52 protein-coding genes (1 of these 52 running past the window's edge) are annotated in these 57,671 nt (G+C 68.4%); 27 read left to right on the forward strand and 25 right to left on the reverse strand.

The features are described from left to right. Positions 1 to 897: PepSY-associated TM helix domain-containing protein (locus NS334_RS08690; RefSeq protein ID WP_193753040.1), on the forward strand; the 897-nt coding region annotated here is incomplete at its 5' end. Here NS334_RS08690 and NS334_RS08695 read toward each other — a convergent pair. Together NS334_RS08695 and NS334_RS08700 are read right to left on the reverse strand one after the other, a co-directional pair. Further along, entirely contained in the window at positions 837 to 2,045 is a 1,209-nt protein-coding gene (locus NS334_RS08695) for a multidrug effflux MFS transporter (RefSeq protein ID WP_058755582.1), read from the reverse strand. The two genes, NS334_RS08690 and NS334_RS08695, sit on opposite strands and share 61 nt — an antisense overlap. Positions 2,046 to 2,088: 43 nt before the next feature. Continuing rightward, positions 2,089 to 3,270: a M24 family metallopeptidase gene (locus NS334_RS08700; protein WP_058755583.1), complete on the reverse strand. Its 1,182-nt coding sequence runs from the start codon at positions 3,268 to 3,270 to the stop codon at positions 2,089 to 2,091. Positions 3,271 to 3,393: 123 nt separating this feature from the next. Here NS334_RS08700 and NS334_RS08705 point away from each other — a divergent pair, with 123 nt between their 5' ends. After that, a complete protein-coding gene (locus NS334_RS08705; protein WP_058755584.1) occupies positions 3,394 to 3,711 on the forward strand; it encodes a PilZ domain-containing protein in 318 nt (105 codons plus the stop codon). On the opposite strand, the gene NS334_RS08710 is transcribed toward NS334_RS08705, so the two are convergent. The 14 genes from NS334_RS08710 to NS334_RS08775 form a co-directional block, all read right to left on the reverse strand. Beyond that, positions 3,693 to 5,459, reverse strand: a complete 1,767-nt coding sequence (locus tag NS334_RS08710; RefSeq protein WP_058755585.1) for a glycogen debranching protein — start codon at positions 5,457 to 5,459, stop codon at positions 3,693 to 3,695. The two genes, NS334_RS08705 and NS334_RS08710, sit on opposite strands and share 19 nt — an antisense overlap. Continuing rightward, positions 5,456 to 7,075, reverse strand: a complete 1,620-nt coding sequence (locus tag NS334_RS08715; protein WP_058755586.1) for an alpha-D-glucose phosphate-specific phosphoglucomutase — start codon at positions 7,073 to 7,075, stop codon at positions 5,456 to 5,458. The genes NS334_RS08710 and NS334_RS08715 overlap by 4 nt, the downstream gene beginning before the upstream one ends. Beyond that, on the reverse strand, positions 7,072 to 8,520 hold the full coding sequence (gene glgA / locus NS334_RS08720) for a glycogen synthase GlgA (RefSeq protein WP_058755587.1): 1,449 nt from the start codon (positions 8,518 to 8,520) through the stop codon (positions 7,072 to 7,074). Before glgA ends, NS334_RS08715 begins: the two co-directional genes overlap by 4 nt. A 1-nt stretch (position 8,521) precedes the next feature. Further along, the gene (glgC, locus tag NS334_RS08725; protein ID WP_083500351.1) at positions 8,522 to 9,784 is read right to left on the reverse strand and encodes a glucose-1-phosphate adenylyltransferase; all 1,263 of its coding nucleotides are present in this window, start codon (positions 9,782 to 9,784) and stop codon (positions 8,522 to 8,524) included. A 250-nt stretch (positions 9,785 to 10,034) separates the two neighbouring features. Then, positions 10,035 to 12,221, reverse strand: coding sequence for a 1,4-alpha-glucan branching protein GlgB (gene glgB / locus NS334_RS08730; protein ID WP_058755588.1), 2,187 nt, complete (start codon positions 12,219 to 12,221; stop codon positions 10,035 to 10,037). Beyond that, positions 12,218 to 14,632, reverse strand: a complete 2,415-nt coding sequence (locus NS334_RS08735) for a glycogen/starch/alpha-glucan phosphorylase (RefSeq protein ID WP_428835047.1) — start codon at positions 14,630 to 14,632, stop codon at positions 12,218 to 12,220. The genes glgB and NS334_RS08735 overlap by 4 nt, the downstream gene beginning before the upstream one ends. A gap of 37 nt (positions 14,633 to 14,669) precedes the next feature. Next, a complete protein-coding gene (locus NS334_RS08740; protein WP_058755590.1) occupies positions 14,670 to 15,572 on the reverse strand; it encodes a YihY/virulence factor BrkB family protein in 903 nt (300 codons plus the stop codon). A 74-nt stretch (positions 15,573 to 15,646) separates the two neighbouring features. Further along, the gene (locus tag NS334_RS08745) at positions 15,647 to 16,000 is read right to left on the reverse strand and encodes a HesB/IscA family protein (RefSeq protein WP_058755591.1); all 354 of its coding nucleotides are present in this window, start codon (positions 15,998 to 16,000) and stop codon (positions 15,647 to 15,649) included. Continuing rightward, on the reverse strand, positions 16,000 to 16,461 hold the full coding sequence (locus NS334_RS08750; protein ID WP_058755592.1) for an SUF system Fe-S cluster assembly protein: 462 nt from the start codon (positions 16,459 to 16,461) through the stop codon (positions 16,000 to 16,002). The genes NS334_RS08745 and NS334_RS08750 overlap by 1 nt, the downstream gene beginning before the upstream one ends. After that, on the reverse strand, positions 16,458 to 17,669 hold the full coding sequence (locus tag NS334_RS08755) for an aminotransferase class V-fold PLP-dependent enzyme (protein WP_058755593.1): 1,212 nt from the start codon (positions 17,667 to 17,669) through the stop codon (positions 16,458 to 16,460). The genes NS334_RS08750 and NS334_RS08755 overlap by 4 nt, the downstream gene beginning before the upstream one ends. A gap of 43 nt (positions 17,670 to 17,712) precedes the next feature. Further along, complete coding sequence (locus NS334_RS08760) at positions 17,713 to 18,777, reverse strand: SufD family Fe-S cluster assembly protein (RefSeq protein WP_058755594.1); 1,065 nt, start codon at positions 18,775 to 18,777, stop codon at positions 17,713 to 17,715. Between the two features lie 228 nt (positions 18,778 to 19,005). Next, positions 19,006 to 19,761: a Fe-S cluster assembly ATPase SufC gene (gene sufC, locus NS334_RS08765; protein ID WP_058755659.1), complete on the reverse strand. Its 756-nt coding sequence runs from the start codon at positions 19,759 to 19,761 to the stop codon at positions 19,006 to 19,008. A 78-nt stretch (positions 19,762 to 19,839) separates the two neighbouring features. After that, on the reverse strand, positions 19,840 to 21,303 hold the full coding sequence (sufB, locus tag NS334_RS08770) for a Fe-S cluster assembly protein SufB (RefSeq protein WP_058755595.1): 1,464 nt from the start codon (positions 21,301 to 21,303) through the stop codon (positions 19,840 to 19,842). Between the two features lie 2 nt (positions 21,304 to 21,305). Then, complete coding sequence (locus NS334_RS08775) at positions 21,306 to 21,749, reverse strand: SUF system Fe-S cluster assembly regulator (protein WP_058755596.1); 444 nt, start codon at positions 21,747 to 21,749, stop codon at positions 21,306 to 21,308. A gap of 280 nt (positions 21,750 to 22,029) precedes the next feature. Between NS334_RS08775 and NS334_RS08780 the strand changes: the two genes are divergently transcribed. The 3 genes from NS334_RS08780 to NS334_RS08790 all read left to right on the forward strand — a co-directional run bounded on the left by NS334_RS08780 (position 22,030) and on the right by NS334_RS08790 (position 26,781). Further along, a complete protein-coding gene (locus NS334_RS08780) occupies positions 22,030 to 23,058 on the forward strand; it encodes a quinone-dependent dihydroorotate dehydrogenase (protein WP_058755597.1) in 1,029 nt (342 codons plus the stop codon). 215 nt (positions 23,059 to 23,273) lie between these two features. After that, entirely contained in the window at positions 23,274 to 24,950 is a 1,677-nt protein-coding gene (gene ggt / locus NS334_RS08785) for a gamma-glutamyltransferase (protein ID WP_153002657.1), read from the forward strand. A 43-nt stretch (positions 24,951 to 24,993) separates the two neighbouring features. Further along, positions 24,994 to 26,781, forward strand: coding sequence for an AMP-dependent synthetase/ligase (locus NS334_RS08790; protein WP_058755598.1), 1,788 nt, complete (start codon positions 24,994 to 24,996; stop codon positions 26,779 to 26,781). A 135-nt stretch (positions 26,782 to 26,916) separates the two neighbouring features. Here NS334_RS08790 and NS334_RS08795 read toward each other — a convergent pair whose 3' ends face one another. Beyond that, on the reverse strand, positions 26,917 to 27,201 hold the full coding sequence (locus NS334_RS08795; RefSeq protein WP_241491870.1) for a GIY-YIG nuclease family protein: 285 nt from the start codon (positions 27,199 to 27,201) through the stop codon (positions 26,917 to 26,919). Between the two features lie 55 nt (positions 27,202 to 27,256). After that, a complete protein-coding gene (locus NS334_RS08800) occupies positions 27,257 to 30,172 on the reverse strand; it encodes a M16 family metallopeptidase (RefSeq protein ID WP_058755661.1) in 2,916 nt (971 codons plus the stop codon). Between the two features lie 164 nt (positions 30,173 to 30,336). Between NS334_RS08800 and NS334_RS08805 the strand changes: the two genes are divergently transcribed. From NS334_RS08805 to NS334_RS08880, 16 genes are all read left to right on the forward strand, one after another. Continuing rightward, positions 30,337 to 30,909 carry a NifU family protein gene (locus NS334_RS08805; RefSeq protein ID WP_058755662.1) on the forward strand — a complete coding sequence of 191 codons (573 nt, stop codon included), beginning with the start codon at positions 30,337 to 30,339 and terminating at the stop codon, positions 30,907 to 30,909. 38 nt (positions 30,910 to 30,947) lie between these two features. Continuing rightward, entirely contained in the window at positions 30,948 to 31,541 is a 594-nt protein-coding gene (locus NS334_RS08810; protein ID WP_058755600.1) for a malonic semialdehyde reductase, read from the forward strand. A gap of 13 nt (positions 31,542 to 31,554) precedes the next feature. Continuing rightward, positions 31,555 to 32,184 (forward strand): tRNA (adenosine(37)-N6)-threonylcarbamoyltransferase complex dimerization subunit type 1 TsaB, encoded by a 630-nt coding sequence (tsaB, locus tag NS334_RS08815; protein WP_058755601.1) that lies wholly within the window; start codon positions 31,555 to 31,557, stop codon positions 32,182 to 32,184. Then, the gene (gene rimI / locus NS334_RS08820) at positions 32,181 to 32,660 is read left to right on the forward strand and encodes a ribosomal protein S18-alanine N-acetyltransferase (protein WP_058755602.1); all 480 of its coding nucleotides are present in this window, start codon (positions 32,181 to 32,183) and stop codon (positions 32,658 to 32,660) included. Before tsaB ends, rimI begins: the two co-directional genes overlap by 4 nt. Before the next feature lie 67 nt (positions 32,661 to 32,727). Continuing rightward, positions 32,728 to 33,147: a Fur family transcriptional regulator gene (locus NS334_RS08825; protein WP_058755603.1), complete on the forward strand. Its 420-nt coding sequence runs from the start codon at positions 32,728 to 32,730 to the stop codon at positions 33,145 to 33,147. Positions 33,148 to 33,150: 3 nt separating this feature from the next. Further along, positions 33,151 to 33,855 carry a lysophospholipid acyltransferase family protein gene (locus NS334_RS08830; protein ID WP_058755604.1) on the forward strand — a complete coding sequence of 235 codons (705 nt, stop codon included), beginning with the start codon at positions 33,151 to 33,153 and terminating at the stop codon, positions 33,853 to 33,855. Beyond that, positions 33,855 to 34,280, forward strand: a complete 426-nt coding sequence (locus NS334_RS08835; protein WP_058755605.1) for a c-type cytochrome — start codon at positions 33,855 to 33,857, stop codon at positions 34,278 to 34,280. Before NS334_RS08830 ends, NS334_RS08835 begins: the two co-directional genes overlap by 1 nt. Then, positions 34,277 to 34,732: a GNAT family N-acetyltransferase gene (locus NS334_RS08840; RefSeq protein ID WP_153002658.1), complete on the forward strand. Its 456-nt coding sequence runs from the start codon at positions 34,277 to 34,279 to the stop codon at positions 34,730 to 34,732. The genes NS334_RS08835 and NS334_RS08840 overlap by 4 nt, the downstream gene beginning before the upstream one ends. 24 nt (positions 34,733 to 34,756) lie before the next feature. Beyond that, positions 34,757 to 36,091: a tRNA (N6-isopentenyl adenosine(37)-C2)-methylthiotransferase MiaB gene (miaB, locus tag NS334_RS08845; protein ID WP_083500353.1), complete on the forward strand. Its 1,335-nt coding sequence runs from the start codon at positions 34,757 to 34,759 to the stop codon at positions 36,089 to 36,091. Positions 36,092 to 36,358: 267 nt separating this feature from the next. Further along, a complete protein-coding gene (locus NS334_RS08850) occupies positions 36,359 to 37,354 on the forward strand; it encodes a PhoH family protein (RefSeq protein WP_058755607.1) in 996 nt (331 codons plus the stop codon). Beyond that, positions 37,351 to 37,638 carry a hypothetical protein gene (locus tag NS334_RS08855; protein ID WP_058755608.1) on the forward strand — a complete coding sequence of 96 codons (288 nt, stop codon included), beginning with the start codon at positions 37,351 to 37,353 and terminating at the stop codon, positions 37,636 to 37,638. Before NS334_RS08850 ends, NS334_RS08855 begins: the two co-directional genes overlap by 4 nt. 16 nt (positions 37,639 to 37,654) lie before the next feature. Beyond that, a complete protein-coding gene (locus NS334_RS08860; RefSeq protein ID WP_275044680.1) occupies positions 37,655 to 38,053 on the forward strand; it encodes a type II toxin-antitoxin system VapC family toxin in 399 nt (132 codons plus the stop codon). Then, positions 38,050 to 38,559, forward strand: a complete 510-nt coding sequence (ybeY, locus tag NS334_RS08865; RefSeq protein WP_058755610.1) for an rRNA maturation RNase YbeY — start codon at positions 38,050 to 38,052, stop codon at positions 38,557 to 38,559. The genes NS334_RS08860 and ybeY overlap by 4 nt, the downstream gene beginning before the upstream one ends. Positions 38,560 to 38,570: 11 nt before the next feature. Beyond that, positions 38,571 to 39,485 (forward strand): hemolysin family protein, encoded by a 915-nt coding sequence (locus NS334_RS08870; RefSeq protein ID WP_058755611.1) that lies wholly within the window; start codon positions 38,571 to 38,573, stop codon positions 39,483 to 39,485. A 160-nt stretch (positions 39,486 to 39,645) separates the two neighbouring features. Then, entirely contained in the window at positions 39,646 to 41,868 is a 2,223-nt protein-coding gene (katG, locus tag NS334_RS08875) for a catalase/peroxidase HPI (RefSeq protein WP_058755612.1), read from the forward strand. A 232-nt stretch (positions 41,869 to 42,100) separates the two neighbouring features. Then, positions 42,101 to 43,429, forward strand: coding sequence for a PQQ-dependent sugar dehydrogenase (locus tag NS334_RS08880; protein WP_058755613.1), 1,329 nt, complete (start codon positions 42,101 to 42,103; stop codon positions 43,427 to 43,429). Between the two features lie 159 nt (positions 43,430 to 43,588). On the opposite strand, the gene NS334_RS08885 is transcribed toward NS334_RS08880, so the two are convergent. Further along, positions 43,589 to 43,891 carry a polyhydroxyalkanoic acid system family protein gene (locus NS334_RS08885; protein ID WP_058755614.1) on the reverse strand — a complete coding sequence of 101 codons (303 nt, stop codon included), beginning with the start codon at positions 43,889 to 43,891 and terminating at the stop codon, positions 43,589 to 43,591. A 194-nt stretch (positions 43,892 to 44,085) separates the two neighbouring features. Between NS334_RS08885 and lnt the strand changes: the two genes are divergently transcribed. After that, positions 44,086 to 45,597, forward strand: coding sequence for an apolipoprotein N-acyltransferase (gene lnt / locus NS334_RS08890; protein WP_241491872.1), 1,512 nt, complete (start codon positions 44,086 to 44,088; stop codon positions 45,595 to 45,597). 43 nt (positions 45,598 to 45,640) lie between these two features. Then, positions 45,641 to 46,858, forward strand: coding sequence for a methionine adenosyltransferase (gene metK, locus NS334_RS08895; RefSeq protein ID WP_058755615.1), 1,218 nt, complete (start codon positions 45,641 to 45,643; stop codon positions 46,856 to 46,858). A gap of 167 nt (positions 46,859 to 47,025) precedes the next feature. Here metK and NS334_RS08900 read toward each other — a convergent pair whose 3' ends face one another. Together NS334_RS08900 and NS334_RS08905 are read right to left on the reverse strand one after the other, a co-directional pair. After that, the gene (locus NS334_RS08900) at positions 47,026 to 47,655 is read right to left on the reverse strand and encodes a phosphatase PAP2 family protein (RefSeq protein ID WP_058755616.1); all 630 of its coding nucleotides are present in this window, start codon (positions 47,653 to 47,655) and stop codon (positions 47,026 to 47,028) included. Positions 47,656 to 47,715: 60 nt separating this feature from the next. After that, complete coding sequence (locus NS334_RS08905; protein WP_153002659.1) at positions 47,716 to 48,483, reverse strand: hypothetical protein; 768 nt, start codon at positions 48,481 to 48,483, stop codon at positions 47,716 to 47,718. Positions 48,484 to 48,530: 47 nt separating this feature from the next. Here NS334_RS08905 and trmB point away from each other — a divergent pair, with 47 nt between their 5' ends. Further along, positions 48,531 to 49,211 (forward strand): tRNA (guanine(46)-N(7))-methyltransferase TrmB, encoded by a 681-nt coding sequence (gene trmB, locus NS334_RS08910; RefSeq protein WP_058755618.1) that lies wholly within the window; start codon positions 48,531 to 48,533, stop codon positions 49,209 to 49,211. A gap of 52 nt (positions 49,212 to 49,263) precedes the next feature. Beyond that, a complete protein-coding gene (locus NS334_RS08915; RefSeq protein WP_058755619.1) occupies positions 49,264 to 50,070 on the forward strand; it encodes a formate/nitrite transporter family protein in 807 nt (268 codons plus the stop codon). Between the two features lie 7 nt (positions 50,071 to 50,077). Here NS334_RS08915 and NS334_RS08920 read toward each other — a convergent pair whose 3' ends face one another. The 3 genes from NS334_RS08920 to NS334_RS08930 form a co-directional block, all read right to left on the reverse strand. After that, positions 50,078 to 50,536 carry a DUF3833 family protein gene (locus NS334_RS08920; RefSeq protein ID WP_058755620.1) on the reverse strand — a complete coding sequence of 153 codons (459 nt, stop codon included), beginning with the start codon at positions 50,534 to 50,536 and terminating at the stop codon, positions 50,078 to 50,080. 39 nt (positions 50,537 to 50,575) lie between these two features. After that, complete coding sequence (locus NS334_RS08925) at positions 50,576 to 51,421, reverse strand: SGNH/GDSL hydrolase family protein (protein ID WP_193753041.1); 846 nt, start codon at positions 51,419 to 51,421, stop codon at positions 50,576 to 50,578. Positions 51,422 to 51,574: 153 nt separating this feature from the next. Further along, positions 51,575 to 53,659: a catalase gene (locus NS334_RS08930; RefSeq protein ID WP_058755622.1), complete on the reverse strand. Its 2,085-nt coding sequence runs from the start codon at positions 53,657 to 53,659 to the stop codon at positions 51,575 to 51,577. Between the two features lie 156 nt (positions 53,660 to 53,815). Between NS334_RS08930 and NS334_RS08935 the strand changes: the two genes are divergently transcribed. Further along, entirely contained in the window at positions 53,816 to 55,150 is a 1,335-nt protein-coding gene (locus tag NS334_RS08935) for a methyl-accepting chemotaxis protein (protein ID WP_058755623.1), read from the forward strand. Positions 55,151 to 55,157: 7 nt separating this feature from the next. Here the strand turns inward: NS334_RS08935 and NS334_RS08940 are convergent, their stop codons facing one another. After that, positions 55,158 to 57,263, reverse strand: coding sequence for an ATP-binding protein (locus tag NS334_RS08940; protein ID WP_058755624.1), 2,106 nt, complete (start codon positions 57,261 to 57,263; stop codon positions 55,158 to 55,160). A 248-nt stretch (positions 57,264 to 57,511) separates the two neighbouring features. Between NS334_RS08940 and NS334_RS08945 the strand changes: the two genes are divergently transcribed. After that, positions 57,512 to 57,671: the beginning of a DEAD/DEAH box helicase gene (locus NS334_RS08945; protein ID WP_058755625.1), read on the forward strand. 1,214 nt of this gene lie beyond the right edge of the window; only the first 160 of its 1,374 coding nucleotides appear in the window; its start codon is at positions 57,512 to 57,514; its stop codon lies beyond the right edge, outside the window.

A 57,671-nucleotide genomic window follows, 5' to 3' on the forward strand; every position in this document is an offset into this window, starting at 1 on the left:
CATCTCCACAGCCTCGTGCTGGCGGGCTGGGTCGGCAACTGGCTGATCGAGATCGCGGCGGGCTGGTCGATCGTGCTGGTGGTCAGCGGCCTGTACCTCTGGTGGGGGCGCGGGGGGACCGTCGGCGTGCGCGGGCGGGCGCGGGGACGGCTGTTCTGGCGCGACCTGCACGCGACGACCGGCCTGTTCGCGGGCGCGCTGATCCTGTTCCTGGCGATCAGCGGCATGCCGTGGAGCGCGGTGTGGGGGCGTAACGTGCAGGCCGGCGTGGCGGGTGCCGGCTGGGGCCGCCCGGCCGCGCCGGTCGGCGACACGCACGCGGGGCACGATTTGCCATGGTCGCTCCAGCAGCATGCGATGCCGAGCGGGCAGGCGCCGCGCATCACCGCCGATCGGGCGCTGACGGCGGCGGAGGCGCGCGGGATGGCGCGCGACTGGACAATGACCTGGCCGAGCGCCCCCGGCGCACCCTATCTGGTCAGCGCGACGCTGGGCCCGTCCGGCGCGGCGCATGTCGTCTATGTCGATGCGGGCAACGGCCGCGTGTTGCAGGACGCGCGCTTCGGCGACTTCGGTCGCCCCGCGCAGGCGATCGAATGGAGCGCCGCCGTCCATCAAGGGAAGGAATATGGGGAGGCAAACCGGCTGGTGATGCTGGCCGCATGCCTCGCGCTCGCGCTGCTGACGATCACCGCGCCGGTGATGTGGTGGAAGCGTGGGCCGCGCGGTCGCACCGCGCTGCCCGACGCGCGCACCGGGCGCGGATTGCTGGCGATCATGGCGGCGGCGGGCATCGCGTTCCCGCTGACCGGGCTGACGATGCTCGCCGCGCTCGGCTATGGCTGGGTGACGCGCGCCAGCCGGGCGCGGAACAACTGCCCTTCCTCCACCACATAGACGATCGCGAATACCGCAATGCCGATTCCCAGATAGCCCAGGGTCATCGGCAAGGTGGTGCCGGCATAGGCCTGACCGATCGCCGATCCGACCAGCACCGCGCCGACGCTGGTGATGAAGCCCTGCACCGATGAGGCGGTCCCGGCGATCGCCCCGACCGGCTCCATCGCCATCGCGCCGAAGTTCGACCCGCACAACCCGATGCAGGTCATGCTGAGCGACTGGAAGACCATGTAGCTGGTCAGCGTCTCCCATCCCATCCACACCACCGACAGGTGCGCCAGCGACAGGACGATCAGCGCCAGCACCGCCGTCTGCGAGATCATCCGCGTCCCCAGCCGTTCGACCAACCGGCTGTTGAGGAAGGACGCCACCCCCATCGCGCCCGCGCAGATCGCGAACAGCAGGGTGAAGCGGTCGCCCGCGCCGAATTCGTCGACGAACACCTGCTGCGCCGACGACACGAAGGCGATGATCCCGCCGAAGGTCAGCGACGCGGCCAGCGCGTAGCCGAGCGAGTAACGGTTGGTCAGCGTTTCGCGGTAGCTGCTCGACAGATTGGCGATCGAGATCGCGCGCCGCCGCTCGACCGGCAGGGTTTCGGGCAGGCGGAACAGCGTCCAGAGCAACACCAGCCCCGCGAACCCGCCCAGCGCGTGAAACACGAACCGCCACGGCCCGATCGCCAGCAGTCCCTGTCCCAGGGTGGGCGCGAGAATCGGGACGAGGAAGAAGATCATCTGCGCGACCGACATCGTGCGCGCCATCTGCCGCCCCGACGCATTGTCGCGCACCACCGCCACCGCGATCACGCGCGTCGAGGCCGACATCAGCCCCTGCAGCACGCGCGCGCCCAGCAGCGCGCCGAACGTGGCGGACGCGGCGGCGAACACGCTTGCCCCGACGAAGCCGAGCAAGGTCGCCACCAGCACCGGCTTGCGCCCATAGCGATCGGCGAGCGGGCCATAGAGCAATTGCCCGACGCCGAAACCCAGCACATAGGCGGTCACAACCCATTGCCGGTGGTTGGCCTCCGCGATCCCCAGATCGTGCCCGATATTGGCGAGCGCGGGGAGCATCAGGTCGACCCCCAGCGCGTTGACCGCCATCACCGCCGCAACGAAGACGACGAACTCGGTCGGGCGCATCCCTGGCGGGGCGGCGTGGGCTTTCATGGCATCATGTCCGTGATCAGTCGAAAGGTCGGTCGATGGATGGTTGCGGCGGGGTGAACCATGCCGCTCCAGCGTCCGTGACGTGGAAATGATCCTCCAGCCGGATACCGAAACGCCCCGGCACGACGATCATCGGCTCGTTGGAGAAGCACATGCCGGGTGCGAGCGGCGTGGTGTCGCCGCGCACCAGATAGGCGGGCTCGTGGATCGACAGGCCGATGCCGTGCCCGGTGCGATGCGGCAGCCCGGGCAGGCGATAGTCCGGCCCCAGCCCCTCGCGCACCAGCACGTCGCGCGCGGCGGCATCGATCGCCTCGCACGGAACGCCCGGCGCGACCGCGGCGAAGGCGGCGGCCTGCGCGGCATGTTCGATGTCCCAGATCGCGCGCACCTCGTCGGCGACCGGCCCGAAGGCGTAGGTCCGGGTGATGTCGCTGTGATAGCCGTGGACGCGGCACCCGGTATCGACCAGCACCATATCGCCTTCCGCCAGCGCGCGGTCGCCCGGAAGACCGTGCGGATAGGCGGTCGCCTGCCCGAACTGGACGATACAGAAGGTGGAGGGGCCGCCGCCGAGCGCGCGATGCGCGTCGTCGATGAAGCGGACCACCTCGCTCTCGCGGATGCCGGGCGTCAGGATGCGCGACGCGGCGGCCTGTACCGCAAGCGTCATCTGCTTCGCCTCCGACAGGAGCGCCAGTTCGGCGGGCGATTTGATCATCCGGCACCCGTCGATCGCCCCCGCACCGTCGACCGTGGTCAGCCCGGCCGCCGCGATCCGCCGCGCCCAGCCGAAGAACAGCAGCGGATCAAGCGCCAGCGTCGCACCTGCCGGGAGCGCGTCGGCGACCAGCGCGACGGGATCCTCATCCTCTTCCCAGAGCAGCAGATCGGCGGCGATCGTCAGCTCGGCCTCCAGCGTGCCGCGCTCGAACGCCGGGCACACCAGCTTCGGCGTGCCCGTGACCGGCAGCAGCAACGCGACCAGCCGCTCGCTCGGCGACCAGGGTACGCCGGTGAAATACTGCAGCGACGCCCCCGCCTGCACCAGTAGCGCGTCGGCGCCCTGTTCCGCCGTCAGCGCACGCGCCCGTTCCAGCCGCGCGGCGCGCTCTTCGCGCGTGATCGCGGGCGCGCGCGCGCTCCACGGGCGCAGGGCCGCCAGTTCCGCCGCCGCGCTGGATCCCCCGATCGTCATGCCATACCTCGCCAAAATGGGTCAGCCCCGCCCCGGACGCGGCAGGACAATAACATAGGTAGTTACCGCTTCTTTACTTCTGCCGCCGTACCCCGGTCGGGCAAGAAGAAGAAAGAAGGGGCCATGGCATCCAAACCGCTGATCGACAACCGTCGTGAACCACGCCTGCCTGCGGAATGCCGGGGCTTGGCGCGGCTGGCAGTCTCGATCGAGATCCTCGACGCGTCCGCGGCCGGATTGCGCGCGCGCACCACGCTGCCGCTGGTCATGGGCACGCTGCTGAAGCTGTCGCTGCCCGGCAATGCGGAGCGCCACGCCCGCGTCGCCTGGGTGGACGGCAACGTGTTCGGTTGCGAGTTCATGAAACCGCTGAGCGCCAAGGAACTGCGCGATCTGGTGGACGCGACCGCCAACGCCGCGCCCTACGCGATCTGTGAGTGACCTGACTCCGGCGCGATATCGACGCGCCGCGCCACGCGATCGACGGTGATCGTGGCGTCGCCGCGTCGCAGGACGAACCCGTCCGCCCGGTCCCAGTCCGCGTCGCGCATCGGCTGTCCGTCGAGCCGCCACCAAGTCGCGTCATGCGCGATGGCGGTATCGGCCAGCGACGCGCAGGCCGCGCGGCGCCGCGCCAGATCGGCGACATGGTCCTCCAGCGCGCGGTCGCGCCCCTCCCAGTCGAGCCATAGCAACTGGTCCTGCGCATAGGCGTTGTTGTTGCCGGCTTGCGTACGCCCGAATTCGTCGCCGGCGGTCAGCATGATCGTGCCCTGCGTGGCATAGAGCGTGCCCAGCAAGGCCCGCCGATCGGCCGCGCGGCGCGCCTGGACGGCGGCGTCGCCGCTCTCCCCCTCCGCGCCGTTGTTCCACGCGATCTCACCGGCGTGACCGTCGCGATTGTCCTCGCCGTTGCCATGATTGTGGCGATCGGCGAACGCTACCGCATCGGCGAGCGTGAAGCCGTCATGCGCCGCGACGAAGCTGACGCCGCGTGCCCGCTCCGGCCCGAATATATCGCTCGATCCCATCAGCCGGGTGGCGAGCGCCCCTGCCCCGCCATCGCCGCGCCAGAAGCGGCGCACGTCGTCGCGGTAGCGGTCGTTCCATTCCAGCCAGTCGTTCGGGAACGCACCCAGTTGATAGCCGCCCGGCCCTATGTCCCACGGCTCGGCGATCAGGATGCGCGAGGCCAGCAGCGAATCGGCCGCGATCTCGGCGAAGATCGGCGCGGCGCGGTCGAAGCCGGGGCCGCGCGCCATGACGGTCGCCAGGTCGAAGCGGAAGCCGTCCACCCCCGTTTGGGTCACGAAATGACGCATCGTATCGAGCGCCAGCGCACGGACCGCCGGGTCGGCGAAGTCGAGCGTGTTGCCGGTCCCGGCATCGTTGATGAGCGTGCCGTCCGGCGCATGGGCGTAGGCATGGTTATCCAGCCCCCTGAACGCCAGCGTCGCGCCGGACCGGTCGCTCTCGCCGGTGTGATTCAGCACGATGTCGAGGATCGTCCCGATCCCGGCAGCGCGGAGCGCCGCGACCGTATCGCGCACCTCTTCGATACCGCCCGGTGCGAGGCGCGGATCGAGCGCCATCGGCACGACCGGGTTATAGCCCCAGCCGTTGGTGAGCCCCAGCGGCGGCAGGTGGCGTTCGTCGATCCACGCGACGATCGGCATCAATTCGACCGCACCGACCCCGATCCGCGTCAGATGCGCGATCACCGACGGGTGTGCGAGTGCGGCGATCGTCCCGCGCTGCGCCGCCGGCACATCGGGGTGCCGCATCGAGAAGGCGCGGACATTGACCTCGTAGATCAACCCGCCGGGCCGGAACACCGGCGGCAGATCGAGCGGCGGCAGCGGCGCGGTGACGATCGCCCGTGGCACCAGCGCGGCGGTGTCGACGCCGCGTTCGGCCAGCCGGGGATCGTAGACGAACCGCCGGTCGAGCGTCACCGCCTCGGGATCGACAAGCAGCTTGGCGGAGTCGAATGGTGCCGGGCCATCGGCGCGGAAGGCGTAGCGTGCCCCCGCCTCCACCCCTGCGACCTCGGCACGCCACCATTCGCCGTCACGCACCATCGCGACGCGGTGTTCCACGTCGCCCTCGAACAGGCACAGCCACACCGCCCCGGCGCGCGGACCGCGCACGGCGAAGACGGTACCGGTCGCGCCGGGTCGCGCGCTCACGTGATGACGTCGGGCTGCTCGCGGCCGCTGTGCTGGCGGATGCCCGCGATCGCATCGGCGGCCGCGACGATCTCGGCGAGCATCGTCGCCGTCTCCGCATCCAGATCGCCGCCGACCGGCTCGTAGCGCTCCAGATACACGCGCAAAGTCGCGCCACTGGTCCCGGTGCCCGACAGGCGGAAGACGACACGGCTGCCGCCCTCGAACAGCACGCGCACACCCTGCTGGCGGCTGACCGAGCCGTCGGTCGGATCCTCATAGGCGAAGTCGTCCGCCGCCGCGACGGTCAGCGCGCCAAAGGACGTGCCGGGCAGCGTCGCCAGCTTCCCGCGCAGCTCGCCCATCAGCGTGTCGGCCGCCGCGCTGTCGACGCCCTCGTAATCGTGGCGGGCGTAATAGTTGCGGCCATAGGTCGCCCAGTGATCGCGCGCGATCCGGTCGACGCTCTTGCCCGTGGCCGCCAGGATGTTGAGCCAGAGCAGCACCGCCCATAGCCCGTCCTTCTCGCGGACGTGATCGCTGCCGGTGCCCGCGCTCTCCTCGCCGCAGATCGTCGCCATGCCGGCGTCGAGCAGATTGCCGAAGAACTTCCAGCCGGTCGGCGTCTCGAAGGCGGGGATGTCCAGCTTCTCCGCCACCCGGTCCGCCGCCGCGCTGGTCGGCATCGAGCGGGCGATTCCCTTCAGCCCGCCCGCATAGCCGGGCGCCAGATGCGCATTGGCGGCGAGCATCGCGAGGCTGTCGGACGGGGTGACGAACCGCCCGCGCCCGATGATGAGGTTGCGGTCGCCGTCCCCGTCAGAGGCGGCACCGAAATCGGGCGCGCCCTCACCCATCATCGTATCGTAGAGCGCGCGGGCGTGGACCAGATTCGGATCGGGGTGATGCCCGCCGAAATCCTCCAGCGGGGTGCCGTTGCGGACCGTGCCGGGCGCGAAGCCCAGGCGACGCTCCAGAATCTCGGTCGCGTACGGCCCCGTCACCGCGCTCATCGCGTCGAACGCGACCGTCAGGCCGGCGGCACGAATCGCGTCGAAATCGAACAGCGTTTCCATCAGCGCCGCATAATCGGCGACGGAATCGATCACCTCGACGGTCATCCCCTCGACCGTTACCTCGCCCAGCGTGTCGAGATCGACATCGGCGCTGTCGGCGGCGTGCCACTCCGCGATCGACAGCGTGCGCGCGTGGATCGCCTCGGTGACCTTTTCGGGTGCGGGGCCGCCGTTGGCGACGTTATACTTGATCCCGAAATCCTCATCCGGACCGCCGGGATTGTGGCTGGCGGACAGCACCAGTCCGCCGATCGCGTTGCGCTGCCGGATGACGTTCGAGGCGGCCGGGGTCGAGAGGATGCCACCTTGGCCGACCACCACGCGCCCGAACCCGGCGGCGGCGGCCATGCGGATCGCGGTCTGGATGACGGTGCGGTTCAGGTAGCGCCCGTCGCCGCCGATCACCAGCGTCGCACCGGCCTTGCCGCTCACCACATCGAACACCGACTGGATGAAGTTCTCGGCATAGTTCGGCTGCTGGAACACCTTCACCTTCTTGCGCAGCCCGGAGGTGCCGGGCTTCTGGTCGGTGAACGGCGTGGTCGAAACGGTGCGGATCATGCGGACAGCAGCTCCCGGTAGAGTTGTGCGTAGCGGCGCCCGCTGGTGTCCCAGGAGAAATCCGCCGCCATCCCGGCCCGCTGCAGCGACGCCCAGCGATCCGGTTCGGCAAACAATTGTATCGCAAGCGCAATGGCATACGCCAGTGACTCGTGCGTGACGGCGTCGAACTGGATACCGGTTGCCACGCGCGCGTCGAGCGCGGCGGCATTGGCGTGAATCACGGTATCCGCCAGCCCCCCGGTGCGTGCGACGACCGGCACGCAGCCGTAGGCCAAGCCGTAGAGCTGAGTCAGGCCGCACGGTTCGAACCGAGACGGGATCAAAATCGCGTCCGCGCCGCCCTGCATCAGGTGCGAGAGCGCCTCATCATAGCCGATGCGCACGCCGACGCGGCCGGGATGCCGCTCGGCCGCCTGGCGGAAGGCGTGTTCGAGCCAGGCGTCGCCCGAACCCAGCAGCGCCAGCCGCCCGCCGCCGGCAACCAGCGCGTCGACCGTGTCGGCCAGCACGTCCATGCCCTTCTGCCACGTCAGCCGGCTGACGACGCAGAACAGCGGCCCGTCATCCGGTTCCAGCGCGAAGGCCGCTTCCAGCGCGCGCTTGTTGGCGGCGCGCCCCGGGAGACTGGTGCGGTCATACGTCTCCGCAAGCGCGGGGTCGGTCGCGGGGTTCCACACCGCCGGATCGATGCCGTTGACGATGCCGTGGACGCGTCCGGCGCGGGCGCGGATCAGCCCTTCCAGTCCCATGCCGAAGTCCGGACGCAGGATCTCTCCGGCATAGGTCGGGCTGACGGTGGTGATGGCGTCGGCCGCCTCCAGCCCCGCCTTCAGGAAGCCGATCCCGCCGTAATATTCGACTCCATCGACCGCGAAGGCGCGATCGGGCAGTGCCAGCGACGCGAAAATACCGGGGTCGTAGCGGCCCTGGAACGCGATATTGTGGATGGTCATCACCGATCGCACCCTTCGCGCGGCGGCGGGGGCGAAGCGCAGATAGGCCGGCGCCATCCCGCTCTGCCAGTCATGCGCGTGGAGCAGGTCGAACCGGAAACCCCTGACCGCGCCGGACGCGATATCGGCGGCCGCGCGCCCGAATGCGGCGAAGCGCCGCCAATTGTCGTCCCAGTCCCGGCCCGCGCCATCGCCATAGGGCCCGCCCTCGCGCGCGAAATAGCCCGGGGCGTCGAGGACCAGCAGCTTGTGTCCGCCGAGCGTTCCCGACAGCAGCCGCGCCGGCGCGCCGATCAGGTCGGGCCAGTCGTGGAGCGCCGCCGCCCCCTCCACCGCCGCCATCACCTTGGGATAGCCGGGCAATAGCGTCGTCACGTTCACGTCGTGCGCGGCGAGCGCGGCCGGCAGCGCGCCGACCACGTCGCCGAGCCCGCCGGTCTTGACCAGCGGATACGCCTCCGACGCGACCGACAGGACCGAGATCGTCACCCTATAGCTCCAGCCGGTCGATCATCGGCTGGGTGATCAGGCATACGCCCTTGTCGGTGCGGCGGAAGCGATGCCCATCGAGCACCGGATCCTCGCCGACGATCAGTCCCTCCGGGATGATGACGCCGCGATCGAGCACGACCTTCCTGAGCCGCGCATGACGCCCGATCTTGCAATAGGGCAGCACCACCGCCTCATCGAGCGACGAATAGCTGTGCGCGCGCACGCCGGTCGACACCAGGCTGCGGTGGACGTTCGCGCCGGAAATGATCGTGTCGCCGGCCACCAGACTGGACACCGCCTGCCCGCGCCGCCCATCTTCGTCATGGACGAACTTGGCGGGCGGAGTCAGCTCCGAATAGGTCCAGAGCGGCCATTCGCGATCGTAGAGGTCGAGCTGGGGAATGACGTCGGTCAGGTCGATATTGGCTTCCCAATAGGCATCGACCGTGCCGACATCGCGCCAGTACGCGGCCGGTTCCTCGGGCGAGCGGACGCAGCTAGCGGAGAAGCGATGCGCGTGCGCGTGACCGTGCCTGACCAGATAGGGGATGATGTCCTTGCCGAAATCGCGGCTCGATCCCTCCGTGGAGGCGTCGCGGCGCAATTCCTCGATCAGCAGCTTCGTATTGAAGACATAGATACCGAGGCTGGCCAGCGCGACATCGGGCTGACCGGGGATCGACGGCGGATCGGCGGGCTTCTCGACGAAGTCGACGATGCGGTCGTTCGCATCGACGTGCATGACACCGAAGGCGACCGCCTCCATCCGCGGCACCTCCATGCACGCCACCGTCACGTCGGCACCGCTTTCGCAATGCTGGCGCAACATGATCTCGTAATCCATCTTGTAGATGTGGTCGCCCGCCAGGATGACCATATATTCCGGCGCGCTCTCCGCGATGATGTCGATATTCTGGTACACCGCATCGGCGGTGCCCTCATACCATTGAAACTCGCTGATGCGCTGCGACGCCGGCAGGATGTCGAAGCTTTCGTTGCGTTCCGGGCGCAGGAAGTTCCAGCCGCGTTGCAGGTGCCGGATCAGCGAATGCGCCTTGTACTGCGTCGCGACGCCGATCCGCCGGATGCCGGAGTTGATCGCGTTGGACAGCGCGAAATCGATGATGCGGCTCTTGCCACCGAAATACACCGCCGGCTTGGCGCGCGTATCGGTAAGCTCCTTCAACCGGCTGCCCCGCCCCCCGGCCAGGACGTAGGCCATCGCGTCGCGCGCCAGCGGCTGACCTCTGCGTTCCTCCACGTCAGGCTCTCCTTCCCTGCATCTTTACTATGCGTTCATTGCTCGTTAACCATAACGTCATCCGGCGGTAACAGCCCAACCGGACGATCCGAGTTCGTGCGTTTCAAAAAGAAAACCGTGACCTAGAGAGGATTGCCGATGCACCAGGCTCATATGCAGCGCACGTCCGATGGTCTGATTCGCGGCGTCGCCACCGCGCTCGTTCCATCCGTCCTGGCGTGGAGCGCGATCATCGTCGCGGTGAAGCACATCATCTGACATCCGGCGCGGCGGCCGGCTCCAGTTCGAGCATGATCGTGGCCAGCGGCGGCAGCGTGACGTCCGCATGGCCATCGGTCGCCACCACGCCACCCAGATTGCCGAGCCCCGATCCCCAATAATCGTGGGCGTCGGAATTCAGGATCTCGCGCCAGCGGCCGTCGTGCGGCACCGGCACGCGATAGGGCATCCGCGCCACCGGGGTCATGTTGACGATCACCATGACCGGCGACGCGCCCGGCGCGGTACGCAGCCAGACGAACACCGAATTGTCGGCATCGTCGCGCACCAGCCACTGGAATCCGTCCGGCTCGCAATCGCGGGCGTGAAGCGCGCGCTTCTCGCGATAGAGGCGGTTCAGGTCGCGCACCAGCTTGCGCACCCCGTCGTGCGCGGATGAGTGGAGCAGATCCCAGTCGAGCGGGCGCTTCTCGCTCCATTCCTCGCGCTGCGCGAATTCCTGCCCCATGAACAGCAGCTTCTTGCCCGGATAGCCCCACATCATCGCATAATAGGCGCGCAGATTGGCGAACTTCTGCCAATCGTCCCCGGGCATCTTGGTCAGCAGCGAGCCCTTGCCGTGTACCACCTCGTCATGGCTGAGCGGCAGCACGAAATTCTCGTCGAAGGCATAGACGAGGCCGAAGGTGATGGCGTCGTGGTGATGCTTCCGGTGGACCGGCTCACGCGCCATGTACTTCAGCGTGTCGTGCATCCAGCCCATGTTCCACTTGAAGCCGAAGCCGAGCGCGGTGCGCGGTGCCTCGTCATACGCGGGGGCGGACACACCGGGCCAGCTCGTCGATTCCTCGGCGACGGTGAACACGCCGGGCTGACGCTGGTAGAGCGCGCGGTTGGTGGCGCGCATGAAATCGACCGCTTCCCAATTCTCGCGCCCGCCCTCGGCATTGGCGATCCACTCGCCATCCTTGCGCGAGTAATCGCGGTACAGCATCGACGCGACCGCATCGACGCGCAGCCCGTCGACATGATAGCATTCGGCCCAGAACAGCGCGTTGTTGACGAGGAACGCCGACACCTCGCGCCGCCCGAAATTGTAGATCGCGGTGTTCCAGTCGGGGTGGAAGCCGAGCCGGGGATCGTCATGCTCGTACAGCGCGGTGCCGTCGAAGCGCGAGAGGCCGTGCGCGTCGGTCGGGAAATGCGCCGGCACCCAGTCGAGCAGCACACCCAGCCCGGCGCGGTGCGCGCCGTCGACGAAGCGCGCGAACCCCTCGTGATCGCCGAACCGCGCGCTGGGGGCGTACAGGCCGGTCGTCTGATAGCCCCAGCTCGGATCATAGGGATGCTCCGAGATCGGCATGAACTCGATATGGGTGAACCCCATCGAGACCGCATAGGGGATCAGCCGCGCGGCCAGTTCGTCCCACGACAGGAACCAGCCGTTTTCGTCGCGCTGCCAGCTGCCGGCGTGCACCTCGTAGATGCTGATCGGGGCGCGGCGCGGATCGACCGATGCCCAGGCCTCGCGATGCGCGGCGTCGCCCCATTCGTGGTGCATCGGCGCCGTGGTCAGCGAGGCGGTCTTGGGCCGTAGTTCCGACGCAAAGGCATAAGGATCGGCCTTGAGCGGCTGGAGCGCCCCGTCCGGGCCGGTGATCGCATATTTGTACGCGCGGCCGGCACCGATATCGGGAAGGAAGATCTCCCATACGCCGGTGTCGTTGCGGCGACGCATCCCATGGCGCCGCACGTCCCAGTCGTTGAAGTCGCCGACGACCGCGACGCGGCGCGCGTTGGGCGCCCAGACCGCGAAATGTACGCCTTCGGCGCCCTCATGTTCGATCAGATGCGCGCCCAGCTTGTCGTGCAGCCGGAAATGCGTCCCCTCGTTCATCAGGAAGTCGTCGGTGGGGCCCAGCACCGGGCCGAAGCTATACGGGTCCGTCACCCACCATTCGACACCGCCGCCCTGCGCGACATAGCGCAGCGGCTGCGGGTCGCCGGCGATCACGCCCTCGAACAGGCCACGATCGTCGACGCGGGGCAGCGTGCCGAGCAGCGCACCGTCCAGCGCGCGCGCCGTCACCGCCTCCGCACCCGGAATCCAGACGCGCGCGAAGGTGCCCTCGGGCCCGCGATGCGCGCCGAGCAGGGCGAAGGGATCCTCGTTGGTGCCGTCCAGCAGCGCGTCGATCGCGGCGGCGGGCGGCCTCACTTCACGCCCCAGATCTCACGCGCATAGTCGCCGATCGTGCGGTCGGACGAGAACCATCCCATGTTGGCGACGTTGAGGATCGCCGAACGCTGCCATCCGTCGCGATCATTCCAGCGCGCGTCCACCGCGCGCTGCGCCGCCGAATAGGCGTCGAAATCGGCGGCGACCATGAACCAGTCGTGGTCGTACAGGCCGTTCATGAGATCGCGGTAGCGGTTCGGGTCATCAGGGGAGAACACCCCAGAGGCGATAGCGTTCACCGCCTGCGCGAGTTCCGCCGAATTTTCTATGACCGCGCGCGGATCGTATCCGCCGGCACGCTGCGCGGCGACCTCGTCGGCGGTCAGGCCGAAGATCACGATATTGTCGGCACCGACATGATCGCGGATCTCGACATTCGCCCCGTCGAGCGTCCCGATCGTCAGCGCGCCGTTCAGCGCGAACTTCATGTTGCCGGTGCCCGACGCCTCCATGCCGGCGGTCGAGATCTGTTCGGACAGGTCGGCGGCGGGCACCATCCGCTCCGCCAGGCTGACGTTGTAATTGGGGACGAACGCGACCTTCAGCAGTCCGCCGATCGACGGGTCGGCATTGACGCGCCGCGCGACGTCGCCGGCCAGCTTGATGATGAGCTTGGCCTGGTGATAGCTGGACGCCGCCTTGCCCGCGAACAGCTTGACGCGCGGCGTCCAGTCACGCTCCGGATGGCTGCGGATCTGGTCGTACAGCGCCACCGTCTCGATGATGTTGAGCAGCTGGCGCTTGTATTCGTGGATGCGCTTGATCTGCACGTCGAACAGCGCGGCCGGATCGAGCCGCAGTCCCATCTCGCCGCGCAGGTAATTGGACAGCGCGACCTTGTTGGCGTGTTTGACGGCCGCGAAGCGTTCCCGGAACGCCGCATCGCCGGCGAACGGTGCGAGCGCAGTCAATGCCTCCGCATCGTCCATGAAGCGGTCGCCGATCGCTTCGGTGATGAGCGCGGTCAGGCCGGGGTTGCATTCCTGCAGCCAGCGGCGCGGGGTGATGCCGTTGGTCTTGTTGTTGATCCGCTCCGGATACAGGCGGTGCAGGTCGGCGAAGACGGTGGTCTTCATCAATCCGGTGTGGAGCGCGGCGACGCCGTTGACGCTGTGCGCGCCCGCGAAGGCCAGGTTCGCCATCCGCACGCGCCGCTCCCCGCCCTCGTCGATCAGGCTGATCGCGGCGATCGAGCGGTCATCGATCCCCTCGACCTTGCGCGCGGCGCGCAGCAGCTTGGCGTTGATCGCATAGACCAATTGCATGTGGCGCGGCAGCAGCCGCTCGAACAGCGGCAGCGGCCAGCTTTCCAGCGCCTCGGGCAGCAGGGTGTGGTTGGTATAGCCGAACGTCTTCTGCGTCAGTTCCCATGCCTCGTCGAAGTCGAGGCCGTATTGATCGATCAGCAGCCGCATCAACTCCGCCACGGACACCGCCGGATGGGTATCGTTGAGCTGGATCGCGGCACGATCCGGAAGCGTGCGGATGTCGCCGAAATACTGGACGTGGCGCCGCACGATGTCCTGGATCGACGCCGAGGAGAAGAAATATTCCTGCCGCAGCCGCAGTTCCTGCCCGGCCGCGGTCGAATCGTTGGGATACAGGACGCGCACCAGCGTCTCGGCGCGCAGCTGATCCGCCATCGCGCCCTGGAAATCGCCGCGGTTGAACGCGTCGAGGCGGAACGGATCGAGGCTGCGCGCGGTCCAGAGCCGCAGCGTGTTGACGCGCCGCGCGCGCCAGCCGACCACCGGCGTGTCGACCGCCATCGCCTCGACGATCTCGGCCGGCTTCCACGTCACCGCGCCGTTTTCGTCGCCGTGCACCTCTCCGCCGAAGCCGATCACATAGGCGCTCTCGCGGCGGCGGAATTCCCACGGGTTGCCGTATTGCAGCCACGTCTCCGGCAGTTCGACCTGCCAGCCGTCGTCGATCCGTTGCCGGAACATGCCGTTCACGTAGCGGATGCCATAGCCATAGGCGGGCAGGTCGAGCGTCGCGAGGCTCTCCATGAAGCAGGCCGCCAGCCGCCCGAGCCCGCCGTTGCCGAGCGCGGCGTCGGGCTCGATCTCCTCCAGCGCGGTCAGGTCGACGTCCAGTTCCGCCAGCGCCGCCTTCACCTCGGCGCTGGCCTGCAGGTTGGCGAGCGTGTCGCGCAGCAGGCGGCCGATCAGGAATTCGAGGCTGAGGTAATAGACCCGCTTCGCCCCCGCCGCATGGGCGGCCTTGCTGGACACCATCCAGCGTTCGATGATCTCGTTGCGGACGGTCAGGATCGTCGCGGCCAACCAGTCGTGCGGCAGCGCGGCCTGCTCGTCCTTGCCGATGCGATGGACCAGGGTATCGAGGATGTTCAGCGCCAGCGCACCGCGCTGACGGCCGGAATCGATATCGCTCACCTTCACCCCCCAGTCTGTCGCCCGAAGCCTAGGCGGGCGGCGCGGCGCCAGCAACGGTTTCGTGCGGTGTTCGCGCACGATAGGCCTGCACGTCGAGCGCGGCGCCCAGCAGGAACGCATAGACGCTGAGCCACAGCCACGTCAGCGCGACGATGATCGCGCTGAGCGAGCCATAGGTCGCGCCGTAATTGCCGAAATTGGCGACATAGATGCTGAACCCGGTCGTCGCGATCAGCCACACCGCCGTCGCCGTCACCGTCCCCGGCGTCGCCCAGCGCAACCGCGCGTTCGGGCGGTACGGGCCGAAACGGAACAGCAGCGACGCGCCGGTAATGACGATCGTCGCCAGCAGCAGATAGGTCGCGAGGCGGATCGCGGCGAGCACGATGCCGGGAAACCACGGGATCAGCGCCCCGACGAACGCCACCACCGCGCTGGCAGCGATGCCCAGGAACACCAGCACGATCCCGCCGACGACGATCGCGAACGAGGTGAGCGTCCAGACGAGGAAATTGCGCCGGTCCTTCACCTCATAGGCGACGTTCAGCGCGGTCATCATCGAGGTCGCCGCCTTGCTGCCGCCGTAGAGCGCGATCAGCAGCGCGACGATCAGGCCCAGTCCCTTCTTGCCCTGCGACCCGGACGTGACCGTATCGAGCTGTTGCCCGATCAGCGTCGCGACATCGCCCGGCAGCATCCGGAACAGCGCGCGGATATCCTCCTGGACGGTCAGCGGATCGGCGAACAGGCCGTAGGTCAGCACCGTCACCGCGAGGATCGGCGCGATCGAGGAGATGATGTAGAAGGCGCCGCCCGCCGCGATCAGCCCGAGATTGTCGTCGTTCGAGGCGACATAGGCGCGCTTCATCTGCCCCCACCAATCGCGTCGGAACGCACGCCACAGGTCGGCGGAGGACAGATCGATCTTCATTACGGGGCCGAACGCAGCGGCGCGGCGGAGGCTCCCGGCGGATGGATAAGTTTGGGTTAGGCCGGCCCGTTCCGTCAGACGGTGAAGCTCTCGCCGCAGCCGCACGCGCCCTTGGCATTGGGGTTGTTGAAGACGAAGCCAGCGGTGAAATCGTCCTCGACCCAGTTCATCGTCGAGCCGATCAGGTACAGGATCGACCCGCCGTCGACGAACAACGTGCCCCCGGGCGTGTCGATGCGCTCGTCCATCGGCTTCGCCTCGGTCACGTAATCGACCGAATAGGCAAGGCCCGAACAGCCGCGCCGGGGCGTCGACAGCTTGACGCCGATCGCGCCCTCCGGCGCCTTGGCCATCAGCTCGGCGATCCGCGCCTCGGCGGTCGGGGTGAGCAGCAGCGGTGCGGGGCGCGGGCGGAGCGTGGTCGCCATCACAGCATCCCCAGTTCGAGCCGCGCGTCGTCGGACATCTTCTGCGGATCCCATGGCGGATCCCAGACGAGGTTGACGTCGGCGAAGGCGATCCCCGGCACCGCGGCGACGCGCATCTCGACCTCGCCCGGCATCGATTCGGCAACCGGGCAATGCGGCGTGGTCAGCGTCATGGTGACGGCGGCATGGCCGTCCTCGGTCACGTCGACGCCGTAGATCAGCCCCAGGTCGTAGATGTTGACCGGAATCTCGGGGTCGAAGATGTCCTTCAGCGCGTCGATCACCGCCTCGTACAGCGCGCCGCCGGGTTCGTGCGCGGCCTCGCCGGTCGGCTTTTGCGCGAGGAAGCCCGACAGGTAATCGCGCTGGCGCTCCGCACCCGTGTCCACCGCGTCGGAAACCTGCGCGCGCGGCGGCTTGTCGACCGCCTCGACGGTTTCGCTCCTGACCCCATCGCTCATCCGAAAATCCTCTTCACTCGCTCGATCCCGGCCGCCAGCGCCGCCACGTCCTCGGGGCCGTTATAGACCGCGAAGCTGGCGCGCGCGGTCGCCTCCACGCCCAGCGCCGCCATCAGCGGCTGCGCGCAATGATGCCCGGCGCGGATCGCGACCCGGCTTTCGTCCAAGATGGTGCCGATGTCGTGCGGATGCACCCCCTCCATCACGAAGGAGACGATCCCGGCGCTGTCGTCCGGCCCCAGCACGCGGATCGAATTGACGTGCGCCAGCGCCGCGCGCGCCTCGCGCACCAGCGCGGTTTCGTGCGCGTGGATGCGGTCGAGCCCGATCGCACGGACGTAATCGACCGCCGCCGACAGGCCGAGCGCCCCGACGATATGCGGCGTCCCCGCCTCGAACCGCGTCGGCGCGGGGGCATAGGTGGTGCGCTCGAACGACACGCGGTCGATCATCGACCCGCCGCCCTGATAGGGCGGCATGGCGTCGAGCAATTCGGCGCGCGCCCACAGCACACCGATCCCGGTCGGGCCGTAGAGCTTGTGCCCGGAGAAGACGTAGAAGTCGCAGCCGAGCGCCGCGACATCGACCGTCACGCGCGGAACCGCCTGACAGCCGTCGATCAGGATCTTCGCACCCACCGAATGCGCGATCGCGCTGGCCTTCGCCACGTCGAGGACCGAGCCGAGCACGTTCGAGACATGCGCGAGCGCGACCAGTTTGTGCTCGGGGCGGATCATCGCCGCCATCGCGTCGAGATCGATGCGGTGATCCTCGGTCAGCGGGATCACGTCAATCGCGGCCCCGACGCGCTCGGCGACCATCTGCCACGGCACGATATTGCTGTGATGCTCCAGCATCGACAGCAGGATGCGGTCGCCGGCCTTCAGGTTCTGCGCCGCCCAGGATTGCGCGACGAGGTTGATCGCCTCGGTCGCGCCGCGCACGAACACGATCTCGTCCGACGTCGCGCCGATCACGGCGGCGATGTTGGCGCGTGCGGCTTCATAGGCCAGCGTCATGTCGGCGGAGCGTTGATACACGCCGCGATGGACGGTGGCGTAGGTCGTGTCGTAGCCGCGCGTGATCGCGTCGATCACCGCGCGCGGCTTCTGCGCGGTCGCGGCGGTGTCGAGATAGGCCCAACCCTCCGGGATCGCGGGAAAATCCGCGACCAGATCAAGCGGGCGATCGGAGACGGCCACGGTCATGACCGCGCCCGAATGTTGCGAATGTTGAGACGATGGCGGGGTATCACAACGCGCTCTCCAGCCACGCATCGGCGTCGGCGGCGAACGCCTCGCGCACCGTCTCGTCGGCGATGCGGTCGAGCGCGTCGGCGACGAATGCCTCCGTCAGCAGTGCCTTGGCACGGGGCGCGGGGATGCCGCGGCTTTCCATGTAGAAGAGCGCGCGCGCGTCGAGTTCGCCGACCGTCGCGCCGTGCGCGCACTTCACGTCGTCGGCGAAGATTTCGAGTTCCGGCTTGAGGTTGACGGTCGCGGTGCGGTGGAGGAGCAGGCCGCGCAAGCTCTGTTCGCCGTCGGTCTTCTGCGCGTGGCGCGCCACCTCGACGGCGGCGGCGAGGCTGGCCTGCGACTGGTCGGCGGCGACCGCGCGCCAGAGCTGGTGCGACTGGCCATTCGGCTCGGCATGGCGGACGCGAACCGCGCATTCCTGTTTCAGACGATCGCGAGTCAGCAGCGCGCCGCCGTACTCGGCATAGCCGCCCTCGCCCGCCAGCGTGATCGCGGCGTCGATGCGGACGCCCTGATCGCCGGCCGCCAGCGTCGTGGCGACAAGGCTCGCCCCCTCGCCCAGTTCGGCCTCGTCGCGGATCGAGACGAAACCGCCCCCTTGCGTCATGCGGACGGCGCGCATCAGGCGCGCGGCCTTGCCGAGCGTGATGCGGGTGTTGCGGTTCGACCAGCCGGCGCCGACGAACGTCTCGACGACCTGTGCGGAGGTGTCGGCGGCGAGGACGATCTCGGCGGCGACATGGTTGTCCCCGCCGGTGGCGATGTGGACGACCTGCACCGGGTGCGCGACCGCCTGTTCGTCGAGGTGGAGCGACCAGCCTTTGGTGGCGCGCTTGCCGAGCGCGTGGGTGCCGGGGGTGAGATCGCCGACGCGAACGCGGTGGAGGTCGCTGGCGGCGTCATCGAGGACGCCGTCGACGAACAGCAATTTCGCGCCGGGCAGGTCGAGGAAGCTCGCGTCCGGGCGCGCGATCGGGGCCAGCACGGCGGCGGCGGCGATCCCGCCGATATCCGCCCAGCGCCACGCTTCCTCGCGGTTGGAGGGGAGGTCGAGGGTCATGCTTTTAGGCCTTGGGGTTCACGCGAAGACGCGACGACGCGAAGAAGATGATCTCGCGCAGAGACGCAGAGACGCAGAGACGCAGAGAGATATCGCGCGCGGAAGCGCGCGTTTTCCATCTAGACGGCAGAACGGGAGAGCCGCTGGCGAGGCAGGGCACAACGCCTTTGCGCCTCTGCGTCTCTGCGCGAACAACAATCTTCGCGTCGTCGCGGCTTCGCGTGACCATCACGCCGCCACCTCGGCCCCGACGCCGACATAGCCCTCGCGCTCGAGCTGCAAGGCCAATTCCGGCCCACCCGAGCGGGTGATGCGGCCGTCGGCGAGGACGTGGACGCGATCGGGCTGCACGTAGTCGAGCAGGCGCTGATAGTGGGTGATGAGCAGCACCGCCTTGTCCGGGCGGCGCATGATGCGGTTGATGCCGTCGCCGACGATCCGCAGCGCGTCGATGTCGAGGCCCGAATCGGTTTCGTCGAGGATCGCGAACGCCGGGTCGATGATGCCCATCTGCACCATCTCGTTGCGCTTCTTCTCGCCGCCCGAGAAGCCGACGTTGACCGGGCGCTTCAGCATGTCGTGCTGGAGCCCGAGGGCGTCGGCCTGCGCGCGCGCGAGCTTCAGGAACTCGGCGCCCGACAGCGGCTTTTCGCCACGCTGCGCGCGCTGGGCGTTGAGCGACTCGCGCAGGAACTGGACGTTCGAGACGCCGGGGATTTCGACCGGGTACTGGAAACCGAGGAACACGCCGGCGGCGGCGCGCTCGTGCGGTTCCTTCTCCAGCAAATCCTCGCCGTTGAAGGTGATCGATCCTGCCGTCACTTCGTAACCGGGGCGCCCGCCGAGGACGTAGCCGAGCGTCGACTTGCCCGCGCCGTTCGGCCCCATGATCGCGTGGATCTCGCCCGCGTTCACCTCGAGCGAGAGGCCCTTGAGGATTTCCTTGCCGTCGATTTCGGCGTGGAGGTTTTCAATCTGTAACATCGTCATCCCGGCGTAGGCCGGGATCCAGTCCCGACCGGTGTAACTGGACCCCGGCCTTCGCCGGGGTGACGGAAGGATTTAACCCACCGAACCTTCAAGGCTGATTCCCAGCAGCTTCTGCGCCTCGACCGCAAACTCCATCGGGAGTTGCTGCAAGACCTCGCGCGCGAAGCCGTTGACGATCAGTGCGACCGCCGCTTCGGCATCCAGCCCGCGCGACATCGCGTAGAACAATTGGTCGTCGCTGATCTTGCTGGTGGTCGCCTCATGCTCGATCTGCGCGCTGGGGTTCTTGACCTCGATATACGGCACGGTGTGCGCGCCGCACTGGTCGCTCAGCAGCAGCGAATCGCATTGCGTGAAGTTGCGGACGTTCTCGGCGGTCGGTGCGACGCGCACCAGCCCGCGATAGGTGTTGTCGGAGCGGCCGGCGCTGATCCCCTTCGACACGATCGTCGATTTGGTATTCTTGCCGAGGTGGATCATCTTCGTGCCGGTATCGGCCTGCTGACGGTTGTTCGTCACCGCCACCGAGTAGAATTCACCGACCGAGCCATCGCCCGCCAGCACGCACGACGGATATTTCCAGGTGATCGCGCTGCCGGTTTCGACCTGCGTCCACGACACCTTGCTGTTCCTGCCCTGACACAAAGCGCGCTTGGTGACGAAATTGTAGATGCCGCCGACGCCGTTCTCGTCGCCGGGATACCAGTTCTGGACGGTCGAATATTTGATCTCGGCATCGTCCATCGCGACCAGCTCGACCACCGCGGCGTGGAGCTGGTTCTCGTCGCGCATCGGCGCGGTGCAGCCTTCGAGGTAGGAGACATACGCGCCCTCGTCGGCGACGATCAGCGTGCGCTCGAACTGGCCGGTGTTCTCGGCGTTGATGCGGAAATACGTGCTCAATTCCATCGGGCAGCGCACGCCCTTCGGCACGTAGACGAACGTGCCGTCGGAGAAGACCGCGCTGTTGAGCGTCGCAAAGTAATTGTCGCGCTGCGGCACGACCTTGCCCAGCCACTTGCGGACCAGATCGGGATATTCGCGGATCGCCTCGCTGATCGACAGGAAGATGACCCCCGCCGCCTTCAGCTCGGCGCGAAAGGTGGTGGCGACCGACACGCTGTCGAACACCGCGTCGACCGCGACCTTGCGCGCGCCCTCGACCCCCGCCAGCACTTCCTGCTCGGCGATCGGGATGCCGAGCTTCTCATAGGTGCGGCGGATTTCGGGATCGAGTTCGTCGAGCGAAGCGATCGTCTTCTTCTGCTTCGGCTCGGCGTAGTAATAGGCGTCCTGATAGTCGATCGGGGGCACGTTGAGCTTCGCCCAGTCGGGCGCCTCCAGCGTCTGCCACAGCCGGAACGCCTTCAGCCGCCAGTCGAGCATCCATTCCGGCTCGTTCTTCTTCGCCGAGATATAGCGGACGGTGTCCTCGCTCAGCCCCTTGGGCGCGAAATCCTGTTCGATTTCGGTCGCGAAGCCCCATTCGTACTTCTTGGCGACGGCGGCATGCGCCTCGGCGTTCTTGGTGGCCATGATTATGCCTCAACCTTCATCTGCTGCTGCGCCAGCGGCGCGTCGGCGGCGAGTTGCGCCAATGTGATCCCCGCCAGCGCGCCGCGCACCGCGCGGTTGACCGCGCCCCAGTGCGGCTTCACGCGGCAATTGCCCTCGATCGCGCAATCGTGGTTCGCCGCATCGACGCACGAGGTCATCGCGATCGGCCCCTCGACCGCCTCGACGATGTCCGCCAGCGTGATCGAGGCGGGCGGGCGCGACAGGCGGATGCCGCCGCCGGTGCCGCGCGCGCTGTCGATCAGTCCGGCGGCCGACAGCTTGCTGACCAGCTTCTGCGCGGTCGGCAGCGGCACGCCGGTTTCCTCCGCCAGCACCGTCGCATTCTGTCGCGCCAGCCCGCCACAATGCCGCGCGGCGGCGCTGAGCAGCACCACGGCATAATCGGTCAGGCTGGAAAGACGCATCTGTTGCGAACCACTCTCAAATCGGATCGAATCGTTCCGATTGCGCAGATGGTCGCTTGCGCGCGCGAAATCAACCGCGCGGCGGCGTGGAACAAAAAAAGGCCCGGCATCGCTGCCGGGCCTAAAGGAAAGAGACTTCCGTGAGGAAGCCCTTCGGGTCGCAGACCTTCTATGACACTGATTCGGATCAAAGGATTGGATGGATCCGACAGAAGATGCAGCAAAACTTACAATTTCCGGGCGCTTGATCTTCGCCCGGCGGGACGCGAAAGCCGGGCGCATGGCCGCCCTGCTTCCCCGCCTCGCCCGATCGCTCGACCCCGAAACCGCACATGTGCTCGCGATCCGGATGCTCGCCGGCTGGGGAGCGGCGGGCGCGCCGCTGGCGGGGGCGATGCCACGGCTGGAGACGCGCGTGGCGGGGGTGACCTTCCCCAACCCGGTCGGGCTGGCGGCGGGGCTCGACAAGGACGCGCGGGCGGTGAGCGGGTTGATGGCGTGCGGCTTCGGCTCGGTCGAGGTGGGCACGCTGACCCCGCGTCCGCAGCCGGGCAACCCGAAGCCGCGCCTGTTCCGGCTGGCGGAGGATCGCGCCGTCATCAACCGGATGGGGTTCAACAACGGCGGACTCGCGGCGGGAATCGCGCGCGCCGCGGCGGCGACGCGGCGTGGGGGCGTGCTGGGCATCAACGTCGGCGCGAACAAGGATGCCGCCGACCGCGTCGCGGATTATGTCGCGGGGGTCCGCGCCGCCGCGCCGGTCGCCGATTACGTGACGATCAACATCAGCTCGCCGAACACGCCGGGGTTGCGCGACCTGCAATCGGGCGACGCGCTGCGCGACCTGCTGGCGGCATGTGTCGCGGTGCGGGGGACGACGCCGCTGTTCCTGAAGATCGCCCCCGATCTGGATGCCGCCGGGATCGACGGGGTGGCGAAGGCGGTGATCGATCACAAGGTCGACGCGCTGGTGATCGGGAATACCACGATCTCGCGGCCGCCGCTGTCGAGCGCGCACGCCGGTGAGACGGGCGGGCTGTCGGGCGCGCCGCTCCGGTCGCTGGCGGCGGCGAAACTGCGCGACGTGCGCGCGGCGACCGGGGGGCGGGTGCCGCTGGTCGCGGCGGGCGGGATCGACAGCGGGGCGGAGGCCTATGCGCGGATCCGCGGCGGCGCGAGCCTGGTGCAGCTGTATTCCGCGCTGGTGTACGAGGGATTCGGTCTGCCGCGTCGCGTGGTGGCGGAGCTGGCGGCGCTGCTGGCGCGCGATGGGTTCGCGAGCGTGGGGGAGGCGGTCGGGGTGGATTGACGCCCTGCCTGTCGCCCGCCTCTCTCTTCGGCACCCCGGCGAAGGCCGGGGACCAGTTGCGGGACCTTGCTGACGACGCGCCGCGCTCCGTTACAACGGCCTTTCCAACTGGACCCCGGCCTTCGCCGGGGTGACGGGAAAGAGGTGGGTGACGGTGGCGGCGGCAAACGACGTGACGGTTGCCTCCCGCGCCCGAGCCGATAGGGTCGCGGGCGATGACCAAGCTGTTCGCCCGCTTCTTCGCCGTCCTGATGCTGTTCGCGCCGGTCGGCGTCGTCGCGCAGGGTGTCGTGTCCGCCGCCGATCCGCGTGCCAGCGCCGCCGGGCAGGAGATCCTGCAAGGCGGCGGTAGCGCCACCGATGCCGCGATCGCGATGGTGCTCGCGCTGGGGGTGGTCGAGCCGCAATCGAGCGGGGTCGGCGGCGGGGGATTGCTGCTGCATCACGGCGGCAGGACGGGCGTGCTCGACACGCTTGACGGGCGCGAAACCGCCCCGGCGGCGGCGCGGCCCGATCGCTTCATCGGCCCCGACGGAAAGCCGCTGCCGTTCGTACAGGCATGGCCGGGCGGCTATTCGGTCGGGGTGCCCGGCACGCTGCGGCTGGCCGCGCTGGCGCATCGCAAATGGGGCAAGCTGCCGTGGCCGCGCCTGTTCGAGCCGGCGATCCGGCTGGCGGATCAGGGCTTCGTCGTGAACGCACGGCTGGCGTCGTCGCTGAAGCAGGTCGCGCCGGTGTGGAAGGACTTCCCCGAACTGCGCGCGCTGTATGCGATCGACGGGCGGCCGCTGCGCGAGGGCGACACGTTCCGCAACCCGACGCTGGCGGCGTTCCTGCGCCGCGTCGCGGCCGAGGGGGCGGAGGCGTTCTATAGCGGCGACAATGCCGCGACGGTGGCGCGGGCGGTGACGGAGGCGCCGCGCAATCCGGTGCCGCTGACCCCGACCGACCTGGCCGGCTATCAGGCGAAGCAGCGCCCCGGCGTATGCGGCCCGTATCGCACATGGACGGTGTGCGGCATGGGACCGCCGTCGTCGGGCGGGGTGACGGTGCTGCAGATCCTGGGGATGATCGAGCGCTTTCCGATCGCGCGCTGGGGCAAGGACGATGTGCGCAGCTGGCACGTGATCGGCGAGGCGATGCGGCTCGCCTATGCCGACCGCGACCGCTATCTGGGCGACAGCGACTTCGTGACGGTGCCGCTGCGGGGCATGATCGACCCGGCGTACCTGCGCGCGCGGTCGAAGCTGATCGACCTCGACCATGCGCGTACCTCCTACGAACCGGGCGTGCCGCCGGGGGCGGAAGCGCGGACCCACGCGCCGTCGAGCGAGGTGGCAGGCACGACGCATTTCGTCGCGGTCGACGACGATGGCGACGTCATGACCTGGACCAACACCGTCGAGAGCGCGTTCGGCAGCCAGCTGACCGTCAACGGCTATATCCTCAACAACGAGCTGACCGATTTCAGCTTCGTCCCCGAAAAGGACGGCCGGCCGGTCGCCAACGCGGTCGCGCCGGGCAAGCGCCCGCTGTCGTCGATGTCGCCGACGATCGTCTACGACCGCGGCGGCAAGCCCGTCTTCGCGATCGGCGCGGCCGGCGGCAAGACGATCATCATGCAGGTGCTGAAGGCGCTGGTCGCCCATTTCGACTGGGGGCTGTCGGCGCAGGAGTCGATCGCGTTGGGGCAGGAATTCTTCAACGCCGACGGTCTGGTGCTGGAAGACGGCACCGCGCTGACCGCGATGCGGGGGCCGCTGGAGACGCTGGGGCACCATGTCACGATCGCGAAGCTGGGGCTGAAGGCGAATGCGGTCGAGAAGCGGCCGGACGGGCAGTGGGCCGGCGCGGCCGACCCGCGCAGTCCGGGAAACTCGCTCCAGCAATAACGCACTACGCCAGAACGATAAAAAGAAGCACGCGGGAGAGGATATGCGGCGGCTCGAACATTTTCCCAATCTCGTCACGATGTTCTTCGCGCGCGCCGCCGAAAAGGGCGATGCGCCGTTCCTGTGGCAGAAGCGGGACGGCGCGTGGGTGGCGACAAGCTGGCGTGCGGCGGCGGAGACGGTGGCGCGGCTGGCCACCGGGTTGCGCGCGATCGGACTGGAACGCGGCGACCGCGTGATGCTGGTCAGCGAAAACCGCCCCGAATGGTGCATCGCCGATCTGGCGATCATGGCCGCCGGGTGCGTGACCGTTCCGACCTATACCACCAACACCGAGCGCGACCACGCGCACATCATCGAGAATTCGGGCGCGAAGGCGGTGATCGTCTCCACCGCGAAGCTGGCCCGCGCGTTGATGCCCGCGATCCTCCATTCGATCCGCCCGCAGATGCTGATCGGGATCGAGCCGATGCGGCTGGGCCAGGCGGCGATCGACGTGTTCGACTGGCAGACGTTGATCGACCAGCATCCCGCCGAAGCGGCGACGGTCGCGGCGCAGGCCGATTTCGCGCGCACCGACCTGGCGTGCCTGATCTACACCAGCGGCACCGGCGGCGCGCCGCGCGGGGTGATGCAGCACCACGGCGCGATCCTGCACAATGTCGCGGGCTGCTCGGCGGTGGTGGCGGAGGATTTCGGCTGGGGCGACGAGGTGTTCCTGTCGTTCCTGCCGCTCAGCCACGCCTATGAGCATACCGGCGGGCAGCATTTCCCGATCGGGATGGGCGGGCAGATCTATTATGCCGAGAGCCTCGACAAGCTGGCCGCGAATATCGAGGAAGTGCGCCCGACGATCATGTTCGTCGTGCCGCGCCTGTTCGAGGTGCTGCGCACCCGCATCTCGAAGGCGATCGCGAAACAGGGCGGGATGCCGGCGAAGCTGCTCGCCGCCGCGCTGGATATCGGGGCGAAGCGCGATGCGGGAACGCTGCGGCTGACCGACCGGCCCAAGGCGCTGCTGGTCGATGCGCTGTTCAAGCCCAAGATCGCGCGCAAGTTCGGCGGGCGGATGAAGGCGATGATCTCCGGCGGCGCGCCGCTGACGCCCGAGGTGGGCGTGTTCTTCCAGTCGCTCGGCGTCTGCTTCCTGCAAGGATACGGACAGACCGAGGCCGCGCCGGTCATCTCGTGCAACCGCCCGAGCGTCGGCGTGACGATGGATTCGGTCGGGCCGCCGCTGGCCGATACCGAGGTGCGGATCGCCGAGGATGGCGAGATCCTGGTGCGCGGCGAACTGGTGATGCAGGGTTACTGGCGCAACGAGGCGGAGACGGCGCGCGTCCTGAAGGATGGCTGGCTGCACACCGGCGACATCGGCGAGATCGACGCGGGCGGGCGGATACGGATCACCGACCGCAAGAAGGACCTGATCATCAACGACAAGGGCGAGAATGTCGCGCCGCAGAAGGTGGAGGGGCTTCTGACGCTCCAGCCCGAGATCGGGCAGGCGATGATCGCGGGCGACCGGCGGCCGCATATGGTCGCGGTGCTGGTGCCCGATGCCGAGTGGAGCGCGGAATGGGCGGCCGCGAACGGCAAGCGCGGAGCGGTGCTGGCGGAAGACCCGGCGTTTCGTTCGGCCGTACAAGCGGCGGTCGATCGGACGAATGCGGTGCTGTCGGTGACCGAGCGGGTACGGCGGTGGATACTGGCGGACGAACCGTTCGGGATCGAGAACGAACAGCTGACGCCGAGCTTGAAGATCCGGCGGCATGTGTTGCGGCAGGTATATGGGGCGCGGCTGGATGCGCTTTATGGGGTGGGAGCTTAGCTCGCCACCGTCGCCCCTGCGCAGGCAGGGGCCTATCGCTCTGTCCTAGGGCGGTGCGATCGGTTGATCGCACCACCGCGTAGACAGCGCATGGGGCGGCAGACATAGGCCCCTGCCTGCGCAGGGGCGACGGAACTACATGTTGATGTCGGCCCACAAGTCGCGCCAGTCGGGATTGACGCTGCCGATCAGGTTCAGTTTCCACGCGCGCTTCCATTTCTTCAGCGCTTTCTCGCGGGTGATGGCCTCCAGCATCGTGTCATGCGATTCCACGTACACCAGTCGCGTCAGGCCATGTTCCTTGCAGAAGTCCGATCCCCTGCCCTCGCGATGTTGTTGAATGCGCGCGGCGAGGTGCGCGGTGACGCCGATATAGAGCGTGCCGCTGGGGGCGTTGGTCATGATGTAGACCCATGCCATCAGCGGCATCTCGCGTCGGGAGAGCGATAGGCCCCTGCCTAAGCAGGGGCGACGATCACTTTCCCTTCGGTACCACCGCCATCGTCCAGTCCTTGTCGGGACGCAGATACTTCGCCGCGGTCGCCTGCAGCGACGCCGGCGTGATCTGCGTCATGTCGCCGACCAGCGACTGGCTGGCCTCGATCCGCTTCGGGTCGAACGTGCCGCCGCTGGTCTGTAGCAGCCAGAACTGGTTCCCCGACGACGCGCGCGCCATATATTGCAGCATCGGGACGATCGTGCGGCGCAGTTCGTCCTCGCTGACCGGGGTCGAGACCAGTTCCGCCGCGATCTGGCGCGAGAGCTGGAAGAACAGCGGCACCTTGTCGGGCGCGACCTTGCCGATCGCGATCAGGCGGCCGCCGCCGGGCTGGCCGACCGGCCACTGGCTCTGTGCGCTGGGCGAATAGCTGGCCCCCGCGACCGAGCGCAGGCGATCGAACAATCGGTCGTTGAACACCGCGGCCAGCACGTCGAGCCGCCGCTGCTCGGCATGGTCCGCCGATCCGCCGCCGGTCGGCCAGGCGATCACCGCCGCCGCCTGATTGTCGTCGCCGTCGTGCGTGCGCAGCACCGGGGTGGCGTTATGCGCGGGGAAGCGCACCTGCGGTGAGCGGGGCGGCTCCATCCTGCGGGGGTTCAGCGCGCCGAAGCTCTTCGCCACCGCCGCGATCGCCTCCTCCGGCTTCACGTCGCCGAACACGTCGACCTCGATCGGGCCGGTCGCGAGCAACGGTTGCCAGAGCTTCCGGAACGCGCCCGCGTCCAGCTTCTCGATCTCGGCCAGCGACGGCACGCCCCAGCGCGGATCGCCATCGCGCAGCAGCCCTTCCAGATCGCGCGCCAGCACGCCGTCAGGCGAGGAGGACAGCCCGGCATAACCCGCCAGCATCGCCGCGCGCGCGCGCGCCACCGGCGCCTTGTCCCAGCGCGGCGCGGCCAGCTTGGCGGCCATCAGCGTCAGATTGTCGGCATAGTCGCCCGGCGTGGTCTGCGCCCCGAACAGGAACGCATCGTCGCCGATGTCGAAATCGAGCCCCATGCGCCGCCCGGTGGTGAGCTGATCGAGGTCGCTCTGGTCCAGCTTGCCGATCCCGCTGGCGATCAGCGCATTGTCGCCCGCCCAAGCCGCGGTCGGCCGATCCGACGGTAGCGCCTGATAGCCGCGCCCGAACCGGACGCGCAGGTACACGCGCCCCGTCTCCGAGGCGTTGGGGTAGATCAGCGCGCGCACCCCGTTGGCGAACGTCACCTGCTCCATCGGCGGGTCGCCGACGCGGGTCTTGGCCAGCACCGTGCCCGGCTGCCCCAGCTTCGGCACGCGCGAGAAATCGACCGCCGCCTGTTCGGTGCGCTTGCCGACCAGCTTCGACACGTCGGCCTTCATCGCCGCCGCCAGCCGCGCGGCGGCGGTCGGATCGGCGGTGCGGGTGTTGACGAGCGCGCGGCTGGCGTCGCCCTTGAAGAGGCGGTTGGTCGATTCGATGATCGCGGCGGGCGTGAACATGCCCTTCGCGCGCGCCTGTTTCAGGATGTCGTAGCTGGTCTGCGGCCCAGCGACCGTTTCGCGGATGTCGAGCGCGCTGACCATGTCGTCGGCCTGTTTCGACCCCGCCTCGACCCGCGCGGTATCGACGTCGTTCTTCATCGCCGCATCGTATTCGGCGAGCTCGCGATCGATCTCGCCCTGCGTCGGCGGGTTGACCATCGCGTCGGCGACGACCGCGCGCACGTCCTTGAGCGCCGCCTCCCAGTCGTTGCCGATCGGGATGACGTTCATGAACGTGCCGTTGGCGGAGCGCGACACGTCGTCGAGGCTGACCGACGCCTGGAGGAAGCTGCCCCCGGCGCGCGCACGCGTCTCCAGCCGGCGATTGATGACGCGCAGCGCCAGCATGTCGACCATCCGCTTCTGGTTGAAGACGATCGTGTCGCTCTGATATTTCCACGGACGCAGCACGGCGGTGGCGACGACCGCCGGCAGCGAGGGTTCGGCGACCGTCCTCGCCACCGGCTCACCCGCCTTGGGGGTGCCGAAATCCGGATCGGCGGGGTTCGCCCCCTTGCCCTGCCAGCCGCCGAAATTCTTCACGACCAGCCGCGCCGCGACATCCGGGTCGATGTCGCCGGAGATGATGACCACCGCGCGCGACGGACGATACCAGCGATCGTGGAACGCCTGCACGGTGGCCGGCGTCGCGGCTTCCAGCGTCTTGATCGTGCCGATCGGCGAGCGGCTGGCGAGCGGCTGTCCGGCGAAGAAGGTTTCGCGGATCGCATCGCCGTAGCGGACCTGCGGCCCCGGCGCCTCGCGCTGTTCGGCCAGCACCGCCGGCCGCTCCGCCGCCAGCCCGGCGTCGGTGATCGCGGGCGCGGCCATCATGCCGGAGAAGATCTTCAGGCTTTCGTCCAGCTTCACGTCGGTCGCGCCGGGCAGGTCGAGCTTGTAGACGGTCTGGGTCGGAGTGGTGGAGGCGTTGGAATCGCTGCCGAACGTCGCGCCGAACCGCTGCCACACGCGCTTCGCCTCACCATCGGGCACGTATTTGGAGCCGCGGAACGACAGATGCTCGATCAGGTGCGCGAAGCCCTGTTCGGCATCGGTTTCATAAAGGGAGCCGGCATCGATCCGCACCCGCACCGCCACCTGCCCCGGCGGCACCGCGTTGCGGCGGACGGCATAGCGCAGCCCGCTGGGCAATGCGCCGAAATGCCAGTTGGGATCGGGCGGGATATCCGAATCGGCGAACAGCCACGGTCGCGTATCGACCGTGACCGGCGCGGTCGCCCGCGTCGGCACCGCCTTCGGCGGCAACGTTCTGGAGACCGGCGCCGCGCGACGCGCACGCTGCTGCGCGGGAAGCGGCAGCGCGACGGAGACGAGCAGGAGGGCGACGAGCGGCTTCGCGAGCACGCGCGAATAAGGATGCATCAGGCGATTGTAGGGTGCGCGCACGCCCCCGGCAACGCCCCCCGCGCCGAAAGCGCGCCGCCGCGCCCGGGCACGAAGCGCGCGTCGGGCAGCTATGCCGGGCGAAACGAAGGCTTTCGCACCCTGCGCTTGATCCCCTTGCGGCCACGCGCCACATGGGCGTCATGCTGATCGAGACCGAAGCCACGCCGAACCCGGCGACGCTCAAGTTCCTGCCCGGCCGCGTCGTCATGGACGCCGGCACGCGCGACTTCGCGACCCCGGAAGAGGCGGAGGCCAGCCCGCTGGCCGATGCGCTGTTCGGGCTGGGCGACGTGACCGGCGTATTCTTCGGGCGCGATTTCGTCTCCGTCACCGCCGCGCCGGGCGCGGAATGGCGCGACCTGAAGCCTGACGTGCTCGCGGTCCTGATGGATCATTTCACCGCGCAGATGCCGCTGTTCCGCACCGGCGGCGCCGGGTTCAGCGTGCCGGCCGAGGAAGAGGCGTTCACCGACGATCCCGCCGACGCCGACATCGTCGCGCAGATCAAGGACCTGATCGAGACGCGCGTCCGCCCGGCGGTGGCGAACGACGGCGGCGACATCGTCTATCGCGGCTTCGACAAGGGCAAGGTGTACCTGCGGATGCAGGGCGCGTGCGCGGGCTGCCCGTCGTCGAGCGCGACGCTGAAGAACGGCATCGAGCAACTGCTGCGCTATTACGTGCCCGAAGTGACCGAGGTGCGCGCGGTCTGACCGCGCGCCCTGCCCTTCCCCGACAAACGGAGTTTCCGATGGCCGCCCCGCTCGACGACGCCGCGCTGGACCAGCTGTTCCGCACCGCGCGCACCTTCAACCATTATCGCGACGAGCCGGTGGGCGAGGACACGCTGCGCGCGATCTGGGACCTGATGAAGATGGGGCCGACCTCGGCCAACCAGCTTCCCGCGCGGCTGGTGTGGTGCGTGTCGGACGAGGCCAAGGCGACGCTGGCCGCCGCCGCATCGGACAGCAATGCGACGAAGATACTGAAGGCGCCGGTCAGCGTCGTGCTGGGCATGGACGTCGAGTTCCACGAACACCTGCCGACGCTCTACCCGCACGCCGACGCAAAAAGCTGGTTCGACGGCAATCGCGAACTGCGCGAGGCATCGGCGTTCCGCAACTCGTCGCTGCAGGGCGGCTATCTGATCCTCGCCGCGCGCGCGCTGGGCGTGGATGTCGGGCCGATGTCGGGCTTCGACGCCGGAGCGGTCGACAAGGCGTTCTTCGCCGACACGCCGAACGTGCGCGCGAACTTCATCGCCACGCTCGGCTATGGCGACACCGCGACGCTCCACCCGCGCAACCCGCGTCCGGCGTTCGAGACGTTCAACCGCGTCGTTTGATCTGGCTTTGGGCATGACCCGCACCCTGGTGATCGACACCGCGACCGCCGCCTGTTCGGTCGCGCTGTTCGAGGACGAACGGCTGGTGGCGCACGCGCATGACGTGGTCGGGCGCGGCCACGCCGAGCGGCTGGTGCCGATGATCGCCGCGCTGCCCGATGGCGGGCGGGCCGGGCGCGTGCTGGTCGATGTCGGGCCGGGCAGCTTTACCGGGATCCGGGTCGGGATCGCCGCGGCGCGCGCGCTGGCCTTCGGCTGGGGCGCGGACATCGCGGGATATGGCGCGCCGTCGCTGGTCGCGGTCGCCGCGCTGGCCGACGACGATCGCCCGCTTGCGGTGGTGATGGAAGGCGGGCACGGTGAGGTCTTCATGCAGGGCTTCGTCGCTCCCTTCGCCGCGCTCGACGCACCCCGTTCGCTGACCCCGGCGGCGGCGCTGGCGGCGCTGGACGGGCGGCGCGCGGTCGGATCGGGGACGCGCTGGCTGACGACGCTCGACCCCGCCGTGGCCACCGACGAGGCGTTGCCGGATGCGCGCCACGCCCTGCTGATCCCGCCCGAAGCGCGCGCCTTGCCGCCGGTGCCCTTCTACGGCCGCGCGCCCGATGCGAAGCCGCCCGCCCCGAGGCCTGCCGCCGCATGACGACGCGGGTGCGGCTGATCGAGCTGGCGCCCGGCGGTGCCGCCGATGCCGAGGCGGTGGACCGCATCATGGGCGCCGCCTTCGACCCGCGGTACGGCGAGGCGTGGACGCGCAGCCAGTGCATCGGGATTCTGGCCATGCCGGGCGTCTGGCTGACGCTCGCCCGCGTCGACGATGTGGTAGTCGGCTTCGCGCTGGTCCGCGCGATCATGGACGAGGCCGAACTGCTGCTGATCGCGGTCGATCCGGCGGCGCGGCGACGCGGCGTGGGGGCGGCGTTGCTGCGCGGGGTGATCGCGGAGTGCGACGGACGCGGCGTCGCGCGGCTGCATCTGGAGGTGCGCGCCAACAATCCGGCGGTGGCGCTGTACGCCGCGCACGGCTTCGTTCGCGCGGGCGTGCGGCGCGATTATTATCGCGGCACGGGCGGCCAGACGCACGATGCCCACACCTACGCCCGCGACCTGCGCGCCTGACACGCTTCATCGTGTTGCGAGTCGGTAGCGCTTTTCGCAACAAGCTAAATTCGGTACAGCCCCGACCATGCCTCGCAAGATCGATCTCGAAGCGCTGTGCCATGAAAAGGGCCTGCGGATTACCGAACAGCGCCGCGTGATCGCGCGCGTCCTTTCCGAGGCGGAGGATCATCCCGACGTCGAGAAGGTCTATGCGCGCGCCTCGGCGATCGATCCGGGCATTTCGATCGCGACCGTCTATCGCACCGTGCGGCTGTTCGAGGAGGCGGGCATCCTGGACCGTCACGATTTCGGCGACGGACGCGCGCGCTACGAACCCTCGCCCGAGGCGCATCACGACCATCTGATCGATGTCGAGACCGGCAAGGTGATCGAGTTCGTCGATCCCGAACTGGAGCTGCTGCAAAAGGCGATCGCCGAGCGGCTGGGCTTCCGGCTGGTCGATCACCGCATGGAATTGTACGGCGTCGCGCTCCGCAAGGACTGAGCCGTGAACGCCCGCGCGGTGGGGCGGCTGGCGGCCTTGGCCGGGGCGCTCGCGCTGGCGCTGCTGCTGCATGGAGCGTGGCGGCTGGTGCGTGCGCGGTCGCCGTGGCCGCGCCGCTTCCTGGGCTGGGTCGCGTGGATCGTCGGCGCGCGGGTGCGTATCGTCGGCACGCCGCTGACCCGCGACGGGGTGCTGCTGTCCAATCATCTGAGCTGGATCGACATCCCGCTGCTGGCGGGGGCGAGCGGCGCGGCGTTCGTCGCCAAGGCCGAATTGCGCGATGCCCCGCTGGTCGGCTGGCTTTGTACGCTGAACCACACCCTGTTCGTCAAGCGCGGCGACCGGATGGGGATCGAGGCGCAGGTCGCCGCGCTCCGCGCGCAGCTGGCCGGACCGCAGCCGGTGGGGATCTTCCCGGAGGGGACGACCGGCGACGGGCGGACGCTGCTGCCCTTCAAGGCCGGGCTGCTCGCCGCGCTCGATCCGCCGCCGCCGGGCGTGCGCGTGCAGCCGGTGCGGATCGATTACGGCGACGCCACCGACGATCTGGCCTGGGTGGGGGCCGAGCCGGGCGCGCAACACGCCATCCGGGTGTTGAACCGCGCTGGCCATTTCACCGCGACGCTGCACTTTCTGGAACCGTTCGTGCCGAGCGGCGACCGCAAGGCGATCGCCGCGACGGCGCGGGCGCGGATCGAGGCGGCGTGATGCGGCGCGTGATCGTGCTTGCCGCGCTGCTCGCCGCCGGCTGTTCGCGCGACGACAGTGCGGAGCGGCGCGCACGGCTGGGGCCGAACCCCGGTTTCGCGCAATTGATGCGGGTCGCGGATGCCGAGGCGGGTGCGCGGCGGTTCGGGCAATGCGCGGCGTGTCACTCGATCGCGGCGGGCGGGCAGGATCGCAACGGCCCGAACCTGCACGGCGTCTACGGCGCGAAGATCGGGCAGAACAGCGCGCGCTTCGGCTATACCGAGGCGTTGCAGGCGCAAGCGGGGACATGGGATGCCGCACGGCTCGACCGCTGGCTGGCCGATCCGCGTGGCATGGTGCCGGGTACCAGCATGGCCTTTCCGGGGGTGCGCGATCCGCTCGATCGCGCCGATTTGATCGCCTATCTGAAGACGCAATCGTGACGGCGGTGCGCGCCTATGCCGCGACCGATCGCGATGCGTGTCTGGCATTGTTCGACGGGAACGTGCCGACCTTCTTCGCCGCCAGCGAACGCGAGGATTTCGCGGCATTTCTCGACCGCGACGCCGCCGACTGGACGTTCCAGGTGATAGAGCGCGACGGGCGCGTCGTGGCGTGTCGAGGGCATAAGGTCGCTGGCGACGGCGTGACGGCAGGGTTTTGCTGGGGGATGGTCGACCGCGCGCTGCACCGCACCGGCCTGGGCAGCGTGCTGACCGAGGCGCGGTTGCGCGCGGCGCGCGCGACGCCGGGGGTGACACAGGCGTGCCTCGACACCAGCCAGCATACGCGCGGCTTCTACGAGCGGTTCGGCTTCGTGGTCGAGGCGGTGGTGGCGGACGGTTACGGCGCGGGGCTGGACCGCCATGACATGCGGCTGCGCTGGTCAGGGTGACGCGTTTCCGCTAAGGGCGCCCGCATGTCCGCAGCGCCCAAGACTCCCCCGAAGACCTTTCACGTCAAGTCGTTCGGTTGCCAGATGAACGTCTATGACGGTGAGCGGATGGCCGAATTGATGGCTGCCGAGGGGATGGTCGCGACCGACGACGCCAATGCCGCCGATCTGGTCGTGCTCAACACCTGCCACATCCGCGAGAAGGCGACCGAGAAGGTCTATTCGGACATCGGGCGCGTGCGGAAGGTGGCGGGCGCGGAAGGGCGTGCGCCGATGATCGCGGTCGCGGGCTGCGTCGCGCAGGCCGAGGGCGAGGAGATCGTGCGCCGCGCCAAGGTGGACGTGGTGGTCGGCCCGCAGGCGTATCACAACCTGCCGAAACTGGTCGCGGCGGCGGCGAAGGGCGAGGCGGCGCTCGACACCGACATGCCGCTGGCGTCGAAGTTCGGCGCCCTCCCCGCGCGCCGCAACGTCGCGCCGGGCGCGTTCCTGACCGTGCAGGAAGGGTGCGACAAGTTCTGCACCTATTGCGTGGTGCCGTACACGCGCGGCGCGGAGATCAGCCGCCCGTTCGCGGCGATCGTCGACGAGGCGAAGGCGCTGGTCGATGCCGGCGCGCGCGAGATCACGCTGCTGGGGCAGAACGTCAACGCGTGGAGCGACGGCGACGGGCGGGGGCTGCACGACCTGATCCGCGCGCTGGACCGCGTGCCCGGACTGGCGCGGATCCGCTATACGACCAGCCATCCCAATGACATGGCGCAGGGGTTGATCGACGCGCATCGCGATGTCGAAAGCCTGATGCCGTTCCTCCATCTGCCGGTGCAGGCCGGAAGCGATCGCGTGCTGCGCGCGATGAACCGCCAGCACACGCGCAACGGCTATCTGCGGCTACTCGACCGGATGCGCGCGGCGCGCCCCGATATCGCGCTGTCGGGCGATTTCATCGTCGGCTTCCCCGGCGAGACCGAGGCGGAGTTCGCCGAGACGCTGAGCCTGGTCGATGCGGTCGGCTATGCGCAGGCGTACAGCTTCAAATATTCGCCGCGCCCCGGCACCCCGGCGGCGACGCTGGGCGAACAGGTCGCGGCGGAGGTGATGGACGAACGGTTGCAGCGGTTGCAGGCCGCGCTCCAGCGCGATCAGGCGGCGTTCAATGCCGCCTCGGTCGGGCGGACCTGCCGCGTGCTGATCGAGCGCAAGGGCAAGCGCGACGGGCAATGGCTGGGCAAGTCGCCGTGGCTGCAATCGGTGCATGTCGTCGGGCCGCACGCGATCGGCGACATGCTGGACGTGACGCTGGTGGAGGCCGGGCCGCTGTCGCTGACGGGTGAGGTACGGGCGCTGGCGGCGGCGTGACCCTTAACCTCCCCTGCAAGGGGAGGTGGCAGCGCGCAGCGCTGACGGAGGGGTCTTGAGGCTCGTAGCGTCACCGCGCGCGACTACCCCTCCACCACCCTGCGGGTGGTCCCCCTCCCCTTTCAGGGGAGGTTTTCGAGATTTCGCCTTTCCGCCACCTTCAACCCCTGCCACACTCGCCGCGATGCCATTGTGCCGTCACGCGCCGCCCCTATCTCGCCCTTGTGGCGATCGTCGCCGCGCGTTGCCCATCGCCACAGGAGCCGCATGAGCCGTAAACCCGTCCCCGCCCACGCTGGCGAGCGTTCGCGCGCCGAGGTCGTCTTCGATCGCCCGCAACTGCTGAGCCGCCTGTTCGGGCAATACGATCAGCATCTGGTGGCGCTGGAGAACCGGCTGGGCGTATATATCACTGCGCGCGGCAACCGCGTCGGGCTGGAGGGTACCGCCGAGCAGGTGGCGCTGGCGCGCGACGTGCTCCACGACCTGTATGCGCGAATCCAGCGCGGCGAGGAGGTCGATACCGGTCTGGTCGACGCCTCGATCGCGATGGCGGCGGAGCCGGTGCTGGACGGCATCATCTCGACCGAGCGCAGCGCCGCGCCATCGGTGATGATCCGCACGCGCAAGAAGACGATCGTCCCGCGCACGCCCGCGCAGGCGCATTACATGCGCGAGCTGACGACGCACGACATGATCTTCGCGCTGGGGCCGGCGGGGACCGGCAAGACCTATATCGCGGTCGCGCAGGCGGTCGCGCAGCTGATCGCGGGCAGCGTGCAGCGGCTGATCCTGTCGCGCCCGGCGGTGGAGGCGGGCGAGCGCCTCGGCTTCCTGCCCGGCGACATGAAGGAGAAGGTCGATCCGTACCTGCGCCCGCTCTACGACGCGCTGTACGACTGCCTGCCCGCCGAGCAGGTCGAGCGGCGGATCGCGTCGGGCGAGATCGAGATCGCGCCGATCGCCTTCATGCGCGGCCGGACGCTGGGCGACGCGTTCGTGATCCTCGACGAGGCGCAGAACACCACGCCCGCGCAGATGAAGATGTTCCTCACCCGCTTTGGCCAGAACAGCCGGATGGTGATCTGCGGCGATCCGAACCAGACCGACTTGCCCGGCGGTGTCGGCGCCAGCGGCCTGGCCGATGCCACGACGCGGCTGGAGGGCGTGGAGGGCATCTCGCTCTGCCGCTTCACCGCCGCCGACGTCGTGCGTCATCCGATTGTCGGGCGGATCGTGGAGGCGTATGAGGGGGTGGCATGAACGCCATCCCGCCCCCGCCGACCCGCGCCGAGGAAGAGGCGTTGTCGCACCCGTTCCTGATCGAGGATGAAGCGGTGGTAAGAATGATCGCCCGCCTCGCGGATGAGCGCGGCACGGCGATGCACGACATCGTCGCGCTGGCGATCGGCGACTATTACAAGCGCCATGCGAATGGCCGCCCGGCGCCGGAGTGGTTGCAACGGTTCTGGCGTGAGCATCCGCTACCGCTTCCGACCGGATTGAAGGCGGACAAGGCATTCTACGACTCGCTGAACGACGAATGAGCGCGTGACCCTGTTTGTGGATGCATCGGCGATCGTCGCGATGATCGCGCGTGAGCCAGAGGCGGTGCCCTTCGCCGAGCGGCTTGGTCATTCCGATGCGAAGCACACGTCGCCGATCGCGATCTGGGAGGCGGTCCGCGCGGTCGTCCGCGTGCGCGGCGTTGACCTGATCGAAGCCCGCGATCTGGTCGCGACATTCCTGCGCGATGCGGGCGTCGAGGTGATGCCGATCGGCGCGACGCACGGCGAACTCGCGCTTGATGCCTATGCGGCGTTCGGCAAAGGCCGCCATGCGGCCGCACTGAACATGGGGGATTGCTTCGCCTATGCCCGTGCCAAAGCGAGCAGGGCGAGCATCCTTTTCAAGGGTAACGATTTCGCCCGTACAGACCTGACAGACGGAACGCTCGAATGATCCACATCGAACTGACCCGCGAAGACCCGTGGCCCGACGCCGACTGGGACGCGCGCGCGCTGGCCGCCGCGCGCGCGGCGATCGCGAAGACGCCGTACGGCGATCTGTTGACCACGCGCGCGCATGTCGAGATCAGCGTGCGGCTGGCGACCGATGAGGAGGTGCGGACGCTCAACCACCAGTATCGCGACAAGGACAAGCCGACCAACGTGCTGTCCTTCCCGATGGTGCAGGCCGACCTGATCGATTCCGTGACGCAGAACAGCGACGACGGCGAGGTGCTGCTCGGCGATATCGTGCTGGCGCATGGCGTGTGCGAACGTGAGGCGGCGGAGCGGAACATTCCGGCGGCGGATCATTTCTCGCATCTGGTGGTGCATGGCTGCCTCCATCTGCTAGGCTATGACCATATGACCGACGACGAGGGCGACGCGATGGAGCAGATCGAGCGCGACGCCCTGGCCGATCTGGGCATCGCCGACCCCTACCTGATTCGCGAGGATTGAACCCAACGGCCATGGCCGACGACCGAAGTAGCGCCGCGGAACGCGGCGAGCACCATGAGAGCGGCATCTGGACGGGGCTGCGCAACATGATCTTCGGCGAACCGCGCGAGGCCACCTTGCGCGAATTGCTGGAGAAGGCGATCGACCGCTACGAGGAAGATCCCGCCCCCGACATCAAGGGCGACCTGACGCCGCTGGAGCGGCAGATGGTGCGCAACCTGCTGCATTTCAGCGAGCGCGACGCCGGCGACGTCGGCGTGCCGCGCGCCGACATGATCGCGGTGGAGGAGGCGACGACCTTCGACCATCTGGTGCATGTCTTCGCCGAGGCCGGGGTCAGCCGCCTGCCGGTCTATCGCGGCAGCCTCGACCATATTGTCGGCATGGTCCATCTGAAGGACGTGTTCCAGATTCTCGCCGCCGGGGGCGAGCGCCCGACATCGATCGCGGCGCTGATCCGCCAGCCGCTGTATGTGCCGATGAGCCGGGGCACGCTCGATCTGCTCGCCGACATGCGCCAGTCGCGCATCCATCTGGCGATCGTGCTGGACGAATATTCGGGCACCGAGGGGCTGGTGACGATCGAGGACCTGATCGAGGAGATCGTCGGCGAGATCGAGGACGAGCATGACGATGCGCCGGAGGTGCTGCTGGTCCCGCTCGACGGCGGGGCGTGGGACGCCGATGCGCGCGTCGAACTGGAGGACGTCGGCGCGACGGTCGACGCGCGGCTGGCCGAGGCGGAAAGCGACGTCGACACGATCGGCGGGCTGACGGCGGTACTGGCAGGGCGCGTGCCGGAGGCGGGCGAGTGCATCGACCATCCCAGCGGCTGGCGGATCGAAGTCACCGATGCCGACGAGCGGCGGATCAATCGTCTGCGGTTGCATCCGCCGGTGCCGGTGCCGGAGGGCATCGAGGAATGAGCGACTTCGGCTGATCGTCGCAATCGATCATACCGTTCGCGATTTCACGTTTTTCCGATCACTCTCGCTCCATTACTATCCGCGTCATTGACCGATGGAAAGGATGTCGGGGTCGAGCGTCATGCACCAGATCCCGACGCCCGCGAGAGGAGACGAAGCCATGGACGCCATTACCGAAGGCAGCCCGATCAACGACCCCAAGAAGCAGCCGGCCGCGATGCGCACGCTGCTGGGGCGCACCGCCAAGGACTGGTGGCCGGAGTCGCTGTCGATCGACATCCTTCATCAACAGGGCAAGAGCGGCAATCCGTTCGGCGACGATTTCGATTACGCGGCCGAGTTCCTGAAGCTCGACCTGAAGGCGGTGAAGGCCGACCTGACCGCGCTGATGACCGACAGCCAGCCGTGGTGGCCGGCGGACTACGGGCATTACGGCCCGTTCTTCATCCGCATGGCGTGGCATTCGGCGGGCACGTATCGCACCGGCGACGGGCGCGGCGGTTCGTCGGCGGGGCAGCAGCGCTTCGCCCCGCTCAATTCGTGGCCAGATAACGGCAACCTCGACAAGGCGCGCCGCCTGTTGTGGCCGATCAAGCAGAAGTACGGCCGCGCGCTGAGCTGGGCCGACCTGTTCATCCTGGCCGGCAACGTCGCGATCGAATCGATGGGCGGCCCGACCTTCGGCTTCAGCGGCGGACGCGAAGACGTGTTCGAGCCGGAGAAGGACGTCTATTGGGGCACCGAGGAGGAATGGCTCGGCCAGACCCGCATCGACGAGGAAGCCGGGCTGGCGCTCGAGAGCCCGCTCGCCGCGATCCAGCACGGCCTGATCTACGTGAACCCGGAAGGGCCGGGCGGCTGCCCGAACCCGATGGGATCGGCACGCGACATGCGCGAGACGTTCGCGCGCATGGGCATGAACGACGAGGAAACCGCCGCGCTGACCGCCGGTGGCCACACCTTCGGCAAGGCGCATGGCGCGGGCGATCCCAAGCATGTCGGTCGTGAGCCCGAGGGTGCGGACATCGCCGCGCAGGGCCTCGGCTGGGCCTCGACCCATGAAAGCGGGATGGGCGATCACACGATCACCTCCGGTCTGGAAGGCGCGTGGACGCCGACCCCGACCACCTGGGACATGACGTATTTCGACATGCTGCTCGACCACGAATATGAGCTGGTCCGCAGCCCGGCGGGCGCGCACCAGTTCCAGCCGGTCGGCAATCCGGAGGACACGCTGGCCCCGGCCGCGCATACGCCGGGCAAGAAGGTCCCGACGATGATGTCGAGCGCCGACATGGCGCTGAAGGTCGACCCGAAATATCGCGCGGTCATGGAGAAGTTCCGCGCGGACCCGGCGTATTTCGCCGACGCCTGGGCGCGGGCGTGGTTCAAGCTGACGCACCGCGACATGGGGCCGAAGCAGCGCTATCTCGGCAGCGAAGTGCCGCAGGAGGATCTGATCTGGCAGGATCCGATTCCGGCGGTCGACCATCCGCTGATCGACGATGCCGACGTCACCGCGCTGAAGGCCAAGCTGCTCGACAGCGGCCTGTCGGTGCAGGATCTGGTGAAGACCGCCTGGGCCTCGGCCTCGACCTTCCGTGGGTCGGACAAGCGCGGCGGCGCGAACGGGGCGCGCATCCGCTTCGCCCCGCAGCGCAACTGGGAAGTGAACGAGCCGGAAAACCTGACCCGCGTGCTCGGCGTGCTGGAGCAGGTGAAGGCCGATTTCGACGGCATCTCGACCAACGGCAAGAAGGTGTCGATCGCCGACCTGATCGTGCTGGGCGGTGTCGCCGGGGTCGAGAAGGCGGCGAAGGATGCCGGTCATGACGTGACCGTGCCCTTCACCCCGGGCCGTGCCGATGCGCTGGAGGAGCAGACCGACGCCGAGAGCTTCGACGTGCTGGAGCCGAAGGCGGACGGTTTCCGCAACTACCTGCAGGTGCGCTTCACCGTGCCGACCGAGGAATTGCTGATCGACCGCGCGCAGCTGCTGGGGCTGACCGCGCCGGAGATGGCGGTGCTGGTCGGTGGCCTGCGCGTGCTGGGGGCGAACGCGCTGGGCAGCGAACATGGGGTGTTCACCAAGCGCGTCGGGCATCTGACGAACGACTTCTTCGTCAACCTGCTCGACATGAACACCGCGTGGAAGCAGGTGAGCGACGAGAGCGATCAGGAGTTCGTCGGCACCGACCGCACGACGCACGAGCAGAAGTGGACCGCATCGCGCACCGATCTGGTGTTCGGCTCCAACTCGCAGCTGCGCGCGCTGTCGGAGGTATACGCCTGCAACGACTCGGGCGAGAAGTTCGTCGCCGATTTCGTGAAGGCGTGGACGAAGGTGATGGACGCGGATCGTTTTGATCTGGCCAAGCGGTAATCGATCGGGTATCAATCGGTTATTGAATTGGGATGGACCGGACGGTCGCCACTTGGCGCCCCTCCCGGTTCCTCCCTCCCGTTACCGGCAGAGGAAGTCCTTCGGGTCGCCGAATGGCTGACTTGGCCGGGGTCGCCGGTGTGCCCCCCACACCGGCGGCCGATTCCTCCCGACCGCGTCGATTTCACGATCGCGGTGGCGCGATCGGCGCCGTGCCCCTACATCGTCGGTCATGCGCAAACATGTCCTCGCCGTCATCGGCCTGCTCGTCCTGCTCGGCGTCGCGATCTTCGCCTATCTGGCGTGGCCCGATACCGCGCGACTGGACGTGGCCGCGGTCAGCGGTACGCGCCCCGCCATCACCCAGCCGCGCGATCAGGTGATCCCGACCGTCGAAACCGCCGATCCGATCGGCTGGAAGGCGGGCGAGACGCCGGTCGCGGCCCCCGGGCTGAAGGTGGCGGCGTTCGCCGACGGGCTGGAGCATCCGCGCTGGCTGTACCGGCTGCCCAATGGCGACGTGCTGGTCGCCGAAACCAACTCGCCCCCGCGCGAGGGCGGCGGCATCAAGGGCTGGGTCATGCGCCACCTGTTGGGCAAGGTCGGCGCGGGCGTGCCGTCCGCCAACCGCATCACGTTGCTGCGCGATGCCGATGGCGACGGCGTGGCGGAGCTGAAGACCCCGTTCATGACCGGGCTGAACTCGCCGTCGGGCATGGCGCTGCTGAACGGACAGCTTTACGTCGCCAATACCGACTCGCTGGTGCGCGTACCGTATCGCGATGGCGAGACGAAGATCACCGCGACACCCGAGACGGTCGTGACCTACCCGGGCGGCGGCAACCATTGGTCGCGCAACGTGATCGTCGCCGAGGACGGCAAGACGCTCTACCTGTCGGTCGGATCGGCGTCGAATATCGCCGAGAACGGGCTGGATGCCGAGCACGACCGCGCCGCGATCCTGCAGGTGTTCCCCGACCAGAAGAAGTATCGCGTCTTCGCCTCGGGCATCCGCAACGCCAATGGCATGGCGCTGGTCCCCGGCACCAACCGGCTGTGGACCGTCGTCAACGAACGCGACATGCTCGGCTCGGATCTGGTCCCCGATTACATGAGCGCGATCGAACTGGGCGATAATTTCGGCTGGCCCTGGTATTATTGGGGCGGGTATCCGGACGTGCGGGTGCAACCGAAGAACCAGGAACTGCAGCAATATGTGAAGCGCCCGGATTATGCGCTGGGGCCGCATGTCGCCGCATTGGGGCTGACCTTCGCGGCCGACGCCAAACTGGGCGCGAACTTCGCGCGCGGCGCCTTCGTCGGCGAGCACGGATCGTGGAATCGCAAGCCGCTGTCGGGTTACAAGGTGGTGTACGTCCCCTTCAATGCCGAGGGCTGGCCGGAGAAGGGCGTCAAGCCGGTCGATGTGCTGACCGGCTTCCTCAACAAGGATGAGGAAGCGCATGGGCGGCCGGTGGCGGTCATCACCGACAAGACCGGCGGACTGCTGGTGGCGGATGACGTGGGCAATATGGTGTGGCGGGTCAGCGCGGCAAAGTGACGTCGCCGCGTCGATCGTCGCGTCGCCTCTCGATCGTCACCCCGGCGCTGGCCGGGGGTCGCTCTCTGCCTACCATTACCGGCCTTGGCAGCCGTGTCGCCATGGATCCCGGCCGTCGCCGGGATGACGGGTCAAGATACCCGAGGGCGCCCCTTCAACTCACGCCAGCAGCTTGGGTCCGTCCTTCTGGAGTTTCGCACGGAGCTGCTCGGCGAACATGCCCAACAGGCCCGGCAGGACGAACACGCCGTGCACGTTGCGCTCGGTCACGTCCAGCTGCACCGCGACACGCTGTCCCATGCCTTCGACGACGAAGTGCAGCGTGTCGCCGTCCCAGCGATGCTCGCTGACATGGCCGCCAGGAATATAGCCGGCGAGCTTGTCGAAGCCGCCCTCGATCCGCGTCTTCGCGCCCGCGATGCCGAGCTGATGCGGCAGGTCCACTTCGATCGGCGTGCTCATGCGGCGGTTCCGGGAAAAGGATGTGTCATGGCGCGATAATACGCCTCGCAACCGTCATCGTCACGCCCTACCTGACGGTCCGGCTTGCGATGGCGCGCGCGGCGTCGCAGGAGGCCGTCATGCCACCCGGCGCAAGGATCGCAGCCCTGCCCTATTCTTCCCCGCTTCGCCGCCTTCCCCGGCGCTATCCCGCGTTGACCGCGCTGCTGCTCGGCGCGGCGGCGGCGTGCGGGTTCGCCCCTCTGCAACTCTGGTGGCTGGCGCTCGCCTGCCTCGCGGGCTGGATGGCGCTGGTCCATGCGGCGCCGACGCTGCGGCAGGCGCTGTGGCGCGGCTGGGCGTTCGGGGTCGGGCATTTCACGATCAACGACAATTGGTTCCAGCACGCCTTCACCTTCCAGGACCAGATGCCGCATGCGCTGGGCTATGCCGCGCCGCTGGCGCTGGCGCTGTATCTGGCGGTGTTCCCGGCCATCGCGGCCGGGCTGACGTGGCGGTTCCGGGCGGCGCGAATCGATGCCGGCTGGATCTTGCTGTTCGGGGCGGCGTGGATCGCGACCGAATGGATGCGGTCGTGGGCCTTCACGGGCTATGCCTGGGATCCGCTGTCGGTGATGTGGGTGCCGGTGCCGCCGGTCGCGTGGCTGGCGACGCTGATCGGCACCTATGCATTGTCGGGATTGAGCGTCGTCGCGGCGGGCCTGCTGTTACTAATCCCGCGCCGTCCGTTTCCGATGGCCGCGCTGATCGCCGTAATCGCCATGCTGCTGGTGGCGGAGTGGCGCGGCTATCCGATGCCGTCCGCCGCGCCGGCGACTGCCCCGCGCCTGGTCGTCGTCCAGCCGAACGTGCCGCAGGACCAGCGCGGCGAGAGCGATCAGGCGATGATGCTGGCGCGACTGCTGCGGCTCTCCGGCACCCCGGGCGGCGCCCCGCGTCTGGTGATGTGGCCGGAAGGAGTGATCCGCGACTTCATCGAGGATGACTATCCATACTGGGTGTATGGCAATACCAGCCCGTGGCTGACGCGGACGCGCATGGCCGCCGCGCTGGGGCCCCGCGACATGCTGCTGACCGGCGGCACCGCACTCCAGTTCGATGCGCGCGGCGACGTCACCACCGCGACCAACTCGGTGTTCGCGCTCGATCCGCGCGGATGGATCCGGGGACGCTACGACAAGGCGCACCTGGTGCCATATGGCGAGTATCTGCCGATGCCGTGGCTGCTCAAGCCGCTGGGCCTGTCGCGACTGGTGCCCGGCGACATGGACTTCGCCGCCGGGCCGGGCCCGCGCACGATGGTGGTGCCGGGGTTCGGCGCGATCGGGATGCAGCTGTGCTATGAGATCATCTTCTCCGGCCAGACGGTCGATCCGGCGCATCGCCCCCGGCTGATCTTCAATCCGTCCAACGATGCGTGGTTCGGAAGCTGGGGCCCGCCGCAGCATCTGGCACAGGCGCGGTTGCGGGCGATCGAGGAAGGGCTGCCGGTGGTGCGCGCCACCCCCAACGGCATCTCGGCGGTGATCGGCGCCGATGGTGCGCTGCTGGCGACGGTACCGCACCAGCAAGCGGGAGCGATCGACATCGCGATCCCGCCCGCGCACGCGCCGACGCTGTTTTCACGGATCGGTAACGCCGCCGCGGCGATAGTCGCGCTTGGGGCTTGCGTCATCGCATTTGCCTTGCGCCGTCGCGCGCGCTAAGTGACATAAAGCTATCTTTATATCGTTATCTCCCGGAGCATCCATGCGTCAGTCGTTCATCTTCACGTCCGAGTCGGTGTCCGAAGGCCATCCCGACAAGGTCGCGGACCAGATTTCGGATTCGATCGTCGACCTGTTCCTGTCGAAGGATCCGGAAGCCCGCGTGGCGTGCGAAACGCTGACCACTACGCAGCTGGTCGTGCTGGCCGGTGAAATCCGTGGCAAGGGCGTGTACGAGAACGGCGAATGGGCGCCGGGCGTGCAGGACGAGATCGAGGCGACCGTCCGCGCGACCGTGAAGCGCATCGGCTATGAGCAGTCGGGCTTCCACTGGAACGAGTTCCGCTTCCTCAACGAACTGCACGGCCAGTCGGCGCATATCGCGATGGGCGTCGACGAGAGCGGCAACAAGGACGAGGGCGCCGGCGACCAGGGCATCATGTTCGGGTACGCGACCGACGAGACGCCGGGCCTGATGCCGGCCACGCTGTACTACAGCCACAAGATCCTCGAGCGGATGGCCGCCGACCGCCACTCGGGCGCCGCGCCGTTCCTGGAGCCGGACGCCAAGAGCCAGGTGACACTGCAGTATGAGAACGGCGTGCCGGTCAGGGCGACCGCGCTGGTCGTCTCGACCCAGCATGCGCCGGGCTATTGCGAGAAGGGCGACAACGCCGACGCGTCGAAGTACGCCGTGCTGCGCGACTATGTGATGGGCGTGTTCAAGGACGTGCTGCCCCAGGGCTTCATCGACGACGCCACCAAGATCTACATCAACCCGACCGGCCAGTTCGAGATCGGCGGGCCGGACGGCGACGCCGGGCTGACCGGCCGCAAGATCATCGTCGACACCTACGGCGGCGCGGCCCCGCACGGCGGCGGCGCGTTCAGCGGCAAGGATCCGACAAAGGTCGACCGCTCGGCCGCCTATGTCGCGCGCTATCTGGCGAAGAATGTCGTCGCGGCGGGCCTGGCCAAGCGTTGCACGATCCAGCTGTCCTACGCGATCGGCATCGCCGAGCCGCTGAGCGTCTATGTCGACCTGCACGGCACCGGCACGGTCGCGGAGGCGAAGCTGGAGGCGGCGCTGCCGCAGCTCGTTCGCCTGACCCCGAAGGGCATCCGCGAGCATCTGTCGCTCAACAAGCCGATCTATTCGAAGACGGCGGCCTATGGCCATTTCGGGCGCGATGCCGAGGGCGATCTGTTCACCTGGGAAAAGACCGATCTGGTCGACGCGCTGAAGCAGGCCATCGCCTGATGGGAAGGGGCGCGCTACGGCGCGCCCTGTCCTTTCGCGGGGCCCCGGGGCGGGCGCGGGATCGCTGCGAAAGCCCCCGTGCTTCCGGCCCGGTTCCGGCAGTCATGGCGGCGCAGTCCCATGCCCTCACCGGGGCGACGGTCCCCGGCGAATGGGCCAGCCCTGGCTCAGCTCGGGTGTGCTTCCACTTCCGCTTCGGCGCTACTCTCGCGCCGGTTCTCGACCGCCCGGGCCGCCGCCGCGATCGCCCATCCCGCGACCCGCTCCGACAGCCAGCCGATCACCGCGCCCGCCACAACGTCGCTGGTATAATGCGCGCCGCGCGTGACCTGCGCGACACCGGCGGTGCCGGCAGCGAGCGTCGCCGCCCCGGCGGCGGCGGGCACTTCGTGCGCGATCGATTGTGCCACGGCGACCGCGCCGGCGGTGTGCCCGGACGGGAAGGCGTTACGATCGCTATCGTCGGTGCCATGTCCCTTTTCCAGCTGCGGCGACGCGCCGGCCGCGTTCGGGCGAGTGCGATCCACGCCCGCCTTCAGCACGGTCTTCAACCCTGTCGCGAGCAGGTGGCTGGTCACCATCCGCGCCCCGCTGCGCGCCAGTGCCGGTCGGCGCAAAACCGCGCCGACCGCCAGCGTCCCCAGCCCGAGCGCGAGCAACGGCGGTTCGTCGGTCAGCTTCGACACCGGCGTCAGCGCACGCACCACCCCGGCCGTCGCCAGTGCGCGCAGCGGCGCGTGGGCCTCATGCTCGCGTTCGGCGGCGGCGCGGATCGCCTGCTTCTTCTTCTTGCCCATGCTGACCCCGTTCGTTGATTGCGCCCCCGCCAACGGTCGAACGGGCGCTTTCGCTCCGCATCAGCGCGCGGCGGTATAGGCGGCAAAGGGTTCGCTCTGGATCATCCGTCCGTCGCGCCACACCTGTACGCCGCCGCCTCCCTTCGCCGGATCGACCGAGGCCAGTACGCGATAGACATAGCCGTTGTTGGCGAACTGATAAATGCGCCGCCCGCCGCGTTCCTCGACCAGCCGTCCGCCCGAGACGGTCAGCGATGCGCGCGTATCGCGCCCGCCCCATGGTCGCTCGATCGCCGGCAACTCGGCATCGAAATTGTAGCTGCGGTACTGATAGCCGTCGCGATCGGTGCGCGTCACCTGCACCGAGCGTTTGGCGGTGACGCCCAGCACGCGCGTCTGCGGCGCAAAGCGGCAGCCGGTGGTGTCGCGCCCCCAGGTCACCGCCGTGACGGTGGGCGTGGTCGCACCGGGATCGACCATGCCGGGATTGACCGCATGGATGTTGCCGACGTCGCGACCCGCTTCGTTGGTGAGCGGATAATAGATCTGCCCGGCGCCGGGATCGGCCGCGCCGACGCGGACACGCGTCTGATACCGCACCAGCCCCGGCTTCGACAGGCTGGTCAGCGTCGCGACCCGCTGCGCATCGGGCGGCGAGAGCACCAGCACCCGGTCGCGATCGGTGGAATCGCAGACGAACACCGCCGGCGTCCAGCCATCCTCCCCGTGCAGCGCCGAGATCGACCCGGTGCTCGACAGTTGCGACCAGGCCGCCACCGGCAGCGCCGCCGCCGCGATCGCCGCACCACCGATCATCCACCCACGCATCGCTTCCTCCGTTTCGTTTTGCGCGACGCTGGGCTAGGCGCGCCAGCATGAACGATCCCACAACGATCCGCCGCCTGTACGGCCGGCGTCAGGGCCATGCGTTGCGCGCGGGTCAGGCCGCGCTGGTCGAGGACCTGCTGCCGCGCATCGCGGTGCCCGAGGAAGGACCGCTCGACGCCGCGCGACTGTTCGGCGACGATCGCCCGTTGCAGGTCGAGATCGGCTTCGGCGCCGGCGAGCACCTCGCCGGTCAGGCCAGTGCCGCGCCCGGCACCGGCTTCATCGGCTGCGAGCCGTTCCTGAACGGCGTCGTCGGTGCTCTGGGCCATGTCCGCGACGGTGCGCTGGACAATGTCCGCATCCACATGGGCGACGCGCTGGAGGTGGTCGAGCGGCTGCCCGACGCGTCGCTGGAGCGGGTCTATCTGCTCCATCCCGATCCCTGGCCCAAGGCGCGCCATGCCAAGCGCCGGATGATGAACCACGGCCCGCTCGACCTGATCGCGCGCAAGCTGAAGCCGGGGGCGGAGTTCCGGCTGGGCACCGACGACCCGACCTATTGCCGCTGGTCGATGATGGTAATGAACCAGCGCCGCGATTTCGCGTGGCAGGCGCGGACGCCGCAAGACTTCCTTGAACGTCCCGCCGACTGGCCGGAAACCCGCTACGAGAGAAAAGCGCGGCGTCAGGGGCATGAGGTCTGGTATTTCCGCTACATCCGCGTCTGATCGCTGACCGTCCGTCGTCGTCGTGCGTTGCACGCGCGACAGGGAGTGGACGATGGGCGAGGAACAACGGGTCGAGGAAGCCGAAGAGGCCGAGGAACGCAGCGCGCCGGCCGCGCGCGTCGTCCACGCCGCCGTCATCGAACAGGGCGAGGAGGAGCTGGAACGTCCGCTGTCCTCGCTGTTCTGGTCCGGCGTGGCGGCCGGCATCGCGATCATGGCGTCGGTATGGGTCAGCGGCGCGCTGCACCATCACCTGCCCGATACACCATGGTCCGAGGCGGTCATCGCACTGGGATATCCGTTCGGCTTCCTGATCGTGATCCTCGGGCGCTTGCAGCTCTTTACCGAACATACCGCGGTCGCGGTGGTGCCGCTCGTACGGCGACCCAGCCGCGAGGGCGCATGGCGGCTAGGCCGATTATGGGCAACGGTCTTCGTCGCCAACATGATCGGCACGGCGGCAATCGCGGCGCTGGCGGTGTTCGGGCCAGTCCAGTCGGCAGAGGTGCTGGACGGGATGCTGGCGGTGTCGCGCAAGCTGACCGAGCGGGATGCGGCGGCGACGCTTCTGCAGGCGATCCCGGCAGGCTTCCTGATCGCGTCGATCGCGTGGATCCGTTCGGCGATCGAGGGCAGCGGCTTCTCCAGCGTGTTCGCCGTCACCTATGCGATCGCGCTGGGCGGATTCGCGCATGTCGTGGCGGGCGCGGCGGAGGCGTTCCTGCTGCTTTGGCATGGCGAGGTCGGCATCGGCTGGGTAGCGGGCAGCTTCGTGATGCCGGCACTGGCGGGCAATATCATCGGCGGCACCGGGCTGTTCGCCTTGCTCGCCCATGCGCAGGTGAAGGACGAGCTTTAGCGCCGGATCACGGCTTGACGATCCGCTCCGTCAGCCGCGCCACGACGATACCGAAGCGGCTGACCGTCAGACGGTTGTCGAGCGAGCGCCCATCGGGCGCGGGGGTCAATACCTGCCGGATCCGGAAACCGTCGCGGGTCGTGAAGCCGAGCAGGAGGTGCTGTCCCTTGATCTCTCCGGTCACGGGTCCGCGCGCATCGGTCAGCGTCCCGGAATAGCGGCCCGGCGCGATCCGGCGCAGGTGCCAGCGGCGCGTGCGCGGCGGCTTGTCCCCCTCGACCACCGACTGGTCGAGCACCAGTACATCCTGGCCTTCACGGCGTCCGGTGCCGCGGACCGTGACCGGCACGCGAGCGCGGAACAGCACCTTCAGCCGCCCCGTCCCGCGCGTCTCCCCCGCGAAGAAGGTCAACGGGTCGAACGCGGGCGACGGCGTGGCGGCGGCGAGCAGGAGGGCGACGAACATGCCCCGCTGAACGCGCCGCCCGGCGAATAGGCGCCGCGCTTACTTCGCCGCGAGCATCTTATCGACTGCGCGCTCGTAGATCAGCGCCATCTTGCCGGAACCGCCGACCAGATCGGTGTTGCCGTCGGTCGGGTGGATGCCGTCCTTGAAGAGCGTCTTGTCGCAGGCCGCCTCGTCCGGACCCATCACCGGATCGGCAGCGAAGTCGATCACCCCGTCGATCCGCTTGTCCACCAGCGCCTGCCGGATGGCGGCATTGACGATCGGGCGGCGCTCCTTGTGACGATTGTGATACGCCGGATAGGAGGGGAAGCAGAGCGGCAGCACGGTGCCGACCGCCACCTTCGCGCCGGTCGCCTTGACGGATGCGACATAGGCCCAGAGCGCATTCAGCCAGTCCTGCGCGGTCTCGTACTGACCATCGCCGAGATCGTTCGCGCCGATCTGGACCGTGACGAGTTCCGGGTTGCTGGCCATGTCGGTGGCGCGACGCTGCACCAGCCCGTTGCCGCCGCCGGTGTCGCTGATCCGCGAGCCCGAGACCGCCGCGCCGCGCAGGTCGACGTTGGGGTGACGCAGCGCGAAGATGCCGGTGTAGGAACCGTTCCAGAACAGCGAGATGCTGTCACCTTCGGCGACGACGATCGGCTTGCCCTTGATCACCGGCTTGGGCGTCAGCTTGTCGAGACGCGCCTGACGATTGGCGATGCTGATATCGATATACCATTTCGCCTTCTTGAAGCAGGCGATGTCGGCCTCGAGCTTCTTCGTATCGGTGGTCACGTAGACCTGATCGCCGAGCAGCGAGTAACAATCCCGCACCACGTTCTGCGCGGCGGCCGGGGTGGCCGGAACGGCGGCCAGAGCGGCAGCGATAAAGAACATGTACTTCACCATGGCAGACGCCTCTCCGAACAGGATGCCCGGAAAGACCGGGCCACATCGGCCCGGTTAAAGAACGTCCGTTAATAAATCTTTCCCATCCGGCAAAGATCATGAAGAGGGCGTGCCGTCGCAACTACGGCACGCCCGATCCCATCACGCCAAAGTACGAACGTGTTGCTCGCGATTCCAATAGCGTTGCTTGGCGGCGTCAACGAATCGTTCCAGATCGGTAACGCCTTCATCCGGCTCGACCCCGGCCTTGTCGAGAAGCGGTTTCGCCGCGTCGTTGTGCCCGATCGCCTTCAGATGGCCGAACGCATCCATCACCCACTGGACGGCGGCGGCCTCCTTCAGCAGCTTCGCGCAGGCCGATTCGGCGAGAATTACCGCGCATGCGTCGACCGTGACCGAGGGCTGGCCGAACAGCTGCGCATCGGCGGTCACATTGCTGCCGTCCGACAGCGGCACCGATCCGACCTTGGGAGCGATGGTCAGCGGATGGCCGCCCGCCGCCTTCACCGCGGCGACGACCGAGTCGAATTCCTCGCGGTCGGTGCCGTCGGCGAACAGGATGCCGACCGTGCGCCCCTCCAGCGTGTGCTTCTCGCGCGGGCCGCGCACGATGCGCAGCGCGGGCGACGGCGCCATGTCGATCACCGGCGCGCTGGTCGGCGCGGCAGCGGGCAGGTCCATCGCGAGGCCATCCGCGACACGCTGTGCCAGTTCGTCATCCACGTTGCGCAGATTGGCGAGCATCGTCGTGCGGATGTGCGGCAACGACACCTTGCTGAGCTCGAAGACGAACGCCGAGGCGATATGCGCCTGTTCGGCGGGATCCATCGAGCGCCAGAACAGCCGCGCCTGCGAATAATGGTCGGCGAAGCTTTCCGCGCGGATGCGCAGCTTCGGTCCGCTTTCCTCGGCGGGATAGCTCTTGAAGCCGTTCGGGTCCTCGCGCGGGCCGCCCGGTTCGCCGGCCAGATGCAGGCTGTTGGGTTCGTAGTTCGCACGGCCCTTGGGCACCTGCATCTGCATATGGCCGTCACGCTGCATGTTCAGGAACGGGCAGCCCGCCGCGTCGGCGCGCCCCTTGGCCTGATTGATCGGCAGCTGATGCCAGTTGGTCGATCCCAACCGCTTGATCTGCGTATCCTGATAGCTGAACAGCCGCCCCTGCAGCAGCGGATCGTTGCTATGGTCGATCCCGGGCACCATGTGGCTAGGGCAGAAAGCGACCTGCTCCGTCTCCGCGAAGAAATTGTCGGGATAACGATCCAGCACCATCTTGCCGACGATGCGGACCGGCAAGACTTCCTCGGGAATGATCTTGGTCGCGTCGAGCACGTCATAGGGCTGGCTGTTCGCGAAATCCTCGTCGAACAATTGCACGCCGAGATCCCATTCCGGATAGTCGCCGCGTCCGATCCGCTCGAACAGGTCGCGGCGCTGAAAATCGGGGTCGGCGCCCGCGATCTTCACCGTCTCGTCCCAGATCGTCGAGGCGAGGCCCGCGCGCGGCTTCCAGTGGAACTTGACGAAGGTGCTCTTCCCTTCCGCATTCACAAAGCGGAAGGTGTGGATGCCGAACCCCTCCATCGTCGCGAAGCTGCGCGGCAGCGTGCGGTCCGACATCGCCCACATGATCATGTGGGTCGCCTCGGGCATCAGCGAGATGAAATCCCAAAAGGTGTCGTGCGCGGTCGCCGCCTGCGGATAGCCGCGATCCGCCTCCATCTTCGCGGCGTGGATCAGATCCGGGAACTTCATCGCATCCTGGATGAAGAAGACGGGGATGTTGTTACCGACCAGATCCCAATTGCCCTCGCGCGTGTAGAATTTGACCGCGAAGCCGCGCACGTCGCGCGGCGTGTCGACCGACCCCGCCCCGCCCGCGACGGTGGAGAAGCGCGCGAACACCTCGGTACGCTGCCCCTTCTTCTGGAACAGGTCGGCGCGGGTGATATCGGCCAGCGATTCGGTGCATTCGAAATAGCCGTGCGCCGCCGAGCCGCGCGCATGGACGATCCGCTCCGGAATACGCTCATGATCGAAATGGTTCATCTTTTCGCGATAGACCTCGTCCTCAAGCAGGACGGGGCCGCGCGGGCCGACCTTCAACTGGTTCTGATTATCCGACACGGGCGTCCCGTGGTTGGTGGTCAGCACCGGATGATCGGCGTCTGTCACCTGGTGCGTTTCGCCGCCGTTGCCGGACGGGCGGGTGATCGTATCGGTCATGTCATGCCTCGCGCTGAAGCCGAGGGCATCGGCCCGCGGTCGTCCCGCATCAAAGGATCGGCAACGGACAAGAGTTCCGTCTCACGGGACGCGATTCATCATGCTGTCACACGGCGGAAAGCGCCTATTTACCGGCAACCGTTACGCACCGGAAACATGATCGCCGACCGTATCCCACGACTGGCCCTGGCGACGCCGCCACGGGCGTTCGCCGCGGGCGACCTGGTGCATGCCGGATGGATCACCGACAGCACCAGCCTGCTGCCGATCGATGCGCCGTTGCTGGAGGCGGTCACGCTTCTGCGGGGCGCGCCCGATGTGCGGATGATCGCGATCGTCGATGCACGGGACCAGCCGTGCGGCGCGCTGCTGGAACGCGACCTGCGCTCGCTGCTGTTCAGCCCGTTCGGCCATGCGCTGCTGAGCAATCGCGGCCTGTCGATGGACGTCGCGGCGCGGATGGCGCGCTGCCCGGTGGTCGAAGTCGGCGCAGGGGCGACCGAGGCGCTGGACGCATGGCGGGCGGTGTCCAATGCGGAGGGATTGATCCTGACACGCGGCGGGCGCTTCGCGGGAATCGTCGATCAGCCGCGGCTGCTCCACATCGCCGCTGAACGGACCAGCGCGGCGCATCGCGCGACGCTGGCCCGCGCACTGCGGCTGGAGCGTGCCGTCGGGCCGTTTCGGCAGGAGGGTGAGGCCTTGACGCGCGATCTGGGCGATGTGTCACGCCAGGTCGGCACGGCATCGCGACGGATCGCCGATCGCGCCGCCGCGATCGGCGCGCGCACGACCAACGCCGCCGCCGCCGCCGGCCAGGCCGCCCGCAATCTCGACGGAATCGCGCAGCGCAGCGCCGCCTTCGTCGGCACGCTGGAAGCGGTCGAACGGCGACTGGCCGACGTCGAACGGGCGACGGGCGAAGCGGTCCTCCGCACATCCTGCAGCGCGGAGCGCATCGCCTCGCTGATCGCGGCGACCGAGGCGATCCATGCGGTCGGCACGTTGATCGACGAGATCGCGCAACAGACGACGATGCTGGCGTTGAACGCCGCGATGGAGGCGGCGCGTGCCGGCAGCGCAGGAAGCGGCTTCGCAACGGTGGCCGGCGAGGTGAAGACGCTGGCCGAGCGGACGCGGACCGCCGCCGGCGGCATCGCCGGCCATGTCGAGCAGATCCATGATGCGATCGCCGACGTCGCCAGCGGATTCACGGGAATCACCGGCGCGGTGGCGGCGGTGGAGGAGCTGTCGGCCAGCGTCTCGACGGCGTTGCGCGAACAGGCCGAGGCCGCGCGGGCGATCGACGTGCATGTCGGCGAGGCAAGCGTCGCCGCCGCACAGGTGGATGCCCATGTCGGCGACGTGGTCGGCAGCGCGCACGAAGCGGATCGTGACGCCGGGACGATGCACGCGCTGGCGACCCGGCTCGCCGATATCGCGGCCGGATTCGAGGCGCAGGTCGGCACCTTCCTGGCGCAGATCGGCTGAGCCGCCGCTATTCCGCCAGCAGCGCGCGCACCTTGCCGGCCAGCCCCTCCATCGAAAACGGCTTGGTCAGCAACGCCATATGCGGTTCGAGCTGGCCGTTGCCGATCACCGCATTCTCGGCATAGCCGGTGATGAACAGCACCCGCAGGTCGGGGAATCGCTCCAGCGCGGCGTCGGCGACCTGCCGCCCGTTCATCTTGCCCGGCAACCCGACATCGGTGACCAGCAGATCGGGGCGCACCCCGCTGTCGAGTATGCGCACCGCGGCGGTGCCGTCGCCGGCCTCGATCGTGGTATAACCGAGTTCGTCCAGCACCTCGATCACCAGCATCCGCACGGTCGGCTCGTCGTCGACGACCAGCACCGTCGGGGTGCCGCGCGCCGGCTGCGCCTGATCGAGCGGCAGCGTCGCCTCGTCCTCCTGCGCCGCATCGCCGTGGTGACGCGGCAGGTAGATGCAGACGGTCGTCCCCTCTCCCGACTCGCTGTAGATCCGCACCTGCCCGCCCGATTGCCGCGCGAAACCGTAGATCATCGACAACCCCAGCCCCGTCCCTTCGCCCAGCGGCTTGGTGGTGAAGAAGGGGTCGAACGCGCGCGCCTGCACGTCCGGCGTCATGCCCGTGCCCGTGTCGGTGACGCACAGCGACAGATATTGGCCGGGCGGCAGGTCGCGCGGGCGCGCGGCGCGCTCGTCGAGCCATTTGTTGGCGGTCTCGATCGTGACGCGCCCGCCCTCCGGCATTGCGTCGCGCGCATTGATGCACAGATTGAGCAGCGCGTTCTCAAGCTGGTTGGGATCGACCAGCGCCGACCACAGTCCGGCGGCCTGAACCACCTCCAGCGTGATCGACGGTCCCAGCGTGCGGTGGATCAGTTCCTGCATCCCGCCGACCAGCCGGTTGACGTCCGTGGGACGCGGATCGAGCGTCTGGCGCCGAGAAAAGGCGAGCAACCGATGCGTCAGGGCCGCCGCGCGCCGCGTCGCTCCCTGCGCGGCGGTGACATAGCGGTCCAGCTCGCCGATCCGCCCCTGCGCGACGCGGACCTGCATCATTTCCAGCGCGCCGGAAATGCCGGTCAGCAGATTGTTGAAGTCGTGCGCCAGCCCGCCGGTGAGCTGGCCGACCGCTTCCATCTTGTACGCCTGACGCAATTGCGCCTCGGCGGTCATCAGCGCGGCGGTGCGGGCCTCGACTTCCTGTTCCAGCCGTTCGTTCAATGCGGCGAGCTCGCGTTCGGCGCGGCGGCGTTCCACCGCGTCGCGGGTCCGCTCCGCCACCTCGCGCACGAACGCCAGTTCCTCGTCCAGCCATTCGCGCGGCTCGGCGTGGTTGAGATACAGCAACGCGACGAACCCGCCGCGTTCGGTCACCGGCATGTTGATGAACGACATCGCTGACAGCCGCTTCAGCCCTTCGGCGGTGTCGCGCGTCCGCTCGTCCGCGCGGACATCGGCGATCGCCACCGTCACCCCGCGCTTCAGATCCTCGATATAGCTGCCGTAATCGCGGAAATGCAGCACCGACGGCAGCGCGCCAATCCCCTCCGCGCAAAAGGCGCGTTCGGTGGTGATCGTCTCCGCGACCGGATCGACCGTGCCGTAACCTGCCCGGCTGACATCCAGCGCACGCCCCAGCACGAGCGCGGCGGCGAGCGCGAGATCGCCCGCATCGCCGGGATCACGCAGCCGATCGCCCAGTTCGACCAGCGCCGACAGCCGCAACTCGGCGCGCTTGCGGGCGTCGATATCGAAACTGATACCCGGCAGATGCGTGGCTTGTCCGGTCGCGTCGCGGTCGATCCTGCCCTGCGCCGCCAGCCAGCGCCAGCGACCGCCGCTTCCGACGACGCGATACTCCTCGTCGAACGGCTCGCCGGTGGCGATGCTGCGCGCGATCGCCTCGCGCACGCGCGCCAGATCCTGCGGCGCGATCCCCTGAAAGAAATCGGCGATCGGTGCGCCGGCGGCCGCCCGGTCGGGATCGACGCCGTACAGGCGCGCGAACCCCGCATCCGACGTGACACGATCGGCCGCGATATCCCAATCCCACCGGCCCACGGCCGGCGCATCGGGCGTATCGCGATGGGAAGAAAAGGACAATCTGGTCATCGTGCGTGCGAACGTCAGACGCCTTCGCGGGTTGCGCCGCCGCTGACAAGAGCGGGCACCTTGACATTTGTTTGTCCATCGCCCAGATGGCCGGTCATCGAGGCGTCGGCAGCGTGATCGGACCATTGGTCCCGGCTCCGTCTCGGTCGTTTTTCACGGGCTTCCCAAGTCACGCGGGGTGTCGATCTTCCCCGCCACCCGTGCGCCTTTCGGCTGCGCGGTGGGCCTGTTTGTTTAGGACCATATCCATGTCATTCGCCACTCTCGGCCTCGCCGAGCCGCTCGTCCGCGCGCTCGAAGCCAAGGGCTATACCGAACCCACCCCGATCCAGCGCGATTCGATCCCGCAGCTTCTGGAAGGCCGCGACCTGCTGGGCATCGCGCAGACCGGCACCGGCAAGACCGCCG

It is taken from the genome of Sphingomonas endophytica (assembly GCF_001476895.1).
Lineage (GTDB): Bacteria > Pseudomonadota > Alphaproteobacteria > Sphingomonadales > Sphingomonadaceae > Sphingomonas > Sphingomonas endophytica_A.

Coding starts and splice junctions, on each gene's coding strand:
- sufC (WP_058755659.1), bottom strand. CDS start 19,761: ATGTTACAGATTGAAAACCTCCACGCCGAAATCGACGGCAAGGAAATC.
- ybeY (WP_058755610.1), top strand. CDS start 38,050: ATGATCCACATCGAACTGACCCGCGAAGACCCGTGGCCCGACGCCGAC.
- tsaB (WP_058755601.1), top strand. CDS start 31,555: ATGACCCGCACCCTGGTGATCGACACCGCGACCGCCGCCTGTTCGGTC.
- NS334_RS08810 (WP_058755600.1), top strand. CDS start 30,948: ATGGCCGCCCCGCTCGACGACGCCGCGCTGGACCAGCTGTTCCGCACC.
- NS334_RS08915 (WP_058755619.1), top strand. CDS start 49,264: ATGGGCGAGGAACAACGGGTCGAGGAAGCCGAAGAGGCCGAGGAACGC.
- NS334_RS08795 (WP_241491870.1), bottom strand. CDS start 27,201: ATGGCATGGGTCTACATCATGACCAACGCCCCCAGCGGCACGCTCTAT.
- NS334_RS08715 (WP_058755586.1), bottom strand. CDS start 7,075: ATGATCCGCACCGTTTCGACCACGCCGTTCACCGACCAGAAGCCCGGC.
- NS334_RS08800 (WP_058755661.1), bottom strand. CDS start 30,172: ATGCATCCTTATTCGCGCGTGCTCGCGAAGCCGCTCGTCGCCCTCCTG.
- katG (WP_058755612.1), top strand. CDS start 39,646: ATGGACGCCATTACCGAAGGCAGCCCGATCAACGACCCCAAGAAGCAG.
- NS334_RS08760 (WP_058755594.1), bottom strand. CDS start 18,777: ATGACCCTCGACCTCCCCTCCAACCGCGAGGAAGCGTGGCGCTGGGCG.
- NS334_RS08880 (WP_058755613.1), top strand. CDS start 42,101: ATGCGCAAACATGTCCTCGCCGTCATCGGCCTGCTCGTCCTGCTCGGC.
- NS334_RS08870 (WP_058755611.1), top strand. CDS start 38,571: ATGGCCGACGACCGAAGTAGCGCCGCGGAACGCGGCGAGCACCATGAG.
- NS334_RS08900 (WP_058755616.1), bottom strand. CDS start 47,655: ATGGGCAAGAAGAAGAAGCAGGCGATCCGCGCCGCCGCCGAACGCGAG.
- NS334_RS08920 (WP_058755620.1), bottom strand. CDS start 50,536: ATGTTCGTCGCCCTCCTGCTCGCCGCCGCCACGCCGTCGCCCGCGTTC.
- NS334_RS08925 (WP_193753041.1), bottom strand. CDS start 51,421: ATGTTCTTTATCGCTGCCGCTCTGGCCGCCGTTCCGGCCACCCCGGCC.
- NS334_RS08755 (WP_058755593.1), bottom strand. CDS start 17,669: ATGACCGTGGCCGTCTCCGATCGCCCGCTTGATCTGGTCGCGGATTTT.
- NS334_RS08705 (WP_058755584.1), top strand. CDS start 3,394: ATGGCATCCAAACCGCTGATCGACAACCGTCGTGAACCACGCCTGCCT.
- NS334_RS08885 (WP_058755614.1), bottom strand. CDS start 43,891: ATGAGCACGCCGATCGAAGTGGACCTGCCGCATCAGCTCGGCATCGCG.
- NS334_RS08850 (WP_058755607.1), top strand. CDS start 36,359: ATGAGCCGTAAACCCGTCCCCGCCCACGCTGGCGAGCGTTCGCGCGCC.
- trmB (WP_058755618.1), top strand. CDS start 48,531: ATGAACGATCCCACAACGATCCGCCGCCTGTACGGCCGGCGTCAGGGC.
- sufB (WP_058755595.1), bottom strand. CDS start 21,303: ATGGCCACCAAGAACGCCGAGGCGCATGCCGCCGTCGCCAAGAAGTAC.
- metK (WP_058755615.1), top strand. CDS start 45,641: ATGCGTCAGTCGTTCATCTTCACGTCCGAGTCGGTGTCCGAAGGCCAT.
- NS334_RS08805 (WP_058755662.1), top strand. CDS start 30,337: ATGCTGATCGAGACCGAAGCCACGCCGAACCCGGCGACGCTCAAGTTC.
- NS334_RS08855 (WP_058755608.1), top strand. CDS start 37,351: ATGAACGCCATCCCGCCCCCGCCGACCCGCGCCGAGGAAGAGGCGTTG.
- NS334_RS08935 (WP_058755623.1), top strand. CDS start 53,816: ATGATCGCCGACCGTATCCCACGACTGGCCCTGGCGACGCCGCCACGG.
- NS334_RS08835 (WP_058755605.1), top strand. CDS start 33,855: ATGCGGCGCGTGATCGTGCTTGCCGCGCTGCTCGCCGCCGGCTGTTCG.
- NS334_RS08780 (WP_058755597.1), top strand. CDS start 22,030: ATGGCCGCCCTGCTTCCCCGCCTCGCCCGATCGCTCGACCCCGAAACC.
- NS334_RS08700 (WP_058755583.1), bottom strand. CDS start 3,270: ATGACGATCGGGGGATCCAGCGCGGCGGCGGAACTGGCGGCCCTGCGC.
- NS334_RS08905 (WP_153002659.1), bottom strand. CDS start 48,483: ATGCGTGGGTGGATGATCGGTGGTGCGGCGATCGCGGCGGCGGCGCTG.
- NS334_RS08750 (WP_058755592.1), bottom strand. CDS start 16,461: ATGAGCGATGGGGTCAGGAGCGAAACCGTCGAGGCGGTCGACAAGCCG.
- NS334_RS08740 (WP_058755590.1), bottom strand. CDS start 15,572: ATGAAGATCGATCTGTCCTCCGCCGACCTGTGGCGTGCGTTCCGACGC.
- NS334_RS08825 (WP_058755603.1), top strand. CDS start 32,728: ATGCCTCGCAAGATCGATCTCGAAGCGCTGTGCCATGAAAAGGGCCTG.
- NS334_RS08695 (WP_058755582.1), bottom strand. CDS start 2,045: ATGCGCCCGACCGAGTTCGTCGTCTTCGTTGCGGCGGTGATGGCGGTC.
- rimI (WP_058755602.1), top strand. CDS start 32,181: ATGACGACGCGGGTGCGGCTGATCGAGCTGGCGCCCGGCGGTGCCGCC.
- NS334_RS08745 (WP_058755591.1), bottom strand. CDS start 16,000: ATGGCGACCACGCTCCGCCCGCGCCCCGCACCGCTGCTGCTCACCCCG.
- NS334_RS08930 (WP_058755622.1), bottom strand. CDS start 53,659: ATGACCGATACGATCACCCGCCCGTCCGGCAACGGCGGCGAAACGCAC.
- miaB (WP_083500353.1), top strand. CDS start 34,757: ATGTCCGCAGCGCCCAAGACTCCCCCGAAGACCTTTCACGTCAAGTCG.
- NS334_RS08940 (WP_058755624.1), bottom strand. CDS start 57,263: ATGACCAGATTGTCCTTTTCTTCCCATCGCGATACGCCCGATGCGCCG.
- NS334_RS08790 (WP_058755598.1), top strand. CDS start 24,994: ATGCGGCGGCTCGAACATTTTCCCAATCTCGTCACGATGTTCTTCGCG.
- ggt (WP_153002657.1), top strand. CDS start 23,274: ATGACCAAGCTGTTCGCCCGCTTCTTCGCCGTCCTGATGCTGTTCGCG.
- NS334_RS08775 (WP_058755596.1), bottom strand. CDS start 21,749: ATGCGTCTTTCCAGCCTGACCGATTATGCCGTGGTGCTGCTCAGCGCC.